Source organism: Thioalkalivibrio sp. ALE17, from assembly GCF_000425605.1.
Taxonomy (GTDB): Bacteria; Pseudomonadota; Gammaproteobacteria; order Ectothiorhodospirales; family Ectothiorhodospiraceae; genus Thioalkalivibrio.
In genome coordinates this window covers 57,672-112,616 of sequence record NZ_AUDT01000012.1, presented here as the reverse complement: position 1 = coordinate 112,616, position 54,945 = coordinate 57,672, and the positions used below count along the sequence as shown (strand labels likewise).

57 protein-coding genes, 1 other RNA gene and 2 pseudogenes (2 of these 60 running past the window's edge) are annotated in these 54,945 nt (G+C 68.4%); 24 read left to right on the top strand and 36 right to left on the bottom strand.

The features are described 5' to 3' along the window. The 8 genes from H609_RS0108995 to H609_RS0108960 all read right to left on the bottom strand — a co-directional run. Positions 1 to 1,319, bottom strand: partial view of a dynamin family protein gene (locus H609_RS0108995; RefSeq protein ID WP_028484787.1) — the 5' portion only. It extends 247 nt beyond the left edge of the window; the window shows 1,319 of its 1,566 coding nt (coding positions 1–1,319); its start codon is at positions 1,317 to 1,319; its stop codon lies beyond the left edge, outside the window. Positions 1,320 to 1,346: 27 nt separating this feature from the next. Continuing rightward, positions 1,347 to 1,868 (bottom strand): hypothetical protein, encoded by a 522-nt coding sequence (locus tag H609_RS0108990; RefSeq protein WP_028484786.1) that lies wholly within the window; start codon positions 1,866 to 1,868, stop codon positions 1,347 to 1,349. 42 nt (positions 1,869 to 1,910) lie between these two features. After that, the gene (locus H609_RS0108985) at positions 1,911 to 2,498 is read right to left on the bottom strand and encodes a DUF302 domain-containing protein (protein WP_018866464.1); all 588 of its coding nucleotides are present in this window, start codon (positions 2,496 to 2,498) and stop codon (positions 1,911 to 1,913) included. Positions 2,499 to 2,552: 54 nt separating this feature from the next. Further along, entirely contained in the window at positions 2,553 to 3,197 is a 645-nt protein-coding gene (locus H609_RS0108980) for an AAA family ATPase (RefSeq protein ID WP_028484785.1), read from the bottom strand. A 110-nt stretch (positions 3,198 to 3,307) separates the two neighbouring features. Continuing rightward, positions 3,308 to 3,739, bottom strand: coding sequence for a sulfur globule family protein (locus H609_RS0108975; protein WP_018866462.1), 432 nt, complete (start codon positions 3,737 to 3,739; stop codon positions 3,308 to 3,310). 596 nt (positions 3,740 to 4,335) lie between these two features. Further along, entirely contained in the window at positions 4,336 to 5,043 is a 708-nt protein-coding gene (locus H609_RS0108970) for a sulfur globule family protein (RefSeq protein ID WP_018877914.1), read from the bottom strand. A gap of 31 nt (positions 5,044 to 5,074) precedes the next feature. Next, positions 5,075 to 9,358, bottom strand: a complete 4,284-nt coding sequence (locus H609_RS0108965; RefSeq protein WP_028484784.1) for an efflux RND transporter permease subunit — start codon at positions 9,356 to 9,358, stop codon at positions 5,075 to 5,077. A gap of 128 nt (positions 9,359 to 9,486) precedes the next feature. After that, complete coding sequence (locus tag H609_RS0108960) at positions 9,487 to 10,695, bottom strand: efflux RND transporter periplasmic adaptor subunit (protein WP_028484783.1); 1,209 nt, start codon at positions 10,693 to 10,695, stop codon at positions 9,487 to 9,489. A gap of 430 nt (positions 10,696 to 11,125) precedes the next feature. Between H609_RS0108960 and H609_RS0108955 the strand changes: the two genes are divergently transcribed. Beyond that, complete coding sequence (locus tag H609_RS0108955) at positions 11,126 to 12,505, top strand: sigma-54-dependent Fis family transcriptional regulator (protein WP_028484782.1); 1,380 nt, start codon at positions 11,126 to 11,128, stop codon at positions 12,503 to 12,505. A 103-nt stretch (positions 12,506 to 12,608) separates the two neighbouring features. Here the strand turns inward: H609_RS0108955 and H609_RS0108950 are convergent, their stop codons facing one another. The 5 genes from H609_RS0108950 to H609_RS0108930 all read right to left on the bottom strand — a co-directional run bounded on the left by H609_RS0108950 (position 12,609) and on the right by H609_RS0108930 (position 16,965). Next, the gene (locus tag H609_RS0108950; RefSeq protein ID WP_018866457.1) at positions 12,609 to 13,277 is read right to left on the bottom strand and encodes a hypothetical protein; all 669 of its coding nucleotides are present in this window, start codon (positions 13,275 to 13,277) and stop codon (positions 12,609 to 12,611) included. Between the two features lie 96 nt (positions 13,278 to 13,373). Next, the gene (locus H609_RS0108945) at positions 13,374 to 14,195 is read right to left on the bottom strand and encodes a group 1 glycosyl transferase (protein WP_028484781.1); all 822 of its coding nucleotides are present in this window, start codon (positions 14,193 to 14,195) and stop codon (positions 13,374 to 13,376) included. Further along, positions 14,192 to 15,226: a glycosyltransferase gene (locus tag H609_RS0108940; protein WP_018876149.1), complete on the bottom strand. Its 1,035-nt coding sequence runs from the start codon at positions 15,224 to 15,226 to the stop codon at positions 14,192 to 14,194. The genes H609_RS0108945 and H609_RS0108940 overlap by 4 nt, the downstream gene beginning before the upstream one ends. Before the next feature lie 307 nt (positions 15,227 to 15,533). Then, entirely contained in the window at positions 15,534 to 15,932 is a 399-nt protein-coding gene (locus H609_RS0108935; protein ID WP_018876148.1) for a 6-carboxytetrahydropterin synthase, read from the bottom strand. Between the two features lie 31 nt (positions 15,933 to 15,963). Next, a complete protein-coding gene (locus H609_RS0108930) occupies positions 15,964 to 16,965 on the bottom strand; it encodes a zinc-binding alcohol dehydrogenase (RefSeq protein ID WP_028484780.1) in 1,002 nt (333 codons plus the stop codon). Between the two features lie 164 nt (positions 16,966 to 17,129). Here H609_RS0108930 and H609_RS0108925 point away from each other — a divergent pair, with 164 nt between their 5' ends. From H609_RS0108925 to H609_RS0108915, 3 genes are all read left to right on the top strand, one after another. After that, positions 17,130 to 17,906 carry a CDP-alcohol phosphatidyltransferase family protein gene (locus H609_RS0108925; RefSeq protein ID WP_026329800.1) on the top strand — a complete coding sequence of 259 codons (777 nt, stop codon included), beginning with the start codon at positions 17,130 to 17,132 and terminating at the stop codon, positions 17,904 to 17,906. Further along, complete coding sequence (locus H609_RS0108920) at positions 17,899 to 18,537, top strand: YceI family protein (RefSeq protein ID WP_028484779.1); 639 nt, start codon at positions 17,899 to 17,901, stop codon at positions 18,535 to 18,537. The genes H609_RS0108925 and H609_RS0108920 overlap by 8 nt, the downstream gene beginning before the upstream one ends. 558 nt (positions 18,538 to 19,095) lie before the next feature. After that, the gene (locus H609_RS0108915) at positions 19,096 to 19,308 is read left to right on the top strand and encodes a YjfB family protein (RefSeq protein WP_018866450.1); all 213 of its coding nucleotides are present in this window, start codon (positions 19,096 to 19,098) and stop codon (positions 19,306 to 19,308) included. A 192-nt stretch (positions 19,309 to 19,500) separates the two neighbouring features. Here H609_RS0108915 and H609_RS0108910 read toward each other — a convergent pair whose 3' ends face one another. The 3 genes from H609_RS0108910 to H609_RS0108900 all read right to left on the bottom strand — a co-directional run bounded on the left by H609_RS0108910 (position 19,501) and on the right by H609_RS0108900 (position 21,846). Further along, entirely contained in the window at positions 19,501 to 20,130 is a 630-nt protein-coding gene (locus H609_RS0108910) for a class I SAM-dependent methyltransferase (protein ID WP_018866449.1), read from the bottom strand. A 248-nt stretch (positions 20,131 to 20,378) separates the two neighbouring features. Beyond that, on the bottom strand, positions 20,379 to 21,032 hold the full coding sequence (folE, locus tag H609_RS0108905; RefSeq protein ID WP_019558276.1) for a GTP cyclohydrolase I FolE: 654 nt from the start codon (positions 21,030 to 21,032) through the stop codon (positions 20,379 to 20,381). Positions 21,033 to 21,060: 28 nt separating this feature from the next. After that, on the bottom strand, positions 21,061 to 21,846 hold the full coding sequence (locus tag H609_RS0108900; RefSeq protein ID WP_028484778.1) for a DUF3429 domain-containing protein: 786 nt from the start codon (positions 21,844 to 21,846) through the stop codon (positions 21,061 to 21,063). Between the two features lie 145 nt (positions 21,847 to 21,991). Between H609_RS0108900 and H609_RS0108895 the strand changes: the two genes are divergently transcribed. From H609_RS0108895 to H609_RS0108845, 10 genes are all read left to right on the top strand, one after another. Then, positions 21,992 to 23,365, top strand: coding sequence for an NAD(P)/FAD-dependent oxidoreductase (locus tag H609_RS0108895; RefSeq protein WP_028484777.1), 1,374 nt, complete (start codon positions 21,992 to 21,994; stop codon positions 23,363 to 23,365). After that, complete coding sequence (locus H609_RS0108890) at positions 23,366 to 24,136, top strand: DUF1365 domain-containing protein (RefSeq protein ID WP_018877903.1); 771 nt, start codon at positions 23,366 to 23,368, stop codon at positions 24,134 to 24,136. It abuts the gene before it with no gap. Then, positions 24,136 to 25,395, top strand: a complete 1,260-nt coding sequence (locus H609_RS0108885; protein WP_028484776.1) for a cyclopropane-fatty-acyl-phospholipid synthase family protein — start codon at positions 24,136 to 24,138, stop codon at positions 25,393 to 25,395. The genes H609_RS0108890 and H609_RS0108885 overlap by 1 nt, the downstream gene beginning before the upstream one ends. After that, a complete protein-coding gene (locus H609_RS0108880) occupies positions 25,376 to 26,740 on the top strand; it encodes an MFS transporter (RefSeq protein WP_018876140.1) in 1,365 nt (454 codons plus the stop codon). The genes H609_RS0108885 and H609_RS0108880 overlap by 20 nt, the downstream gene beginning before the upstream one ends. After that, positions 26,737 to 27,330, top strand: a complete 594-nt coding sequence (locus H609_RS0108875) for a chalcone isomerase family protein (RefSeq protein ID WP_028484775.1) — start codon at positions 26,737 to 26,739, stop codon at positions 27,328 to 27,330. The genes H609_RS0108880 and H609_RS0108875 overlap by 4 nt, the downstream gene beginning before the upstream one ends. Before the next feature lie 368 nt (positions 27,331 to 27,698). Further along, on the top strand, positions 27,699 to 28,196 hold the full coding sequence (locus H609_RS0108865) for a GNAT family N-acetyltransferase (RefSeq protein ID WP_028484774.1): 498 nt from the start codon (positions 27,699 to 27,701) through the stop codon (positions 28,194 to 28,196). A gap of 273 nt (positions 28,197 to 28,469) precedes the next feature. Beyond that, positions 28,470 to 28,952, top strand: coding sequence for a hypothetical protein (locus H609_RS0108860; RefSeq protein WP_028484773.1), 483 nt, complete (start codon positions 28,470 to 28,472; stop codon positions 28,950 to 28,952). Then, on the top strand, positions 28,918 to 29,769 hold the full coding sequence (locus H609_RS0108855) for a secretin N-terminal domain-containing protein (RefSeq protein WP_028484772.1): 852 nt from the start codon (positions 28,918 to 28,920) through the stop codon (positions 29,767 to 29,769). Before H609_RS0108860 ends, H609_RS0108855 begins: the two co-directional genes overlap by 35 nt. A 280-nt stretch (positions 29,770 to 30,049) precedes the next feature. After that, positions 30,050 to 30,301: an AbrB/MazE/SpoVT family DNA-binding domain-containing protein gene (locus H609_RS0108850; protein WP_018877875.1), complete on the top strand. Its 252-nt coding sequence runs from the start codon at positions 30,050 to 30,052 to the stop codon at positions 30,299 to 30,301. Continuing rightward, positions 30,295 to 30,681 carry a type II toxin-antitoxin system PemK/MazF family toxin gene (locus tag H609_RS0108845; RefSeq protein ID WP_255349385.1) on the top strand — a complete coding sequence of 129 codons (387 nt, stop codon included), beginning with the start codon at positions 30,295 to 30,297 and terminating at the stop codon, positions 30,679 to 30,681. The genes H609_RS0108850 and H609_RS0108845 overlap by 7 nt, the downstream gene beginning before the upstream one ends. Before the next feature lie 37 nt (positions 30,682 to 30,718). On the opposite strand, the gene H609_RS0108840 is transcribed toward H609_RS0108845, so the two are convergent. Beyond that, positions 30,719 to 31,564, bottom strand: coding sequence for a transposase (locus H609_RS0108840; protein ID WP_028484771.1), 846 nt, complete (start codon positions 31,562 to 31,564; stop codon positions 30,719 to 30,721). A gap of 249 nt (positions 31,565 to 31,813) precedes the next feature. Here H609_RS0108840 and H609_RS13390 point away from each other — a divergent pair. Further along, positions 31,814 to 31,954 (top strand): annotated as a pseudogene (locus H609_RS13390) (transposase); the annotation flags it as partial. Positions 31,955 to 32,070: 116 nt separating this feature from the next. Here H609_RS13390 and H609_RS0108830 read toward each other — a convergent pair. From H609_RS0108830 to H609_RS0108795, 8 genes are all read right to left on the bottom strand, one after another. Further along, positions 32,071 to 33,204, bottom strand: coding sequence for a porin (locus H609_RS0108830; protein WP_028484770.1), 1,134 nt, complete (start codon positions 33,202 to 33,204; stop codon positions 32,071 to 32,073). An 818-nt stretch (positions 33,205 to 34,022) separates the two neighbouring features. After that, a complete protein-coding gene (locus H609_RS0108825; RefSeq protein WP_028484769.1) occupies positions 34,023 to 34,457 on the bottom strand; it encodes a type II toxin-antitoxin system VapC family toxin in 435 nt (144 codons plus the stop codon). Beyond that, on the bottom strand, positions 34,457 to 34,708 hold the full coding sequence (locus H609_RS0108820) for a type II toxin-antitoxin system Phd/YefM family antitoxin (RefSeq protein WP_018866432.1): 252 nt from the start codon (positions 34,706 to 34,708) through the stop codon (positions 34,457 to 34,459). Before H609_RS0108820 ends, H609_RS0108825 begins: the two co-directional genes overlap by 1 nt. A gap of 494 nt (positions 34,709 to 35,202) precedes the next feature. Continuing rightward, positions 35,203 to 36,390, bottom strand: a complete 1,188-nt coding sequence (locus H609_RS0108815) for an FAD-dependent monooxygenase (RefSeq protein WP_028484768.1) — start codon at positions 36,388 to 36,390, stop codon at positions 35,203 to 35,205. After that, positions 36,387 to 37,649 (bottom strand): FAD-dependent monooxygenase, encoded by a 1,263-nt coding sequence (locus tag H609_RS0108810; RefSeq protein WP_028484767.1) that lies wholly within the window; start codon positions 37,647 to 37,649, stop codon positions 36,387 to 36,389. The genes H609_RS0108815 and H609_RS0108810 overlap by 4 nt, the downstream gene beginning before the upstream one ends. 157 nt (positions 37,650 to 37,806) lie before the next feature. Further along, the gene (pepP, locus tag H609_RS0108805) at positions 37,807 to 39,135 is read right to left on the bottom strand and encodes a Xaa-Pro aminopeptidase (protein ID WP_028484766.1); all 1,329 of its coding nucleotides are present in this window, start codon (positions 39,133 to 39,135) and stop codon (positions 37,807 to 37,809) included. A gap of 32 nt (positions 39,136 to 39,167) precedes the next feature. Further along, positions 39,168 to 39,773, bottom strand: coding sequence for a UPF0149 family protein (locus tag H609_RS0108800; RefSeq protein ID WP_018880412.1), 606 nt, complete (start codon positions 39,771 to 39,773; stop codon positions 39,168 to 39,170). Beyond that, positions 39,773 to 40,060: a hypothetical protein gene (locus tag H609_RS0108795; RefSeq protein WP_018877865.1), complete on the bottom strand. Its 288-nt coding sequence runs from the start codon at positions 40,058 to 40,060 to the stop codon at positions 39,773 to 39,775. Before H609_RS0108795 ends, H609_RS0108800 begins: the two co-directional genes overlap by 1 nt. A gap of 216 nt (positions 40,061 to 40,276) precedes the next feature. Between H609_RS0108795 and H609_RS0108790 the strand changes: the two genes are divergently transcribed. The 3 genes and pseudogenes from H609_RS0108790 (at position 40,277) to H609_RS14300 (ending at position 41,542) form a co-directional block, all read left to right on the top strand. Next, positions 40,277 to 40,504: a cell division protein ZapB gene (locus tag H609_RS0108790; RefSeq protein ID WP_024326430.1), complete on the top strand. Its 228-nt coding sequence runs from the start codon at positions 40,277 to 40,279 to the stop codon at positions 40,502 to 40,504. Next, positions 40,501 to 40,803 (top strand): cell division protein ZapA, encoded by a 303-nt coding sequence (locus H609_RS0108785; protein WP_018866426.1) that lies wholly within the window; start codon positions 40,501 to 40,503, stop codon positions 40,801 to 40,803. The genes H609_RS0108790 and H609_RS0108785 overlap by 4 nt, the downstream gene beginning before the upstream one ends. Positions 40,804 to 41,345: 542 nt before the next feature. Beyond that, positions 41,346 to 41,542, top strand: a pseudogene (locus H609_RS14300) (hypothetical protein). Positions 41,543 to 41,893: 351 nt separating this feature from the next. Here H609_RS14300 and dapB read toward each other — a convergent pair. From dapB to aroC, 3 genes are all read right to left on the bottom strand, one after another. After that, positions 41,894 to 42,688, bottom strand: coding sequence for a 4-hydroxy-tetrahydrodipicolinate reductase (gene dapB / locus H609_RS0108780; protein WP_018876947.1), 795 nt, complete (start codon positions 42,686 to 42,688; stop codon positions 41,894 to 41,896). 72 nt (positions 42,689 to 42,760) lie between these two features. After that, positions 42,761 to 43,924 carry an MFS transporter gene (locus tag H609_RS0108775; RefSeq protein ID WP_018879846.1) on the bottom strand — a complete coding sequence of 388 codons (1,164 nt, stop codon included), beginning with the start codon at positions 43,922 to 43,924 and terminating at the stop codon, positions 42,761 to 42,763. A 45-nt stretch (positions 43,925 to 43,969) separates the two neighbouring features. Further along, positions 43,970 to 45,073, bottom strand: a complete 1,104-nt coding sequence (gene aroC / locus H609_RS0108770) for a chorismate synthase (RefSeq protein ID WP_028484765.1) — start codon at positions 45,071 to 45,073, stop codon at positions 43,970 to 43,972. Between the two features lie 150 nt (positions 45,074 to 45,223). Here aroC and H609_RS0108765 point away from each other — a divergent pair, with 150 nt between their 5' ends. From H609_RS0108765 to H609_RS0108745, 6 genes are all read left to right on the top strand, one after another. Next, positions 45,224 to 45,733: a heme-binding protein gene (locus H609_RS0108765; RefSeq protein ID WP_018876950.1), complete on the top strand. Its 510-nt coding sequence runs from the start codon at positions 45,224 to 45,226 to the stop codon at positions 45,731 to 45,733. Positions 45,734 to 45,783: 50 nt separating this feature from the next. Continuing rightward, positions 45,784 to 46,221 (top strand): rhodanese-like domain-containing protein, encoded by a 438-nt coding sequence (locus tag H609_RS0108760; RefSeq protein ID WP_028484764.1) that lies wholly within the window; start codon positions 45,784 to 45,786, stop codon positions 46,219 to 46,221. 81 nt (positions 46,222 to 46,302) lie between these two features. Beyond that, positions 46,303 to 46,488: non-coding RNA, 6S RNA (gene ssrS / locus H609_RS13890), on the top strand. Positions 46,489 to 46,529: 41 nt separating this feature from the next. After that, entirely contained in the window at positions 46,530 to 47,177 is a 648-nt protein-coding gene (locus tag H609_RS0108755; RefSeq protein ID WP_018876952.1) for a 5-formyltetrahydrofolate cyclo-ligase, read from the top strand. 31 nt (positions 47,178 to 47,208) lie between these two features. After that, positions 47,209 to 47,673: an EVE domain-containing protein gene (locus tag H609_RS0108750; protein WP_018876953.1), complete on the top strand. Its 465-nt coding sequence runs from the start codon at positions 47,209 to 47,211 to the stop codon at positions 47,671 to 47,673. Between the two features lie 4 nt (positions 47,674 to 47,677). Continuing rightward, positions 47,678 to 48,355 carry a glutathione S-transferase family protein gene (locus tag H609_RS0108745; RefSeq protein WP_018876954.1) on the top strand — a complete coding sequence of 226 codons (678 nt, stop codon included), beginning with the start codon at positions 47,678 to 47,680 and terminating at the stop codon, positions 48,353 to 48,355. 121 nt (positions 48,356 to 48,476) lie between these two features. On the opposite strand, the gene H609_RS0108740 is transcribed toward H609_RS0108745, so the two are convergent. From H609_RS0108740 to H609_RS0108705, 8 genes are all read right to left on the bottom strand, one after another. Further along, complete coding sequence (locus H609_RS0108740) at positions 48,477 to 48,755, bottom strand: HigA family addiction module antitoxin (RefSeq protein WP_018866417.1); 279 nt, start codon at positions 48,753 to 48,755, stop codon at positions 48,477 to 48,479. Positions 48,756 to 48,774: 19 nt separating this feature from the next. Continuing rightward, a complete protein-coding gene (locus H609_RS0108735; protein ID WP_018876955.1) occupies positions 48,775 to 49,053 on the bottom strand; it encodes a type II toxin-antitoxin system RelE/ParE family toxin in 279 nt (92 codons plus the stop codon). Between the two features lie 74 nt (positions 49,054 to 49,127). Then, entirely contained in the window at positions 49,128 to 49,403 is a 276-nt protein-coding gene (locus H609_RS0108730; protein WP_012982192.1) for a cupin domain-containing protein, read from the bottom strand. Positions 49,404 to 49,434: 31 nt separating this feature from the next. Beyond that, complete coding sequence (locus H609_RS0108725) at positions 49,435 to 50,088, bottom strand: DUF6064 family protein (RefSeq protein ID WP_028484763.1); 654 nt, start codon at positions 50,086 to 50,088, stop codon at positions 49,435 to 49,437. Positions 50,089 to 50,190: 102 nt separating this feature from the next. Further along, positions 50,191 to 51,132 carry an aldo/keto reductase gene (locus tag H609_RS0108720; RefSeq protein WP_026280636.1) on the bottom strand — a complete coding sequence of 314 codons (942 nt, stop codon included), beginning with the start codon at positions 51,130 to 51,132 and terminating at the stop codon, positions 50,191 to 50,193. Between the two features lie 58 nt (positions 51,133 to 51,190). After that, entirely contained in the window at positions 51,191 to 52,042 is an 852-nt protein-coding gene (locus tag H609_RS0108715; RefSeq protein WP_018879839.1) for a uroporphyrinogen-III synthase, read from the bottom strand. After that, a complete protein-coding gene (gene cysG, locus H609_RS0108710; RefSeq protein WP_019558260.1) occupies positions 52,039 to 53,511 on the bottom strand; it encodes a siroheme synthase CysG in 1,473 nt (490 codons plus the stop codon). The genes H609_RS0108715 and cysG overlap by 4 nt, the downstream gene beginning before the upstream one ends. 2 nt (positions 53,512 to 53,513) lie before the next feature. Next, positions 53,514 to 54,945, bottom strand: the 3' portion of a protein-coding gene (locus H609_RS0108705) for a nitrate reductase (protein ID WP_028484762.1). 1,259 nt of this gene lie beyond the right edge of the window; the window shows 1,432 of its 2,691 coding nt (coding positions 1,260–2,691); its start codon lies off the right edge, out of view — the gene reads right to left on this strand; its stop codon occupies positions 53,514 to 53,516.

The following is a 54,945-nucleotide window of genomic DNA, read 5'->3' as shown; positions in this document are numbered from 1 at the left end:
CGTCCCATCATCGGCTGCCAGGGGCGCGTGTTCTTCTCGAACGCCGCGCGCCAGTTCCCGGCGGCGGTCTCGGTCGGCAGGGTCCGCGCGATGCGCCGTGCCAGCCAGCGGCGGTTGAAGAAGTGGATGCCGCCCAGCACGATCGCCAGCACGACGAGCCCGAAGCCCGTCATCATCGGACGCTCGCCCATGGCCTGCCAGACGCTCCCGTCGGTCCAGGGCGCGATGCCCCCTGCCGACTGGTACCCGATCAGGCCCAAAAGCACCGCGACCACGGCGAACATCCCGGCATCAAACTGCACCACCCGGCGGCGCCACTTCTCCAGCGCCTTCTTCAGGGCCGGCAGGGCGTCCATCTCGATGGATTCGGCGATGGCCTGCAGCGAGCCCAGGATGCGGTAGGAGCGCGAGGAGCTGATCTCCTGGATCTTGGCGTGGATCTCCTCGCGATCGCGGCGGGACTTCTCCTCGTAGCGCTCGCGCACCTGCGGGTCGCCGATCTCCACCGCCGCGCTCTCGTTGTACAGGCAGTAGAAGCGCCCGGTCGCGTTGCCTTGGCGTACCACGGCCCGCTGCCAGGCGGAGACGACCTCCTCCAGGTTGTCCTCGCGCCAGGTGGTGTCGATCTGGTTGAGGATGAACACCAGCTTGGTGAAGTCGTTGCGCTCGGCGACGCGGTTGACCAGGTGCTCCAGGGTGTCGCGCATCGCGCCCGGTTCCGGGTGGCGGGCGTCGAAGAACACCAGCACCAGATCGGACAGGTCGATGATGTGATCGGTCAGCTGCAGGACGGTCGCGCGCTGCTCGTCGGCATCGAAGCCGGGGGAATCGATGATGATGCGCCCGCGCAGACGCTCCGAGCGCGCGGTCTTCATCGCCAGGAAGTGGTCCACCGTGCGCCCGCCGCCGTCGGTAATCCGCTCGATCTCGTCAGACACCCGATAGAACGGGAAGCGCGGATCGCCGTCCAGAGCCAGCCCCGGGAGTTCCTGCACATGCTCGCTACCGCCGTAGCTGATCACGGTGAACTTGTCGTCCACCGCCTGCGAACCACTGCGCTGCACCGTCGTGCCCACGTACTCGTTGATGAACGTGGACTTGCCGGCGGAGAAGGTGCCCAGCGTGGCGATCATCGGCCACCAGGAGATGCCAAAGGCGTAGGAATCCTCCGCGGGATCCAGGAGGCCGGCCGCATAGCCGACCCGGTCCAGATCCCGGAACGGATCGACCACGCCTTTCAGGACCGGATTCTCTTCGGCAAGGCGGTCGCTCAGCAGCTTGAGCTGCTTGCGCACGCGAGGGCCAGGACGATTGAACATGCGGACTCCGTCAGTCAAAACGCGCGATCAGCGCGGGTAATACGGCCTTGGGGAACCCCGGACCGGACCGCCCTGATCGGTGAATGGGTTGAACATGTTCATCATACCCATGGGGCCGCCCACATTGCGATTCAGGCTCCACATATCCTGCTGCATGCCCGTGATCGAGCCCGCCATCACGCGGGTATCGCTTGTCATGGAGCCGATGTTGGCATCCATCGACTGCGTATTGCCGGCGATCACCGCGACCTCGTCGTTCATCACCCGCATGGTGTTGTTGATGTCGGTCATCTGCCGGTCCATCGACGCCATATGCCCCGCGATGGTGGACATGTCGCGGTCCATCACCTGAGTCATCTGGGTGATCTCCTGGGTAAGCTGGCCCACATCCCGGGTCAGGCTGGTGATCAGCCAGAAGCCGTAGATGGCCAGCACGATGAAGGCCACCAGTGCGGTATAGACGATCAGTTCCAGACGCCGGGAACGGGCATCCGCCTTGTCGGCCTCGTCACGGACCTCTGCAAACTCGCTGCTACTTTCTTCACTCATTGAACGCCCTTTGCTGTTTCATGGAAACGGGAGCCATCCCCGTCAGAAGGCGCCAACGGCAGCGCGATCGATAATTTCCTCCAGGGATTCCTTCACAAACACCGCCTGCTCGTGCAGATCTTCGGGCAACGGCCGCCCCCCGTGGATCATCGGGTTCAGGTCCAGGGTCATCAGCCACAGATTGCCCTCGGCATCCTCCTGCAGCACGATCCGGCAGGGCATATAGGCCGCCATCGCCGGGCTGTGTCGGACCATCTGCGCGGCGATGGCCACATCGCAGAACATGTAGATCTTCAGGAACGGGAAGTCCTCGCCGGTCACGCTGCGGACCTCCTCGCCCATCGGCAACTCGCCGACATTCCGAATATTCAGCTCGTTGGCCACCAGGCGCAGCACATCCTCCACGTCCTCGACTTCAAGCCCCTCGTCCACCTGGCGCTTGTAGACCATGGCCTCCGCGGCATCGCCCGTCTCCAGTACCGTCCGGGCCATCTGCGAATAGACCTTGGGCGCCTGGGCGTCCAGGGAGCGTGCCTGGCTCAGGTAGGGCTCGAAGGCGAAGATGGCATACCCCACGCCGATCAGCGCCAGGAGCCCGATCACGACCAGTGCATTGCGGATGAAACGCATGAAGCTCTCCTCCTTCCATCGCGTCCGCAGCCCGGCAGCCCCGGGCGCGAATCGTTATTGTTTTTTGCGGCGCCGCCGCCCGAACAGCGCCACCGCCAGGGCATCCAGCTCGGCGGCGGCCTTGCCGCGCGGCCCCAGTTCGCGCACCGACAGCCCCTCGCTGAACGAGCGCCGGAACGCCATGCGCTGTTTCAGTCGCGGCTTCAGCAGGCGCACGCCCTCGATCTGCTGCAGCGCCTCGAAGGTTTCGTCGGTCTCGCGCACGGCCTGGTGCGTGTCCGCGCGGTTGATGAACGCCAGGATCTCCGGGCGTTCGCCGGATCCACGCTGCTCCTGAATCCGCTGTACGAAACGATACGTCGACCAGACATCCGCCTGGCTGGGGGGCACCGGGATCAGCACGCGGTCCGCGCCTTGCACCGCCGCCATCAGCGAGGCCATGTCCGACGCGCCGACATCGATCAGCACCTCGTCGTACTCGCCGGCGCGGGCACGCGCCGCGTCGAGGCCCTCCACCGCGTCCAGCGCCGGTTCATAGCCCTCCTCCCGCCGCACCTCCAGCACGTCGCTGAGGGTGCGCTGGGGATCCAGGTCCACGGTCAGGGGCCGGCGGCGTCCTTCCAGCAGCCACAAGGCCAGATTGAAGGCCACGGTACTCTTGCCGGTACCGCCCTTGAGATTGGCGACGACGGTCTGCATGGCGTCTCCTTGGAACATTGCGGATTGACGGCTGCGTGCAGCCCGTCAATCCGCAACACTCCGGAAAAAGGGCCTGCCCGAAACGGGCAGGCCCGAACAGCGGGATGGACTTAGTTGCCCTGACCCTGCTGCTGTTGCTGGGGCATCTGACCCTGCGGACCCCAGCCCTGCGGACCGTAGCCCGGACCATAGCCATAGCCAGGACCGTAGCCGTAACCCGGATGGCCGTATCCATGGCCATAACCGCGGCCGTAGCCGTCGCCGTAACCGTGACCATACCCGTGGCCATGGCCGCGACCGCGAGCGGAGAAGTCGAAATCACCCCCGCCCATCATGTCGCTCATCATGTCGCCCATACCGTGGCCGCGGCCATAGCCCGGGCCACCGAAGAAGGGCATGCTGGGGCCATAGCCGTAGCCGGGGCCGTAATGGCCGGGACCGTACCCGTAACCCGGGCCGCCCCACTGGGCGGAGGCCATCATCGGGGCGGCCAGGCCACCCAGGGAAACGGCGAGAACTGCTGCCTTGACGAACTTGTTCATGGTGCTACCTCCTGAAGGAGTCATGCCCTCAATTTGAATGCGCGCACGCGGGGAGGGCTTCCCGAATACGCGCCTTACCGGTCAGGGGAACGGAAAACCGCCCATCCCCCAGGGGAAGGCCGAAAACGGCCCGCCCATTCCCGGATACCCGGGCGAACCCGGATATCCGTATGGATACCCTCCTGGCATCCCGCCAGGGGGGTGGAACGACGGAGAACCCGGCGCCCAGTAAGGACCTTGCGGCCCGTAGCCCCGGTACCCCGGAGCATGCGGCGGCGGGCCCGGCGCATCCCGCGATTCGGCCCGTCGGGACGGGTCGTAGTCGCGGTCCGGGAAGCGCCCGCGCGGGCGTTCCGGGGCCGAGCGCTGTACCTCCGGCGAACCGGAGGCCCAGGGGTTGTGGCGATCACTCGCCGCCAGGTCGGCGACCGGCAAAAGGAACCCCGCAGCCAGCACGACCCCGATCATCGGGATCGTGCTGACTCGCGTGCGTTTCGATTGACCGGACTGCCTGCCCTGCATGGCGAACCGCCTCCGTCTGGCTTCCACTACGACGGGCCTGCGTGCCCGTCGATCTGCGATGACTGATCCGCGGATCAGTAGCCGCCACCTTCTTCCATGGCTTCACGACGCTCGCGCATCATCTCCATGCGTTGCTCACGCTGGCGCTCCATCTCTTCTTCATACGCGGCACGGCCGGCCTCCATCGCCTTCTGGCGTGCCTCGCGCATGGCCTGCATCTCTTCCATGCGTTCCTGGCGCTCGGCATGCTGCGCCTGGATGCGCTCGCGCATCTCTTCCGGCATGTCTTCCGGCAGGTTGTCCGGATCGAATTCCGGCATCTGGCCGTAGCCCGGGCGCTGCTGCATGCCGTAGCCCGGCTGCATCATCCCGGGATGGCCGAAGCCGCCCTGCTGCGGGCCGGGACCGTAGCCCTGGCCGTACCCGGGGCCGTAGCCATACCCGGGGCCGTAACCCTGATGGCCACGACCATAACCCTGCCCGTACCCGTCGCCATGGCCACGGCCATAGCCCTGGCCATGGCCTCGCCCGGACATGCCGAAGCTGAAGTCACCGGAGCCTTCGCGTTGCTGCATCATCCCGCCGCCGGGATGCATGCCCATGCCATGGCCGTAGGGAGCGTGACCGTAGGGACCGGGCACCGGACCCTGCTGGCCCATCGCCGGACCCTGGCCGTAGCCCTGCTGCTCGTCGGCCTGGGCCACACCCAGGGCCAGCACGGATGCCACAGCGGCGCTGGCCAGCGTGGTACCGATCGTTCGGGTGTTGAATCGCTTCTTCATCGGGAACCTCCTTGAGGTCTTGCTTGCGTGATCATTTGAGTCGAATCCCGCGCCGGGCGCGGCCCTTGCCGGGCGTACCCGACTTGCCACCCCCCTTGGGAGTGGTGCCGCTCTCCTTGCGGCCGGTCTTGCTACTGGTCGAGGCGGATTTGGCGGTTCCGCCGGTCTTCTTGTTGGACGCCGGCGCCGTGCGCTTGTTCGCCGCGCCACCACTTGATTTGGGGCCGCTGGCGGCCTGGCCGGACGTGCTCGCACGCCCTTTGCTCTGGCTACCCGCGCCGCCGCTAGTCGTCCTGGCCTGGGTCTGCGTCTTGGCCTTCGTCTTTGTCTTCGTCGTGCCACTGGACGCCTTCTTCGCGGTCTTCGTACCCGCGGCACCGCTCCCGGCCGCGCCGGCCGCGCGGCTGGAGCCGCCCTTCGCAGACCGCGATTCCGTGGCGCCGGACGCGGACGTCGCCTTCGCCGACGCCGCGCGGGATGCCCCGCCGGCGCGGGACTTCGCTTTCTTTGGAGGCGCCGCGTCCTCGGCCTTCACATCCGCGTTGTCGGTGGCCGCCGGCGGGGTCGCCGTGCCCCGAGGCTCGGCGGCGGGCTCCGGCTCTTCCGGGCGACCCGCCGGTTGGGGTGCCTGCGCGACCGGCTCCGAATCCCCGGGACCGGCCGATTGGCGGTCCTGCGCCTTGCCCGCAGCCGGGCCGGAGCCCGTGTCCGACGGCCCGCCACTCGCCGGACCGCTACCGAAGCCCGGGGTGGAGCCGCCGCCCGACGGGCCGCCCGGCCCGCCGCCACCGTCGCGACGGCGCTCCAGCAAGGACCGGATCAGGCGCCACAGGGCGAACGCGAGATCGCGCAGGCCCTCGAGGAAGGCCAGGGCCAGGCACTTGAGGTACAGGCCGGCGTACTGCACCGCCTGGGTGACCGGCCCGCCCTCGCGCGGGCCGAAGAGGTCGTTGCCCGCGGCGGCGCCGGCGGTCGCGCCCGGAGCCGGGGTAGTCCCACCGCCATGGCCATTGCCGTTGCCGTTGCCATTACCGTTCGCGCACACCGCAGCCGCCTCGCCGTTTTCGTCCAGGCTGGTCGGACAGAAGGCACGCCGCCCGGAGATGCAGCCCAGCGGGATTACCAGCAGGGTCAGCAGGGTGGCCACCACGGTGCCGAACATCAGTGAGATCGCCATGCCCTGGAAGATCGGATCGAACAGGATCACGCTGGAACCGGCCAGCAGGGCCAGCGCGGTGATAATGATCGGGCGGGTACGCGCCTGACAGGCCAGGATCATCGCGTCGCGCACGTCATGGCCCTCGTCCACCGCCTGGCGGCCGAAGTCCACCAGCAGTATCGAGTTTCGGACGATGATGCCCGCGAGTGCGATGAAGCCGATCATCGAAGTGGCGGTGAACTCGGCGTTCATCAGCCAGTGGCCGGGGATGATCCCGATCAGGGTCAGCGGGATCGGGGCCATGATGATGCCCGGCAGCACGAAGTTGCCGAACTCCCAGACCACCAGCATGTAGATCAGGATCAGCGCGATGGCGAAGGCGATGCCCATGTCGCGGAAGGTCTCGTAGGTCACCGTCCACTCGCCGGCCCACTCGAACGCGGTGGAATCGTCATTCGGCGGCGGTCCCAGCCAGTGCGGCTGCACCTGGCTGCCATCCGGAAGCCGGTAGTCCTCCAGCTGCTCCTGGACCTCCAGCATCCCGTACACCGGCGCGGCCAGGCGGCCGACCACCTCGCCGGTCACGTACTCCACCGGACGCAGGTTCTTGTGGTAGATCGGCTCGTCCTGCGGGCGCTGGACAAACTCGCCGAGCTCGGCCAGCGGGATGGACCCGCCCTGCCGGGTAAACACGGGCAGCATTTCCAGCTGCCGGATGTCGTTGCGCGTGGCCATCGGCAGGCGCATCTCGATCAGGTGCGGCTCAACCAGCGACTGCGCCTTCACGTCGCCCAGGATCTGTCCGCCGATCGCGGTCTCCAGGGTGCGGTTGATGGTCTCGACGGTCACGCCGCGGCGCAGGGCCTTGTCACGATCCACATCAAAGTGCCAGACGTCGTGCGGCGCCTGCAGGAAGCTGTCCACGTCCGCTACGTGCTCGGCATTGGCGAACATGCCTTCCAGATCACGGGCGACCGCACGGCGGGTTGCCGCGTCGGGGCCGTAGACCTCGGCCACCACCGACTGCAGCACCGGCGGGCCCGGCGGCATCTCGACCACCTGGATACGCGCACCGGCGGCGCGAGCCAGCGGGGTCAGGCGTTCGCGGGCCTCGGTGGCGATCTCGTGCGAGGTGCGGCCGCGGTCGCCCTTGTCCACCAGCTGCACCTGGATATCCCCCTGCCAGGGTTCGTCGCGCAGGTAGTAGTGGCGCACCAGGCCGTTGAAATTGAACGGCGACGCGGTGCCAACATACGACTGCAGGCCCACCACCTCGTCCATCTCGCGCAGCACCTGTGCCATGTCGTGGCTCAGGGTGGCGGTCTCGGTCAGGGCGGTGCCCTCGGGGAAGTTCACCACCACCTGGAACTCGGGCTTGTTGTCCAGCGGCAGCATCTTCACGCGCACATCGGTGGTCATGAACAGGCTGACCATCAGGAAGAAGATCACGATCACGCCGATCAGGAAGGCATAGCCGCGCACGGGGTTGTCGGCCAGTCCCGGGATCGCCATGCGATAGAACCGACCCAGCTTCTCGGCCTGGCGGTGTTCCTTGTCGGTGGCCTTTTCGAGGTAGGCCATGCTGGGGCGCAGGCGCTGGGTCAGCCACGGGGTAAAGACAAAGGCCGCGACCAGCGAGAACAGCATGGCGACCGAACCCAGCACCGGGATCGGCTGCATGTACGGGCCCATCATCCCGGAGACGAAGCCCATCGGCAGCAGCGCCGCGATCACGGTGAAGGTCGCGAGGATGGTCGGATTGCCGACCTCGCGCACCGCATCTACCGAGGTCTCGGTATCGATGCCGCGCTTCATCAGCCAGCGCCGGTAGATGTTCTCCACCACCACAATGGCGTCGTCCACCAGGATGCCGATGGAGAAGATCAGGGCGAACAGACTGACGCGATCGATGGTATAGCCCAGGACCCAGGCGCTGAACACGGTGAACAGGATCACCACCGGAATCACGATCAGCACCACCAGCGCGGCGCGGATCCCGAGGAACAGCCCGACCAGGATGGTCACCGCGAAGGTCGCGATGAACAGCTTGAAGATCAGTTCGTTGACCTTCTCGTTGGCGGTCTTGCCGTAGTCGCGCGAGACCGCGACCTCGACGTTGTCCGGGATCACACTGCCCTTCAGGCGTTCGAGACGTTCGAGGACATTGTTGGCCACGGTCACGCCGTTGCTGCCGGGCTTCTTGGCGATCGCCAGGGTCACCGCCGCCGCGCCCTCCGGCGCCGCGTCCGGATCCACGGCGGCCGGCCCGGAGTAGTGCCGCACGAAGCGGTCCACCTCGCCCGGTCCGTAGGTCACCTCCGCCACGTCACGCAGGTACACCGGCTGACCGTCACTGACCGCCACCAGCAGCTGCTCCAGATCCGCCGCCCCGGTAAAGAACCGCCCGGTGTACACCGCGGTGCTCAGGCCATCGCTCTCGATGCGTCCGGCAGCGCCCTCGACGTTCGCCGACTGCACGGCCTGTGCGATCTGGTCCAGACTGACATCGAACCCGGCCAGGCGCTCCGGCTGCACCTCGATGCGCAGGCGCTCCTCGCGCCCGCTGACCACGAAGCTCTGACTGGTATCGGGGACCTCGTTCAGCTGCTGCTGCGCATCCAGCGCGATCTGGCGCAGCAGGGCATCATCCACCTCGTGCGACCAGAAAGTCAGGTTCACCACCGGCACATCATCCGCGCCCTTGGCCTTGACCATCGGCTCGCTCACACCCGGCGGCATCAGGTCACGATTGGCAAACAGCTTGTCGTGCACCTTGACGATCGAGGACTCCATGTCCTCGCCTACATCGAACTGCACGGTCACCATCGCCTCGCCGCGATGCGATACGGAGTAGACGTTGTCGACACCGGAGAGCTCGCTCATCAGCCGCTCCAGCGGCCTTGCCGCCAGGCTCGCCACCTGCTCCGACGGCACGCCCGGGTAGGACACCATGATGTCCACCATCGGCACGGAGATCTGCGGATCCTCCTGGCGCGGCGTCACCATCAAGCCGAGGATGCCGATCGCGATACTGGCCAGCAGCAGCAGCGGCGACAGCGGCGAATGGATAAACGCCGCCGCCATGCGCCCGGCAATGCCGGGGTCGCCGTGCTTCTGCCGGAAACCGGTCTCGGATTGTCTGTCGTCTTCGGCCATCGAGCTTGAACGGTCCTGTTGTCGGTCTGGCGTCCCGGGCACCGCCAGGGGCGGCGCCTTGCCACCGGTGCGCCTGCCAGGGGCGCCTGCCGGTGCTGTGAATCCGGTTTTGGGCCGGAGAGGCGTCCCTACATGCGGCTCCAGGGATCGGCGTCACCCCCGCGGCGCCCGGCGCCCGCATCCGGAGAGCGTCCACCGACCGGCTGGCCGGAGCGCACGCCAGCATCCGGCCGCGCGAGGATCTGCATGCCCGGCTCCAGCCCGGAGGTCACCACCACCTGGTCCCCGCGCGAACCCCCAAGACGCACCATGCGCACCCGCACATGGCCCTCGCCGTCCAGCACGGCCACCCGCGGCAAGGCGCCCCCCGGGATCAGGGCGGAACGCGGGATCACCACGCGGTTGCCCGGCGTACCGGCCTGCGGCAGATGCACCGCCGCATGCATGCCCGGCCCGCCACGCACGCCCTGGGGCAGATCGAACTTGACGGTCACGGTATGGCGCTCGGGATCGGCCAGGGGGAAGATCCGGGCGACCCGGGCCTCCACCTCGTCGCCGGTATCCAACCGCACCTGCACGTAGTCGTCTTCCTGCAGGCTGCTCACCAGCCGCACCGGCACCTGGGCCTCGATGCGCAGGAACTCGACGTGGCCAAAGCTGACCAGCGGCTGCCCGGGCTGCACGGTGTCGCCTTCTTCGACGTGCTTGTGCATCACCAGGCCGTCAAAGGGGGCCTCGGAGCGGGTGTCGCGAATGGCGGCGTCCAGCTCGGCCACGCGGGCACGGGCCTGTTCCCAGCGCGCCTGGGCCTGGTCCACGCCGATGTAGCGGGAATAGAGATCCGTGCGCCGGTCCAGCGCGGGGTCGCCCATGCCCATGAACTGGCCCATCGGCTGGGTAAACATCTGGTCGAACATCGATGGCACGCCCATGCCGGGCATCTGCCCGATGTTGCGCGACTGCGGCGAGATCATCTCGCGGCCGTACTGCATCTGGGCCTCGCGGATCGCAGCCTCGGCGGTACGCATCTCGGCCTCGGCCGCCTGGCGCTGGGCGCGCAGCCGGTCATCGCTGATCGCCACCAGCACGGCTCCCTGTTCGAAACGGTCGCCCTCGGCACCGGCTACGTCGACCACGCGCCCGGAGGATTGCGCCGTCAGCGTGACCTCGCGGAAGGGAATCACCGTGCCACTGACCGACTGGGTGGCCGCCTGATCCGGCTCCACCGTGAGGACGGGGCCGGAGGCATGCACCACCGACAGGCCCCACAGAGGCAGTGCCAGTGCCGCACCCAGCAGGGTCCGAGCCAGAAGGCGTCGGGAGACTCGAGCAATCATGATCGTCCTACCTCGCGCCGAATGCCGCGATGAGAGAGGGGGTGCCGGGCCTGCGCGCCTGCACGCGCCGGGGCCTGGGCAAACGATGGGCCGCAGCCGACCGACTGCCGGGGGAAACGGCAACGAGCCTGGTCCGGCGACCGGTGTCAGCCGGATGACCACCGAAGCGGGTATCCATATCCCAGTATGTAGAAGAACTCATGCCGAACTACAAGCAACGTATATGCCAGTATTGTGACATTCTTATAAATCAATCACTTGATTCTGATTTGCTGATATTCAGGGCACACCTGTTGCAACACCCCCGTTTCGCGCTATAACCGAGACAGGGATTGGCGAAACGGGGGATTCCCGGGTGTTGCAGGAGGCCCCGGGTGTTGCAACACCGTCCCGCTGCCGCCGGCCCCTCCAACAAGAAAAAGGAGGCGGGATGACCACAACCGAACTGGCCGAGATCTGCATCCGACACAGTCGGGATCCACACCTCATCAGCGATACCCGGGGCCGGGTCCTGTTCGCCAACCCGGCCTTTCACCAGACCCTGCAAATCCCCCCGGATACCCCCCTGACCCTGGACCAGCTCGGGTCGCTGAATCTCGAGGCACATCTGAAAGAGGCCGCCGTCGCCGCCGGCGACGACGACGCCGACGCCAACCGCACCCCGCACGCCCTGCACTTCTCGCTGATGGCCGAACTGGAGGACGAGACCCTGCCACTGGAGGTCATCAGCCAGCCCCTGCGCCTGAACGACGACGCCCGCGCGCTGCGCCTGATCACCCTGCAGCCGCAGCGCCGGCGCACCACCTCGGTGGAGACCGTTAGCGAGGATGGTCGGGACGGACTCGATGACAGCCACTTCCATTCCCATGACGCCCATTGCCGCCCCACCCTCCAGTTCGCGCGGCGCGTCGCCGCCAGCGATGTGCGCGTGATGCTGCTGGGCGAATCCGGCACCGGCAAGACCCGCCTGGCGCGTGCGATCCACCAGGCCAGCCGCCGCGCCGAGGCGCCGTTTGTCGAGATCAACTGCGCGGCGATCCCCGAGGAACTGCTCGAATCCGAGCTCTTCGGTCATACCCGGGGTGCCTTCTCCGGGGCGGTCAGTGACCGCATCGGGCGCTTCGAGTCCGCCGATGGCGGCACGCTGTTTCTCGACGAGATCGGGGAGATGAGTCAGCGGCTGCAGGCCAAGCTGCTGCGCGCCGTGCAGGACGGCGCCTTCGAACGCGTGGGGGAGAACACCACCCGGCAGGTGGACGTGCGCATTCTCGCCGCGTCGAACCAGGATCTGCGCAGCCAGGTGGAGGCCGGCGAATTCCGCACCGACCTCTTCTACCGACTGGCCGTCGCAACAGTGGACATCCCGCCGCTACGCGATCGTCCCCGCGATCTCGCGGCCACGCTGCAGGCCTACGAGGTGCATCACGGCATCCGCATCGCGCCCCATCTGAAGGAAAAGCTGCAGGACCACCCCTGGCCGGGCAACTTCCGCGAGCTGGAGAACGTCTTCGAATGCCTGACCTTGCACGCCCGCGATGGCCAGGTGGATGACTTCCCGCTCCCCGAGCCGGTGCGGGTGGAGGCAGACACGAGCGACACGATCCATGCACCGCGTACCAATGGGTATGCCGAGCCGAATGGTTTTGGCTCCAATGGGGCCCACGACACCCAGGCCAGCGAACATCCTGAGGCGCGGCGCCTGCGCGAGGCGCTGGTGGCCCATGCCGGCAACCGCTCGCAGACCGCACGCGCCCTCGGCATGGATCGCAGTACCCTGTGGCGCAAGCTGCACCGCTACCAGTTGGTTTGAGGAGCACTAGCCGGACGCGGCGCCTCCACACGACAAAAGGCCCCGGAGATGTGCATCTCCGGGGCCTTTCTGATCGCCCGGGCACGGCGGCCCGGGATCGCTACTACCGGAACTGGCGCAGGTGACGCGCCCCGTCCCGGTGGTGACGGTCATACACCGGCGCCAGGCGCTCGACCATCACGCGTCGCTCGCCGGCGGGCAGCAGGTCCAGGGCGCTGTCCCATGCCCGCATGGCCCCGCGGGCATCCCCCGCAGCATAGAGGGCGTTGCCCAGCTCGCCGTAGAGGTCGGCACGCTGAGCGGCCGTCGCCGGAATGTCCGCCAGCGCGGTCCGCAGGACAGCAGCCGCAGCCTCCGGCCCGTCACTCCAGTACGCGGCGCGACCGTTCTCCAGCGCCTCCTGCACCTGGCGCGCGACCTGCTCCTCGCTCACCGGCTCGCCGTCGGCCGTGGTGCGCGGCTGCTCCCGCGGGTCCGGAATCGGCCGATGCATGCCGGTGTCGTCGTCGCGCTCGTAGGCCTCGCCGGTCATCGGGTCCATATCGCCCTCCGACAGGCGGCCCTCGCGCGGCGGGCTCGCGGGCGTGCGCGACTCGGCCGCCGGATCATCCTCCGCCACGGCCACGGCCTCGACGTCTTCGTCCTCCGGCACCGCCTCCACGCTGGGCGCCAGCACGTCCCGCGCCGACCAGGCGATCAGCCACAGCACGATCACGATCAGGATCCACCAGCGACTCAGGAAACTTCTCTGCTTGTTATCTGCCTGTTCCATGCCTCACCTTTTCCGGTTATCCCCGTCCGATTCTATCCTGCACGGGTTCAACGTCCAGCGAAACGGGTACCGGGATTTCCTGCCGAACCCCGCGATTCACCCGCGCGCCCAAGCCGGCGGCAATCCCAGCACGTCCTGGTGACCGACCACCAGCTCGACCTCGCCCCGGGCAAGGGCGCGTGCCCGCGACTCGCCCCAGGCCTGCAACGCGGCCGCGCGATCTGGCACGACCTCGCAGGCCGCATCCACCCAACCGTCGATCAGGGCCGCCCCCAGCTTCGCCTGCCCGGCATCCAGGCGCCAGTCGCTCGCGCGCGTTTCCACGCGATGCCCGTGCGCCTCGAGCCGGGCCGCGCAGACCGACGCGGCGGTCGGGCCCAGCGCCGGCCCCAGGCCCTTGTCCGAACGCTGATGCCGATTCACCGCATCCTCCAGCTCGGCATCCAGGGGCTGCGGATCCGACCAGCGGATCCGCCCGTCATAGCTCAGCGCGAACAGGACCGCCGTCCCCTGGCGGGCACAGCCCTCCAGCAGCCGGGCAAGCCAGGCTTCGGACACCAGATCCAGCAACGCCGCCGCCGTCACCAGCGGCTCGTCCCCCGCGAGCGCCGCCGCCGGGTCTGCCGCCAGGTCGGTCACCCGCCGCTCGAGCGCGACCCCGGGGCCCGGGGCCGCCGCGCGCTGCAGCAACCCCTCATCGTGATCCACCAGCCGCCAGTGTTGCGGGGTCGGCAGCCGGGGCGCGAGATAGCGCAGGTTGGAGCCGGTCCCGCTGCCAAGATCGGTGACCCTCAGGGCATCCCCCGTCACCCGGCCGGCCAGCGCCGCGCCCAGCATCGCAACCAGCGCGTCCGAGCGCGCCGCGTGATCCGCGGGTTCGCGCAGGGCGAGCCAGTCGGCGTCGAAGGTCTCGGTCATCGCAGCCAGTCCTCCAGCGTTCGCTCCAGCGCGGCCACCGCACCGTCCCAGTCCGGTCGTTCCGTCATGGCCGCGCGGGCCGCCCGGCCCATCCGTTCGCGCCCCCGCGGGTCGCGCAACAATCCCTCGATGGCCCCAGCCAGCGCCCCGATATCACCCGGCGGCACCAGACGCCCGGCGGCCTCGGGGACGGTCCCCGGGATCGCACCACCAGTGGTCCCGATCACCGGAAGCCCTCGGGCCATGGCCTCGGTGTAGGCCATGCCAAAACCCTCGTAGACACTGGGCAGGACGAACACCGACGCCTGCGCGTACCAGCCCTCCAGCATCGCATCGTCGCACTCGCCGGCCCATTCGATGCGACCCTCCAGCCCGGCCGCCGCGATCGCCGTCTCCACCCGCCGGGCATACGCCGCATCCCGATCGCGCGCGCCCACCAGCACCGCCCGCCAGTTCTCGGCCTCAAGCCGGGCCAGGGCCTGCACCAGTTCCAGCTGCCCCTTGCGCGGGACCACCGTCCCCACGCAGAGCAACAGCCGCGGCGCGCCGGGCGCCGGACCGGTCGCAGGCGGGCGCGCCTCGACGCCGGGCGGGATCGCCTGCAGTCGCTCCGGGGGCATGCCCCAGGCGGCCACCTGCCCCGCCGTAAAGGCACTGGTCGCGACCACACCCCGCACGTGCCCGAGGGCAGCGCGCTCCCGCGCGAGCAGGTCCTCCGACCGCGCCGGCGCCAGGCCGGTCTCCAGCCCCAGCGGATGATGCAACAGGTAGATCAGGCGCAAGCGCACAGCATGTCGGGCCAGCACCTCGGGGAAGGCCCCCGCCGCCAGTCCGTCCAGCAGCACACCCCCGGCATCGGGAATGCCCGCAAGCGCGGTATCCAGCGCCGCCGCGGCCTCGGGATCAGGCCCCGGGAAGCAACCGTCCAGTTCATGGACCGCCACCCGCCAGCCGCGCGCCCGCAGACCCGCGACCATGCGCGCGTCGTAGCGATAGCCCCCTGTGCGCTGATTCAGCGCCCCCGGGACCACGAACGCTAGGGAAACACTGATCAATGTGCCCGCTCGCGCTCGAGTCGCTTTTGCGTGCGTTTAATGCGCGGTGACCGCCGTGCAGTCATTCTGCACAAGGGAACCGCAACGCTGTGCGCACGCCCGTTTTTGATAGCAACGGGCGGCCGAGCCCCTTGGGGTTGGTACCCCAGATTCCCCGATCCTGCGTTGCGACGCTTGCCGGTAGAACCACTACCGGCTGCGCACCGCGCCTTGTCTCGGAAAACCTGGGGTACCAACGCGAGCGTGCACATTAATCAGTGTTTCCCTTGTTCGCGCATTCCGCTCAGGGCGCGGCCTCGTAGCTGGCCCAGGCAATATGCGACTCGTTCAGCGTTACGCACACCGCATCCAGCTCGCGCGCGGACTCGCCCAGCTCGCCGGCATGGATGGCGCTTGCCACGCGCTGGTGCAGCGCGTGGGCCAGAAACTCGGTGGTCGTGTTCTGGCCGCGAAACTCCTCGCGCTCGTCCAGGTTCTGGTAATTGAGATCCGCCAGGAGGGCCTTTACGACCTCGCTGGCGCGGCCGATATCGACCACCAGTCCGTCCGCGTCCAGCGCCCGGCGGCGGAAGGTGACATCGACCACGTAGGTCGCGCCGTGCAGCTTCTGCGCCGGACCAAAGGTCTCGCCGGCGAAGCTGTGGGCAATCATGAAGTGGTCACGCACGTTCAGGCTGTACATCGGGTGGTTCCCCGTCTTGAGAAATAAAAGATCAGTAGCGGACGCGGTGGCAAAGGGTGCGGGCGGCCTCGGGCCCCGTGACGCGGGCCATCGCCGCGGGCAGGTTGGCGAAGGCATCCTCGCCAGTGATCAGCGCGTCGAGTGCGGGATCGGCCAGCAGGGACAATGCAAGCGCCAGGCGGCGACGGTAATCCCAGCGCGCCGCGCGCTCCGGCGGGATGCGGCCCACCTGTGAACTGCGCAGCGTAAGCCGCCGCGAATGGAACGCCTCGCCCAGCGGTGCCGGCACCGGCTGGTCGCCGTACCAGCTCATCTCCACCACCCGCGCCTCGACCCCGGCCAGGTCCAGGGCCTGCGCCAGCCCGGCCGGGTTGCCGCTGGCATGCACCACCCCGTCCAGCCCCTGCAGCTCCGGGTTCCCCCGCGCCGCCTCCGGCGTACAGAGCGACAATCCCAGCGCCGCCGCCACGGGTTCGCGGGCGGAATTGGGGTCGATCAGCGTGACCTCGGCGCCCGGCATCGCCCGCAGCAACCCGGCCACCAGCAGGCCCACCACGCCGGCGCCGATCACCGCGAGGCGATCCCCCGGACCGGGCTGCAAGTCCCAGACCGCGTTGATGGCCGTCTCCATGTTGGCCGCCAGCACCGCGCGCCCCGAAGGCACGGCATCCGGTATCGGCACCACCGCGGCGGCCGGCACCGTGTAGGCGCTTTGATGCGGATACAGGCAGAACACTCGCTGCCCGTCCAGCCCGTGCGCCGCGCCACCCGCCTCAACGGTGCCGACGCTGATGTAGCCGTACTTCACAGGCCACGGGAATTCGCCGGCCTGGAACGGCGCGCGCATCGCCTGATACTGACTCTCCGGCACCCGACCGTGGAACACCAGCGACTCGGTCCCGCGGCTGATCGCCGAGAACTGCGTGCGCACCCGCACCACGTCCGGGCCTGGCTCCGCCAGCGCCTCCGGGCGCAACGCGCCCGTGCCCGGACCGGTGACCCAGAACGCCTGTTCGGAGTCGGCCGTGCTCACCGGGAGGGGCCCGGAAACGGGGTGCGCTGCCACGTGATCATCCGTGCAGTTTGGGCGAAGGGCGCAGCGACCGGCAACTCCCGGTGCCCCGCATGGTCGCAAGACCAGGGCGTGCCACCCGCGCGCCCCCAGGACGATCGCCAACGGAGCGCTACAATCCCCGCATGGAGTCTTCCCCCGCCAAGCCTTTCCCGTTGCGCCTGCAGGCCGGCCTGCGGGTCTGGGCGACCGACTGGCTGCTCGCGGGCCTGGCCGGCCTCGCCGTAACCGGTGCACTGGTTTGGCACGCGCCCACGGGCCTGCCAACCGTCGCCGGTTTCGTCACGCTCTGGCTGGTGCTGGGTGCCATCCTCGCCAGCCGCACCCCGGCGACCGGAGTGGCGCCCGCCGGGCGCGGCCCTGGCCCGGCCAACCGGGTCACGCTCCTGCGCGCCGCCCTGACCGCCCCGCTCGGCGGCCTGGTCCTGGCCGCCCCTACCCCGGACGAGCCGGTGCTGGCGCTGTGGGTGATCGCCCTCGCGGGCCTGGCACTGGTGCTGGACGGGGTGGACGGGGCCGTCGCGCGCCGCACGGACAGCGCCACCGCGTTCGGCGCCCGCTTCGACATGGAGCTGGACGCCGCCATGATCCTCGCCCTGTCGGTCCTCGTCTGGCAGATGACGGCAGTGGGGCCCTGGGTGATCCTGATCGGCCTGATGCGCTACGCCTTCGTGCTGGCCGCCCGCCCCCTGCCCTGGCTGGCCGCGCCACTGCCGCCCAGCCGGCGCCGCCAGGCCCTCTGCGTGTTGCAGACCGTGGTCCTGCTCCTGGTCCTGATCCCCGGCCTGCCCGCACCCGCCGCCATCACCATCGCCCTGGCCGGCCTGCTGGCCCTGGGCCTGTCCTTTGCCGTGGATATCCACTGGCTGTACCGCCACCGACCGGAGGTGTGTCATGACTGACGCCCGCAACAACCGCCACCCCGCCCGCCTGCGCCGCCTGCTGCTGGGTGGCCTGCTGGCCACGGCCCTCGCGCTGCCCGCACAGGCCCTGGCCGATGCCGACCGCTGGGTCATCGACCCCGACCACTTCGCGGTCGGCTTCCTGGTCGATCATGCCGGCTATGCCAAGGTCCTGGGCATGTTCCTGGAAGCCGAGGGCGAGTTCGTCTTCGACCCCGACACGGGCGAGCTGGGCGACGGCCATTTCGTCATCCAGACCGACAGCGTCTTCACCAACCACCAGGAACGCGACGACCACCTGCGCAACGAGGACTTCCTGAACGTCGAGGAATACCCGGAGATGCGCTTCACCGCCACGCGCTACGAGCCGACCGGGGAGAACACAGGGCGCCTGAGCGGCGGGCTCGAGCTGCTGGGCGAGACCCGGACCATCCACCTCGACGTGACCATCAACAAGGTCGGGCGCTACCCGTTCCCGCTCGGCGGCCTGTTCGGGCGGCCGTACGTGCTCGGTGCGTCCATGCGCGGCAGCTTCGACCGCTCCGACTTCGGCATGACCTACGGCCTGACCCGCGACATCGTCGGCGACGAGATCGAGCTGATCATCGAGTTCGAGGCCCAGCGCCAGTAAAGGCCGGCGGACTGAATGTATTCACCACGAAGCACACGAAGGCACGAAGAAGGGCCAGGGCGGATTGCACCACAGAGGGCACAGAGGACACGGAGAAGGACTGACTACAGGGCGACGCGCTGGAGCCGACGTTGCTGACGGGTGATCGCGGGGCACGGGGCAACACTCCCCCGTCACCCCGGCCGCAGCGAAGCGAAGAGCCGGGATCTCCGGACCCTGGCACCCATGTCACGGCGCACCCCGAAGGCGCGGGTCGCGATCGCCCCCAAATAGGCAGGATGCGGACGAGGCGAGCGAAACGCCCATTGAAGGTCAAGGGCGCTGTTCACCACGAAGGGCACGAAGATACGAAGGAAGGGGCAGGGCGGATCGAACCAGCCAGGGTATGGAGAAGGGCGGGGAGCCCGGTCGCACGGCGGTGGTGCCGTAGAACAGGAACCTTCTGAAAAAAATCGGGTTCGGGGGCTCAAGTCTGCGGGGATGCAGCCGTCACCGGGGGCAGGCCCGTTCCCCCTATCGAGTGCAACGGGCCTGCACATTCAGAACCGGGAGTACGAGATGGACGCAAGCGCGATTGCCGCGATGGCCACGCAGAACAGCCAGCAGCAGGTGGCCATGCAGAAAGACGTGGCCGTGCAGAAGAAGGCGATGGAGTCGCAGGAGATGGCGGCTCAGTCGATGCTGCAGGCCATGCCCGACATCGGCGAGATGCAGGCCGCCACTCAGGGTCTGCCGGACAACGTCGGCACCAACATCAACACGACCGCCTGAGACGTTACCAACTGTCCGTCCAGAAAGGCCCCGGCGCACTTTTGCCCGGGGCCTTCTCTTTACTGGGCCATCACCCGGCCCGTTCCGGCAACGTTCAAACTTCTCCGTGTCCTCCGTGACCTCTGTGGTTACACGCCCTTGCCCTTCCTTCGTATCTTCGTGCCCTTCGTGGTGAACAAAGGCCCTTGCCCTTCAGCCCCCATCCCCGGCATTACGCCCGGACGCATCCGCGGGCGCACGACAGACCCGCGCGGCGAAGCGCCGCATCACGCCCCGCGCCAGACGGTCTTCCGGATCGATGCAAAAGCCGGCCTGTTCCACCGCGGCCTCGGTATCGCGGTTCGGGTGACAGCCGCCGGTGATACAGGTCCAGGCCGGCTGCACCCGGTCCTGGGCGCGGGCCAGCAGCGGCCGCGTGTGGCGTACATGCTCAAGCATGCGTAGCTCGCCCGCCTCCGCCAGCACCCGGCGCACCTCGCCGAGGGCCCGTGGCGGATCCTGCACGCTGCAGAACACCAGGCCGGAGACCACGGTATCGAAGGCGCCGTCGGCAAATGGCAGGGCCTCGGCCCGCGCCACCACCAGCGGCACGGAAGGCGCCCGCCGCCGGGCCCGGCGCAGGGCCGCCAGGTCCGGGTCGATGCCGATGACCCGTTCCGGATCGGCGTACAGCGGCAGGTCGCGCCCGGTCCCGCAGCCGATCTCCAGTACGCGGCCGTGCGCACCGGCCACCAGACGCCGGCGCCAGCGCCGCAGGCCCAGCAACTCGGCACCGGCCATCAGGCCGTCGTACAACCAGGGGATCTGTTCCAGACCGCGCATCGAGACTCCCGGGGACAGGAAAATGTGATGCCCAGCACATTCTTTCGGCGACTGTCAGGAACCTGTTTCCACAGTCCCTGTCCACTTATACAAGTTGCGGAAATCATCGGCTCGTGGCAACGGCAGCCGGTTTTCCGCCGTTCGGACCAGAACCCTCCATCACACGGGTGTCCGGACGATCTTTGGCCCGGCCTTCGCGCCGGGCCATTTTTTTGTGTAGTGACACCGCCCGGCGGCCCCGGGAACGGTCAGTTGCCCGTGCGACCGATCAGATTGAGGAACTCGCGCCGGGTGCGGCCGTCCTCGCGGAAGGCGCCCAGCATCACCGAGGTCGCCATCGACGAATGCTGCTTCTCCACCCCGCGCATGGTCATGCACATGTGCTTGGCGTCCACCACCACGCCGACTCCCTTGGCGTTCGTCACCTGCATCAGGGCCTCGGCGATCTGGCGCGTCAGGCTCTCCTGGATCTGCAGGCGCGCCGCGAACATGTCGACAATCCGGGCGATCTTGGACAAACCGATCACCTTGCCATTGGGCAGGTAGGCCACATGCACCTTGCCGATGATCGGCAGCAGGTGATGCTCGCACAGGGAGTACAGTTCGATATCGCGCAGCAGCACCATCTCGTCGTTGTCCGACGAGAACAGGGCCCCGTTGACGATACTGTCCAGGTCCTGGTGATAGCCACGGGTGAGATACTGCATCGCCTTCGCGGCGCGCATCGGGGTATCCAGCAGGCCCTCGCGCTGCGGGTTCTCGCCCAGACCGGCGAGGATGTCGCGGTAGCGCTCGGCGAGCTGTTCCGGAGCCGCCAGTGGCTGGCCCGAGGCATTGGTGGCCGTCGGCTCGTCGGCCGTCCGGGCGTCTGCATCCATCATCGAGTCCTTGTGTTCGCTCATTCTTGCGTTTTCCTCTTTCCGGGCCCGGTCAGGCGACCAGGGTGACCGCGAAGCCCGAAGCCAGCGCCAGCATCGCCCCGGCGGTCAGCACCAGGCGCAGGCCCAGGTAGCCCCGCGGCAATGCGCGGCGATACAGGCTCAGCCGATCCACCCACAGCACCCCGAGAAACAGCACCGTCAGGGTCATCAGTGCCTCCGGCAGCGGCTGCAGGACCGCCAGCCAGGCCAGGATGGACGGCACCACCGCCCACACCGGGGCCGCGATCGGGCCCACCCGGTGCTGCCGATCCACCAGGAAGATCCCCCAGTGGATCGCCCCCAGGAACGACAGGATCACCGCACCATAGAGCGCCAGGGCCTCCAGCGCGAAAGCCTGCCATTCGGGCTGGGCCATCCACGCGCCCAGCCCGAAGAATGCGAAGGGTAGCAGGCCGCCGAACCCCAGGACGTGCAGGGCGGGCGCGGCTGCGTCCGGGCGCGGCCCGTCGCCGCGCGCCTGCAACGCCCGCTGCCCCAGATACTCGCGCAACTCGGGCAGCCCGCCGATCACGCCCTCGCGCGCGATGAACAGCGGCAGCACGGCCGCGCCGGTGGCCTGCTGCAGCGCGTGGAACTGCTCGCGGTTGTGCGCCGACCCCATGCCCCACTCCAGCCGCTGCCAGCGGCCCGGAGCCGTTGCTTCCAGCAGCGCCTCGGCATCGCGAAAGTCCGACAGGCCGGACGTAATGCCCACAATCTCGTGCGTGGCCAGGGCCTCGCGCACCTCCGGCGGCCATTCGGGGGCGCCGGCCTGCGTTTGCTCGTCTGTCTTCACGGTCCATGTCTCCGTTGGTACGCGGGGTCTCGCGAAGCGCCCCCGGCACAGGAAACCCGGGAACTTTCGTCGGCGACCATTTACAAAGATTGTACAGCTATTGTATAAGTTGTCCATCACCTTTCGGGTCCGGAGAACCACCACCATGCAACGCTCGCGCATCGCCGTCATCGGTGGAGGCATCGCCGGCCTGTCCGCCGCCTGGATCCTGCAGACCCGCCACCACGTGCAACTGTTCGAGTCGGAACCGGAACTCGGTGGTCACGCCCACACCGTGGACGTGCCCGACCCGCAGGGGCCCACACCCATCGACACCGGGTTCGTCGTCTACAACGAGCGCAACTACCCGCTGCTGACCCGGCTGTTTACGCATCTGGGCGTCGCCACGCAGGACACCGACATGTCCTTCGGCTACTCGCGCCAGCCCGCCGGGGTCGAATATGCCGGCTCCGATCTGAACACCCTGTTCGCCCAGCGCCGCAATCTGGTGCGCCCGCGTTTTCTGCGCATGGCGGGCGACATCCTGCGGTTCAACCGCCTGGGCAAGGGGCTGTTCGAACGTCACGAGAGCCCGGAAGGCACACTGGGGGCCTTCCTCGACCGGCACCGCCTGGGCCGCGGTTTCACCGAGGACTACCTGCTGCCGATGGCCGCCGCGATCTGGTCCTGCCCGCCGGAGGCGATCCGCGAATTCCCGGCCGCCAGCTTCCTCCAGTTCTTCCACAATCATGGCCTGCTGGACCTGCGCGACCGCCCGCAGTGGCGCACCGTGGTCGGCGGCAGCCGCGAATACGTACAGCGCCTGGCGCAACGCCTGGAACCCGGTTGCATCGTCCACCAGCCGGTGCGCGCGGTGATGCCGGAGTCCGGTCAGTGGCGCGTCCTGACCGATGCCCAGGGCATCGGGTTCGACGCGGTGGTGTTCGCCTGCCACGCCGACACCGCGCGCTGGCTGCTGAATGGCGCTGTCCCCGCGCGCGACCGGCTCCTTTCCGCCTGCCGCTTCCAGGCCAATCACGCCATCCTGCATACGGACCCAGCCCTGATGCCCCGCTCGCGCCGGGTCTGGTCCTCCTGGAACTACCTGTCCGGGCGGACTACACAGGCCCGCGACCGCGTCTCGGTGTCGTACTGGATGAACCGTCTGCATCGCCTGGAACGCCGTCAGGACTACATCATCAGCCTGAACCCCTGGCGAGACCCGCACCCCAGCCTGGTCCTCGGCGAGCAGCACTGGGAACACCCGGTCATGGATACCGCGGCGGAGGCGGCCCGCCAGCGTCTGGCGGCGACCCAGGGCGAGGATGGCCTGTATTTCGCCGGGGCCTGGATGGGCTACGGCTTCCACGAAGACGGCCTGCGCTCGGCCGTCCGTGTCGGTCAGACCATGGGCATCGAACCGCCCTGGTCGCACGCGCCGGATGCCCCCGCCCGTCCCGGTCACACGCCGGTGGCCACCGCACACGGCGGCGGGCCGGCCCCGCTCGGCGCGCCGGCGGCGCAATCGCGGAACACCTGAATGGACGCCGCCCTCGTACACGGCACGGTGCTGCATCAGCGGTTCTTCCCGCAGCAGTACCGCTTTCGCTACCCGGTCATCAGCGCGCTGTTCGATATCGACCGCCTCGCCGAGACCACCCGGCGCTGCCGCTTGTTCTCGCGGGACGGCTTCAACCTGTTCAGCCTGCGCACCCGGGACCACGGGCCGCGCGACGGCCGCCCCTGGCGGCCCTGGATCGAGGCGCATCTGGCCGATTACGGCATCGACCTGGCCGGCGGTCCGATCTATCTGCTGGCCATGCCGCGCGTCCTCGGGCATGCCTTCAACCCGCTGAGCGTCTGGTATGCCTGGCACGCCGACGGTGACCTGCGCGCGATCCTGCTGGAGGTGCGCAACACCTTTGGCGAGCACCACCACTACCTGCTGCACGAGCACGGCGCGCCCATGGCCGGTCCCGTGCGCCAGGAGAAGCAGAAGGCCTTTCACGTATCGCCCTTCATCGACATGCACGCGCGCTACGCCTTCAGCCTGACGCCGCCGCGTGCGCAGGTCGGGGCATCCCTGCGGATCGCGATCAACGAATACCAGGATCAGGACCTGATGCTGACGGCCACACAGCATGGCCGCCTGCGCCCGTTCAGCGACCGCACCCTGCTGGGCGCCTTCCTGAAACAACCCTGGATGACCCTCAAGGTCCTGCCGCTGATTCACTGGCAGGCGCTGAAGATCTGGTGGCGTGGCGGGCGCTACCACCCGCGGCCCGCACCCCCCGCACAGGAGATCGACTAATGGCCCTCAACCACCTCGACACCCCGCAGGACGAAACCACCCGGCCGGACTGGGCCCTGCGCCTGATCGCGCGCGCACTGAAGGACATCGACACCGGGCAGATCACCCTGATCGGCCCGTCGGGCGACCGCATCACCCTGCGCGGGCGCAAGGCCGGAGCCGAAGCCGTCTGGCACTTCCGCCGACCGTGGCGCGCGATCCTGCGCCTGCTGCGCCACGGCGACATCGGCTTTGCCGAGGGCTTCATCAGCGGCGACTGGATCACCCCGGACCTGCCAAGCCTGCTGCGCTTCGCCACCGACAACGAGCCCGCCCTCGCGGCCCTGGCGGATCGTCCGGCCTGGCAGCGCGGCCTCGACCGCCTGCGTCACTGGCGGCACCGCAACAGCCGGCGCGGCAGCCGCGCCAACATCCGCTTCCATTACGATCTCGGCAACGACTTCTACGACCTGTGGCTGGACCGCACGATGAGCTATTCGTCGGCCCTGTTCACCCGCGGCGACGAGGCCCTGGAACAGGCCCAGACGCAGAAGTATGCCCGCCTGCTGGATCAACTGGACGCCGAACCGGGCGCGCATATCCTGGAGATCGGCTGCGGCTGGGGTGGCTTCGCCGAGATGGCGGCCCGGCGCGGTTATCGCGTGACCGGCGTCACCCTGTCGCAGGAGCAGCTCGACTACGCCCGCGAGCGGATCGAACGCGCCGGCCTGAGCGATCGCGTGGAACTGCGCCTGCAGGACTACCGCGACCTCGACGGGACCTTCGACCACGTGGTCTCCATCGAGATGTTCGAGGCGGTGGGCGAGCAGTGGTGGGCGACCTACTTCGACAAAGTGCGCGCCTGCCTGCGCCCCGGCGGCCGCGCGGCGCTGCAGGTGATCACCATTGCCGAGCACGCCTTCGAGCACTACCGCCGCAATGCCGACTTCATCCAGCTCTACATCTTCCCCGGCGGGATGCTGCCCTCGGTCCCGCGCTTCAACGCGGAGGCCGAACGGGCCGGGCTCGCCGTGACGGACCAGGCCTTCTTTGGCGCGGACTACGCGCGCACCCTGCGCCACTGGCACCAGGAGGTGCGCCAGGCGGAGCCGGTGATCGAGGCGCTCGGCTATTCACAATCCTTCCTGCGCATGTGGCGCTACTACCTGGCGTACTGCGAAGTCGGCTTCGACACCGCCCGCGTGAACCTGATGCAGGCCGTCCTGCAAAACCCCGCCGATGCCACCGCCTCGGGCAGCAATGCCCCCGCGACTCGATGAAGTGAACACCCTGCGCTGGCCGCGGCTGTTCGCCTACGGCGGTCTGGGCATGCCCCTGGCCGTCCTCGGCCTGCCGCTGTACGTCTTCCTGCCCGCGCATTACGCCGAGCACACCGGCCTGGGCGTCACCCTGGTCGGTCTGCTCCTTCTTGCGGCGCGGCTGCTGGATGTCGTGACCGACCCGCTGGTCGGCCACCTGTCCGATCGCATCCCCGGGGCCTGGCGCCGGCGCGCGGTGATGCTGGCCGGCGTGCCGCTGCTGTTGCTCGCCGCGCCGTTCCTTTTCCGCCCGCCGGCCGAGGCCGGCGCGGGATACCTGCTGCTGTTCAGCACCCTGGTCTATCTGGGCTGGACGCTGGTCGCCCTGCCCTATGCGGCCTGGGGCGCGGAGCTCTCCGGCGACTACCACGAACGCTCGCGCATCACCGCCGCGCGCGAGGGCTTCGTCGTACTGGGTACGGTCACGGCCGCCGCACTGCCGGCGGTCCTCGGCCTGCAGGACGATGCCGGGGCAGCGCTCGCAGCCCTCGCGGTGCTGCTGTGGGTACTGCTGCCGGTCGCCTTCCTGATCCTGCTGTGGCGCGTGCCGGAACGCCCCGGAAGGCTCGCGCCCGTGCCGTGGCGCGCTGGCTGGGGCCTGCTGCTGGGCAACCGCCCCTTCCGCCGACTGATCCTGGCGTGGATCCTGAACGGCACCGCCAACGCGATCCCCGCCACGCTCTTCCTGCTGTTCATCACCCACGTGCTGGAGGCGCCAGGCCATGCCGGGCCGCTGCTGCTGGTTTACTTCGCCACCGGCATCCTCGCCCTGCCGCTGTGGCTGCGCCTGGCGCGGCGCCTGCCCAAACATCGGGTCTGGACACTCTCGATGCTGCTGGCCTCCAGCTTCTTCATCTGGGTGCCGTTCCTCAGCGCCGGTGACGTGCTGGCGTTCTACGCCATCACCGTACTGACCGGGCTCAGCCTCGGGGTCGATCTCGCCCTGCCGGCCGCGATGCAGGCCGATGTGATCGACCAGGACACCGCCGACGGCGGCGGCGAGCGCGCCGGGCTGTTCTTCGGCCTGTGGGGCATGGCGACCAAGCTGGCCCTCGCGCTGGCCGTCGGCCTCAGCTTCCCGCTACTGGGTGCGGCCGGATTCTCGGCCGATGGCGACAACAGCCCCACCGCCCTGCTCGTCCTGGCCCTGGCCTACGCCGGCCTGCCGGTCCTGTTCAAGCTCGCGGCAATGGCCCTGATCTGGCGCTTCCCCATCGACGCCGACGCCCAGCACACCCTGCGCGAACGCATCCACGCGCGCGAACAAGCCACCATCCCCGCCCAGCCCGGAGGCACCCACCCATGATCCACCGTAACCGACCCGCCCGTTTCGTGGCCTCGCTTCTGGCCACCCTGTTGCTGACCCTGTCGCTCGCCGCCCCGGCCGCGGCCGCCACCGAGATCGACGGCGTGCGCTTCGCCGAATCGGTCACCATCGACAACACCACAGTGCCCCTGCGTGCGGGCCGGCTCTATCGCTACACGGTGTTCCGCGTCTACGTCGGGGCGCTCTACGTACCCGAAGAAGTCGCTCCGGAGGATGTCCTGACCGCCGACGTGCCCAAGCGCCTCGAGCTGGAATACCTGCGCGCGATCAGCGCCGACGACTTCCGCCGCAGTGGCAACCGCCTGCTCGAAGACCAGCAGGACTCGGAAACACTAGCGGCGCTGGCCGACCGGCTCGACACCTTCAACGCCGCCTACCGCGACATGGAGGCCGGCGACCGCTACGCACTGGAATACCGCCCGGGCCACGGCACCCGCCTGCTGCAAAACGGTACCCCGCTGGTCGAGGTCCCCGGCCACGACTTCGCCGAGGCCTATTTCGGCATCTGGCTGCACCCGGAAGAACCCCTGTCGCGCCGCTTCCGCGACACCCTGATCGGCGCACGCTGATCGCCGAACAGCAACGACCAGTCATTGCGAGGCGCGAAGCGCCGCGGCAATCGCCCAGCCTCTGGCACCGCGCCCATGCCGTGCCCGTCAACGCGAGGCACCATGCGCCGTGGCGATCGCCTCGCGGTGCCTCACGACAAAATACCGGTCACCACGCAGGGCCCGCAGTACCCCGCCCTCCTGCCGGCCAAGCCCGGCATCGAACACCCACCGTTCCGAGAAACCCTTCACAGGAAGATTCCCCCAACCTGAACTAGACTCTTCCGTCCGGGGCCAGGGTCAGGACGGCCGGGGAGCCAGCCACGCAATCGGATTGCTGGCACACGCGGGCGCGGCTCTCCTTTACGGCATGCCGGAGGAGGATACCCATGCAACATCGCATCACCTTGCGGGAGGCCACCTGGCCTGCCGACGCCGACGCACTGTCCCTGATCCGCCGCGAGGTCTTCGTCGAGGAGCAGGGCGTACCCGAGGCCCTGGAATTCGATGGCCTGGACGCCGCCACCCTGCACTGGCTGGCGACCGGGCCGGAGGGTGAACCGGTCGGCACCCTGCGCCTGTTGCCCTCCGGCCAGATCGGCCGCATGGCCGTGCGCAAACCCTGGCGCGGGCACGGCATCGGCTCGCGCCTGCTGGACTGCGCCATCCAGGCCGCCGCCCGCCACGGCTGGCGCGAGGTCTGGCTGAACGCCCAGAACAGCCGCATCGGCTTCTACGCCCGCCACGACTTCTTCGTCATCAGCGACACCTTCGAGGACGCCGGCATCCCCCACCGCCGCATGCTCCACCGCATCCACACCCCAATCCCGCGCCCGGCGGCACCCTATTCCCATGCCACCCTCCCCCACGCGGCCCAGTCACTGTAGCCCCGCTCGCGCCCAGTAGGAGCCGGCTTGCCGGCGAAGCCCCTGCCAAAGTCAGACGCGGGCAGGGGCTTCGCCGGCAAGCCGGCTCCCACAGGGGATATGCACGGATCTCACAGATCTTGCCTATCCGCTTCTGCCACCGTACTCATATCTCTGATTCGCGCCCGAAACGCTCCCCTAACCCCCCCGGGGAACACGACCCGGAGCAATGATGCGAACCCACCCCCACTCCCCTATGCTGAGGGAAGGACCCTCAACCCGAGCGAGACACCGATGACCGCCCCCGAACGCGACCCGACCCTGATCGACGCCGAGGCCCTGCTGGCCGAGCTCCTGGCCGCTACGCGCCGACGCCTCTGGCTGCATGCCCGCGTCGCCCTGCTGGCCGAGATCGCCGGGCCCGACCTGGGCGCGGAACTGGCCGGGATCGCACGCCGCCACCGGCATACCGACATCCGCCTGCTGGTCGACGACGACCTGGCGCTCAAGGAACAGCTTCCGAGCCTGGTGGAAAGCATCAAACGCCTGCTCAGCGCAGTCTCGGTGCGCCGCCTGGAGGCCGCCGAGGAAAGCCCGCTGACCGTCACCGCGATTGCCGACCACAGCGGCTGGATGCAGCTCACCCAGGCCGGCGGGCGCCGCATACTGCGCGGCGACGTCGACGATCGGCCGGGCACCCAGCGCGCCGTCCAGGACTTCGAGGCCAACTGGAGTCTCAGCGATGAAGCCGTCGAACTCCGCCGCCTCCTCGTCTGAGCCGCCCGACATGACCGAGCGGCGTTACCTCCTGCGAGCCGCCCTCGCGCTGGCGGCTGGCACCCTGCTCCCCGGCCTCGCCGGTGCACGCGACACCCACGCCGAGGTCGCCGTGCTGCCGCTGCAACACCGACCGGCGAACAGCCTGCTACCCGAGCTGCAGGCCCTGTTCGGCGACACCGCCACCCTGCGCGGCGACGGCTTCCGGCTGCTGGTACGCGCCGACGCCCGCACCCTGCAACAGATCCGCGAAGTCGTCGCCGAACTCGACACGCCGGCCCAGGACCTCGTCCTCTCCGTACGCCGCCACCGCGACGCCCCGCGCACCGAACGCGGCACCGGCCTCGAGTTCGAGAGCGGCCCGGAGGGCACCGAGGGCCGCATCTCCAGCCAGCGGCTGCGCACCACCCGCCGCGACGACCAGACCCAGCACCTGCGCCTGCGGGAAGGCACCGAGGCCATCATCCTGGTCGGCGAGACCCGCGCCGCCGGCTTCCGCATCCTCCACGGCCGCGCCGGCGTCGGCATCGAACCCCTGCTGCAGGAGACCGCCCGTGGCTTCCGCGTCCGCCCCCAGGTCCAGCCCGACGGCCGCATCCGCATCGCCATCTCCCAGCTCCACGAAGGCCCCCTCCCCCGCGGCGCCGTGGACCGCGACGCCATCGACACGCAACTCACGCTGGAGCCGGGCACCTGGCACACCCTCGGCGGCGTCCACACCGAAACCGACGTCACGGAACGCGGCCTCGCCTCCCGCCGCACCACCCGCGACCGCGACACCCTCACCCTCGAAATTCGCGTCGATCCCGCCCGCTAGCCCGCTCCCATGATGCGATTCGCTTCGCTCATCGGCATCCTACGGAATAGAACTGCCCGTAGGGTGCGTTGACCCCGCGAAACGCACCCACAACGGCGGGAGTCACCCCTTCGACCAAACCCGCCAGATGGCACGCCGACACACCCGATCAGCGTCCCGGAAACCGCAACGCGGTTATCCGGGATGTCCCCCGCCCGCCCGAACATACCCCTCTGGCACGCCCCCACACCGTGGTGATACAGTCGTTTAAACAATGTCTATACATCTTGCGGGTGGAGCAATGGCCGAGACACGACTGAACATCAAGCGCTGGGGCAACAATCTGGGCGTCCGGCTTCCTGCGGCCATCGCGCGCGCAGCGCAACTGGAGGCGGACCAATCTGTGATCGTCTCCGTCGAAGGCAACCAGATCGTAATCCGTCCGGAAACCACTCCATCCATGAGCCTGGAGGAACGCCTGAAAGGATTCGACCCGGACAAGCATGGCGGCGAGGCCATGTGCACGGACGTGATTGGAAATGAACGATGGTAAAGCGTGCAGTACCCAAGGACTGGGTACCCCGGCGCCGTGACGTCATCTGGATAGACTGCAACTCTCAGGCCGGGCGGGAAATGCGAGATATTCACTCCTTCCTCGTCCTGTCGCCGACCCAATTCAACGCCCGAACCTCGCTGGTTCTGGGGCTCCCCATGACCACTGCCGATTACAATGCGACCAACCCCTTCGCCGTGGTGGCGGGCACGACGCCGGATGCAAGAACCAGCTACATCCTCTGCCACCAGGTAAAGTCCTTCGACTGGCGCCAACGCAACGCGACACCCCATCCAGCCGGACAAGTGCCACAGGGGACCTACCGGGAAGCCTGCGCGGTCCTCAACCAGATCCTCGAACTCTGCCCCGATCCCGCCTAGCGGGGAACCGACGGGGTCAAACCTGGAACCGACGGGGTCAAACCTTGCCTTTTGCCCCCGCGGACACGATTCGACTCACTCGCGAAAAATGCAGACCGAAATAGTCACCGATAGCTTTCAGCGTGTAGCCACCGGACGCATACGCGCGCCGAATGGCTTCATTCCTCGGGAAGCTTGCCTCCAGGAATTCGAGCGTCGGCGGCACAGGCCGCTGCTGGGCCTTGGGGTATTCCGGATCCAAGTCCAGCCTGCCGGACTGACCTGCCAGCCGCGCCTCGACAAAGGCCTCGGAGCCAAGAAATAGCTGCGCATACAGATCATTCCAGGGGGAGGTGCGTCCGATTCCCTCATGGACAAACCGCCGATAGGCCTGCTGTCGGGAGGCGGCCGGCCCGAATTCGTCCAGCACGCGATCCGTCGATAGCCACGAGACGGCGTCCGAAAGGCCCGCGGTGGGCCGGTAGCTGCTCCACTCCCAGTCCGCAGGATCGGCGATCAGATGCGCACGCACCGGATTGAGGACGATGTAGCGCGCCAATTCCAGAAGATACGACTCGCGCTCGACCAGGATCGCCTTGTACCGGCCTTGAAGCACATGACCCACACGCCGGTGACGGCGGTTGAACCGCTGCGTGTAAACGCCATTCAGCCACTGCATCCCCCGGCCCAGGTTCGCATCCGGCGTCTCTACCAGAAGGTGATAGTGGTTGCCCATCAGGCAGTACGCAAAGACCACCCAGTTGAAGCGCTCGACCGCCTGCGCCAGCGTTTCTTCGAAGCGCCGATGGTCAACGTCATCCAGATAGATCCAGTCCCGCCGATTGCCGCGCGCCGTCACGTGATACAACGCCCACGGATACTCCAATCGCACCGATCGAGCCATCCCTGCTCTCTCCAGCTTGTCCCTGACAATCGCTAGTACAACCTAAATCAGACCGTACCAACAACCCGCTTCCGACCGGCCTACCGCCCGTCCAGACGTCGAATCGGGCGCGCGGAAACCCCGAGGGGCAAAAGGCAAGGTTTGACCCCGTGGGTTCCACGGAAAAGTCGGTACGGTTCATGGGTTCCAGGGGCAAAAGGCAAGGTTTGACCCCGTGGGTTCTGTACTGTGACCCCGTGGGTTCTGTACTGTCGCCATCGGCTGAACACCAGCGTCGTCGAAGGCATCAACAACACCATCAAGGTGATCAAACGCCGCGCCTACGGCTACCGCGACCAGGAATACTTCTTCCTCAAAATCCGCGCTGCGTTCCCCGGTAATGCTCGATGAACCCAAAAAAGGCCCCGAACGGGGCCGAAAGATACGCACAAAAAACGGGGCCCCTGGGGGCCCCGCAAAACAAGCTACAAACTTGTTGTTATACCGCTTGGTAGCAGTGGCTGCCCTTAGAAGGACACCCGCATGCCGGCACCGACGCCGGTGAAGGAATCACCGCCAGCGCTGATGTTGCCGGTACCCGGACGGGCAAACGGAACATTGCCGTCGTAGTCAGCATAATTCACGCCGGCGAAGGCCATCACACGGTTGCTGAAGTTGTGCTTCACAGCCAGCGCAACGTAGTCGACGTTGCCGTTGTCTTGGCGACCGGGCATGGTTTCGGAGTTGCGGGTGTGGCCCAAGGTCAGCACGAAGTCGTTGCGGCCCATGGTGTAGACACCGGAGACGAAGCCACCGATGGCATCGCGTTCGGTGTTACCGGCGGCGTCGTCGAACTTGTAGTCTTCGATCTCGCCGACCACACGGAACGCACCGGACTTCCAGTCGGCGCCGACCTTGCTGGCACGGAAATCAGCGCCGTCATAGCGATAGTCATCGGCATTGGTGTGGGCCACGTACAGATCCACGGCACCGAGGTCGAAGTTCAGACGGCCGGAGATGGCCTGCTCGCCACTGCCGTTGCCGTTGTTCTGGGCAATCGCAACCTGCAGACCGACCATGCCGAAGCTGTTGCCGTACTTGATCACGCGATCTTCGTACGAGCCGTTACCCAGCCCACCGATGCCGGCGGAGCTTTCGGTCGGATCAACGAGCCCATCATCATCAAGGCCAACGCCAAAGAAGCCCGCATCGGCGGTACCCAGACGAACGCCATTACCACGGCCCTGCAAGAACGTACCGTTCAGCGGATCCTTGCCAGCGGTGGCGTACGGCAGGTTCTGGCGACCGATGGTCACGCGACCGAAGTTGCCGTCGAGGCCGACGTACTGGTCACGCGCACCGGAATTCAGACCGCTGGTGGTCTGGGCGTCCTGCTCGATCTTCATCAGGGCGGTCAGGCCGTTGCCCAGATCGTGGTTGACCATCACGCCCAGACGGTTCGGGCCGTTGCCATCGGCAACCCAGCCAGCGCCACCAGCGTCCTGCATGCGGAAGCCGTTATCGAAGTTGTTGTTGCCACCGGAGTGGTGGACGACCTGCGTCTGCAGCTGGCCGAACAGGGTGACGTTGGAGTCAGCGGCGGCGAAGGCCGGGACTGCGAAGGCGCCGGCAACGGCGACTGCGAGAATCTGTTTTTTCATGTTGCGTATCTCCCAGGAGAGGTATGTGTTCGTTTCTACGCCTGCATCCACGGTCGATGCCGCGAATGACAGGTGTTTTATATACACCACGGTGTCTCGTTTCAACCCCTAGGCGGGAAAAAATTGCCACAGTAAGGGGGTATCCGTGACGGGGAGCGCTTTTCGGTAGATCAACGACTTGCGTGCGGAGGCTTCGAGGGTGCTTGAATTGGTTTGCAACATGCTGAATTACTGGGTTAATGAGCTACAGCTTATGGTTGCCCCGCGGGACGTGGCGAGAATTCGATCAGGTTTTGCTTATTTTTCTCGGGTTTGCGGGCGGCGCGGCATTTCTCGGATCTGAAGGGGCCGGATCGTCGGATCGGATGCGTTGGGTTTTTGCAACAAGCGATGGTTTGGGCCGGGTCATGGACGGGGTGTTGCGGAAAGCAGACAGCGGTGCGGCGGTATGAGCGTGGGTCGTGACGACTCGATGGCTTTCGGGCTTTGGCGGGGGCTTCGCGGGCGAGCCCGCTCCCACAGGGTGGAAGGAAAGAAAGGGAGAGGCTGGTAGCCAGGCGCAGGCCGGAGGTTCGAGGGGAGGGCTTCTCGTTCGGTCGTGCCGGAAACCACGCTGGGGTTATCCGGAACCTCGTGCCTGGGTGGTAGTAGGTACGCGGGGTATCGCTCCAAGGCTGGTGATCCCGGCTCTTCGCTTCGCTGCGGCCGGGATGCCGACGGGGGCGGATACGGGCGGCGCATGCTGCTGGGGCGGGTCGAGGGTGACACCGCTGGCTACGGCGATCCGATTGAAACTCGACTCGGGAGGGCCTGAACCGTCAGGCGCTGCTCGCGAACACAGCGACCCCGGCTCGGCGAGCCGCAGTGATCAGGGCCTGGTCCAGCGTGGCAAGGGTGGCGCCGTACTGAAGCGCGAGTGCGAGATAGGAAGCATCGTACGCGGAAAGGCCATAACGCCTGGCCAGTTGAAGCGTCAGGCCGAAGACCGGATCGATGCCGCCGGGGTCAACGGCCACCATGAGATCCTGCAGTAGCGCGAGGAAGCGCGTGGTTTCAGCTTCGGTCACCAGGCCCTGGCTTTCCGCACGGGCGACTACGTTGGCGACCTCCAACGGCCAGACGGATGGCGCGATCAGACGGATATCGCCCGACTCGATGGAACGCAGGACCGTAGCCGCGACTTCCTGGTCGGCGGTACTACCATCGGACAGCAACCAGCGCATCACGATCGAATTGTCGAGCACTAGATCCATCAGTCACGCCCCGACTCGACGAGGGCCTTGATATCCACTGCCCCGCGCGCTGGAGCCTCGGCCATCAGCTGCCGGAGGTTCCGCGCGGCCTGCACACGCCTGGGCGCATCGTCCTCCTCCAGTGGCACAAGCGCAGCCACGGGCCGTCCGCGCTGCGTGATGGTAAAACGTCCGCCCGCCTGCACCTTTCTAAGGAAACCGGAAAGGTGTGTCTTGGCATCGTGAGCCCCGATGATTTCGTGGTGAGACATGTTTGTACCTTAATGGACCGGTAGGTGGACTGGTTGAAGTCAATATAGCACCTGATGATACGGGGAGCGGAGGAAACCTTGGCAGGGGCCGCGCCGCCAGGTCCGGCCCCCATTCAGCATGGTGCCCAGTTGAACCGCGAGGGAGCATCCGGAGATCCCGGCTCTTCGCTTCGCTGCGGCCGGGATGACGGTGCGGGTTCGGGTACGGCGGTTGAGCGTGCGGTTGGGACGGAGCGATACGGGCACGATGCGGTTTGTGGCGCGCGGCGTATCCGGCGTGCGGGTGATGCCGTAGGGGCTTCCGGGCTTTGGCGGGTGCTTCGCCGCCGAGGCGGCTCCTACGCGGCCATGGCCGGCGGCACCAGTGGGAGCCGCCTTGGCGGCGAAGCTCCTGCCAAAGGTCGGCGCGGGCAGGAGCTTCGCCTGCAAGCAGGCTCCCACTGGGCGAAAACGGACGGAGGAGATACGGCGGTTGAATAGCTGCGTGCTTGCAGCTAATCGAGGCCAAAGGCGCGCAGGGCAAGGCGACGTTTGAGGGGGGTGGCCTGGTCGACCAGGCGGATGCCGAGGCCGCGCAGTTCGGGGAGGCCGGCGGCGTGGGTGGCGAAGATCAGGCGGAAGCCGTCCATGGCACGTTGCATGAAGGCGTTCTCGGCGCGACGGTCGCGGGTGTAGGCGCGCAGCACGGTCTCGGCGCCCGGGTCGCGGCGGGCGGGGCCGTGCAGGCGTTCGACCAGGGCGCGGGCGTCGGCCAGCCCGAGGTTCAGGCCCTGCCCGGCCAGCGGGTGGATGGTGTGGGCGGCATCCCCGGCCAGGGCCACACGGCCGGCGTGGTAGTCCCGGGCATGGCGGGCCACCAGCGGGAAGCTGGCGCGCTTCGATGTGGCGGTGATCGTCCCCAGGCGGTGGTCGATCACCGCCTCCAGCGCCCGGCAAAAACCGGCGTCGTCCAGCGCCAGCGTGTCGTCGGCCTGGTGTTCGGGCTGGGACCAGACGATGGAGCTGCGTCCGTCCGCCAGCGGCAGGAAGGCGATGATCTGGTCGTCGACGAAGCGCTGCCAGGCGGTGTCCTCGTGCGGGCGCTCGGTGGTCACGGTCGCGACCACACCGCGGGCGTGATAATCCTGCTCGCGCACCGGGATGCCCATGCGGGTGCGCAGCGGCGAGTGCGCGCCATCGGCCGCCACCACCAGCCGTGCGGAGGCCAGTAGCGCGTGCTCCGGGCCGTAGACATCCACCCGGTCCGGGCGGGCATCCACGCTCCTCCACTCGGTCTCGGGCCACAAGGCCACGCCGGCGGCCTCCAGCTCGGTCCACAGCACGGCCTCGAGCGCGGCGTGTTCGACGGTCCAGCCAAGTGCCGGTACGCCCAGCTCGTCGGCGTCGAAGCGGATATGGCCGGGACCGTGGGCGTCCCACACGGCCATGCCGGAGAAGGCATGGGCACGGCGCGCCTCGAGGGCGTCTTGCACCCCCAGGCGGGCCAGGAACTCCATGGAGGCGATGTTGAGCGTGGCGACGCGCGTCACCGGGGTCGCGTCGCTGAAGGTGGGCGCGGCAGCGCGCTCCAGCAGCCCGACGCGCAGGCCCTGGCGCGCGGCGCCCAGGGCAATGGCGCCACCAACCGCGCCGGCGCCCACCACCAGCAGGTCCAGCACGTCGCGGGAACCGGACGCGCTCATGCCCCGCCCCCTGCGTCCGGCCGCGCGAGATGGCGCGCGGTATGGCGCGGCAACGGGCCAAGGCCCATCGCCGCCTGTGCGAGGCGATCGCGCGCCGGACGCAGTCGGTCCACGGCCATCATCCCACTGCCCAGCGAATGCCCGCGCAGGCCGGCCGTTTGCAGCATGCCGCGGGCAAGAAAGTCGGTGGTGGCGACCACGCCGCTCACGTCACGACGGCGGGTCCGCGCATACGCCTCCAGCGTGGCCGACGCGCCGGGATCGGCCACGAAACGCGGGGTGCCATCCGGTTCGCACCCGTCGCGCAGTGTGCCCAGCAGCGTGGCGACATCGCGCAGGGACAGGTTCAGCCCCTGCCCCGCCACGGGATGCACCGCGTGCGCGGCATTGCCCAGCAACAGCGCGCGTTCCGCGACCGGTTCCGGGGCATGCACCCGTTCCAGCGGAAAACGCACCACGCGGCCGGCCGGGCGCAGGCGGCCCAGCGTCCAGCCGAAGCGGCCTTGCAGCTCGCGCAGGCGCTCGGCCTCGTCCAGCTCCAGCCGCCGCTCGCAGGCCTCCGGCGGGGCCACCCAGACGACGTTCATGCGCCCGTCCGCCTGCGGCAGCAAGGCCAGCGGCCCCTCGTCGGTAAAGCGCTCGAAGGCCTGGCCGTTGTGCGGCCGCGCCGGCTGCACGTCAAAGACCAGGGCATCCGCCGCGTAACGCAGGCGGTTCACCGGCAGACCCAGGGCCTTGCGCGTGGGGGACTGGATGCCGTCGGCGGCCAGGATCAGGCGGGCGGCCCAGGTGTCCTCGCCTTCGACGCCGTCGATGCGCAGCACGCGGCGCCCATCCGTCACGTCCCCCACGCCCGCCAGCGTGGACTGGTAGCGCACATCCACACCGGCGTCGCGGCAGGCCGCGTCCAGCATCGGCTCCAGCGCGACGGCCGGCACCACCTGCCCGAGGGCCTGGCGGCCATGGTCGGCGGCATTCAGATGCACCCGCCCCAGCCCGCCGCGACGGCTGACGACGATGGAGCGGATCGCGGTGGCCCGCTGCGCCAGTGGCGCCCAGTACCCGAGATCGTCGAGGAACTGCACGGAGCCGGCCGCCAGGGCATAGCCACGGGTGTCGTTGGCGTGTGCATCCGGCGCGGGTGGTGCCCCGCGCTCGAACAGCGTGACCGCATAGCCCGCGCGCGCCAGGGTACAGGCGGCGAGGCCGCCGACCGGCCCGCCGCCGACGATGGCGATGTCGCAGGTGTTTGTTGTCAAGACTCACCCCGCAAGGGTGGGTCCGACGCTCCATTCGCCTGCAAGCAGGCTCCTACGAGGGGGTGGGTATCTCTGGAGGAGCCTGCTTGCAGGCGAATCGCACCGGCCCGGACTCCCGGTCGTTCACTGAAACGGAACAGATGATGGGCGGGCATGGTCAGTCCCAGCCCGGGAGGTCGCCGGCCATGCAGGCCTCGATGTCGGCGACGGTCTTGGGGCAGTCGGCGGTGAGGACCTCGCAGCCGTCGCGGGTGACGGCGACGTCGTCCTCGATGCGCACGCCGATGCCGCGCAGTTCCTTCGGCGCATCACTGTAGGGCCCGAAATAAAGCCCGGGTTCCACGGTCATCACCATGCCGGGTTCCAGCTGACGCCAGGCGTCGCCGACGCGGTAGTCGCCGACATCGTGCACGTCCAGCCCCAGCCAGTGGCCGGTGCGGTGCATGTAGAACGGGCGGTAGGCCTGGTCGCGGATCAGCTTGTCCAGGCGACCCTTGAGTACCCCCAGTTCCTTGAGCCCGCGGGTCAGTTCGCGCACGGCGGTGGCGTGCGGGGTGTCCCAGTCATTGCCCGGGCGTACCTGTTCGATCGCGGCGAGCTGGGCGGCCAGCACGCACTCGTAGACCTCGCGCTGGCGTTCGTCGAAGCGACCGGAGACCGGAAAGGTGCGGGTGATGTCGGACGCATAGCCCTGCACCTCGCAGCCGGCGTCGATCAGCAGCAGGTCGCCGGCGTTCAGCTCGGCGCGGTTCTCGATGTAGTGCAGGATACAGCCGTTCTCGCCGCCACCGACGATGGAGGGATACGCGGTCTCGGTTCCGTAGCGGTGGAACTCGTGCAGCAGCTCGGCCTCCACCGCGAACTCGGTCAGGCCCGGCCGGCAGGCCTGCATCGCGCGCACATGCGCTTGAGACGAGATGGCGGCCGCGTGGCGCATCAATTTGAGCTCGGGGGCCTTCTTGAACAGCCGCTGCTCGTGCAGGTGGTGCTCCACCGCGACGAACTCGTGCGGTGCGCGCACGCCGTTGCGGGCCTTGGCCCGCACCCGGTTCACCCAACCGAACAGGCGCTGGTCCAGCGGCTCGTCGCGCCCGAACGGGGCGGCCAGCACGGCGCGGTTCTCCATCAGCCCCGGCAGGATCTCGTCGATGTCCTCGATCGGGAAGGCGCACTCGGCCCCATGGGTCTCCATCGCACCGTCCGGCCCGGCGCGGCGGCCCTGCCAGGTCTCCTGGGTCGGGTCGCGGTCGCGGCAGAACAGGATGTACTCGCCGGCCGGCCGCCCCGGCACCAGCACCGCCACCGCATCCGGCTCCGGGAAGCCGGTCAGGTAGAGGAAGTCGCTGTCCTGACGGAAGGGATACTCGACATCCCGGTTGCGGGTGCGCTCGTGAGCGGCAGGAACGACGATGATCGCCTCGGGTCCGAGCGCCCGCATCAGACGCTGGCGGCGCCGGGCGAACTCGCCCTGGGGGATCTCCGGCATCCGGCCCGGCCGGGGGGCTTGTCGCGTTCGCGTCATTGCATCGGGATCCGTTTCGGGTCGTCCGGGGCCAGCTCGTCGGCGATCAGCAAAACGCCCACGCGCACATATTCATTGAGCTCCTCGAAGGCGGCGGCGTTTTCCTCGTCGTCGTCCGGCTCCAGTTCGATGCGCGCGATCTCCGCGAAATCACGCAGGATCTCGCTGGCCTCGGCCGAGGGCTTCAGCTTACCCAAACGCGGCGTCTGCCCCAGCCCGGCGATGAAGCCGTCCACCCATTCCGACAGGGCCTGCGCCTGCGCCTCGATGGCTTCGTCCTCCGGCAGCAGTGGGCCGAAGCCCAGTTCTACGTCATACAGCTGGGCCAGCAGCGCGCGCCGGATCGCTTCCACGGTCTTGCCGAAGCGGTCCCCCGCGCCTTCGGTCAGCGGCAGGGCCTCGCCCAGGCTGCGCACCAGGGCGTCGACGTCGGCGCCCGGGTCCGCCACCAGGCAGCCGGTGAACAGCCCGTGGGCGGAGGCCGGCGTCTGCGCGAAACCCATGCTGCGCAGTCCGTGCTCCAGCTGTTCGCGCAGGGCGACGGGATCGCGCTCCAGTCCGTCCTGCGCCTTTGCGTTGCCGGTGCCTGGGTCGCCGACCATCAGAAGCTCTCCAGCCGCGCTTCGTAGGGGAAGAGCAGAAAGCGATAGAGATCGTCACCCACCTGCAGGTGCGTAAACTGCGGCTCGCCCAGCTTGATCGCGCTGGAACCGGTGGAAGACAGCATATTGAGACCGAAGCGTTTCTCTTCGATCAAGGCGTTCAACAGCTGTTCCAGCTCCGCGTGCGGCACGCTCCCCGTGTTGTCGACGATCCGGCACGGCTTTCCGTTATGGGCCGTGCCCTCGATCACGGTGGCCTCGGGTCCGGGTTCGGGGGGCTGGGTCATGGGCAGCAACACTTTCTTGAAACGGGATTCGCCGTATTGTGGCCAGCGCGGGCACCAGGCCGCAACAAACCCCGGAACGGCAAGTATGCGACCCGCAAAAAGTGAAGGTGTTCCAGCAAGAAGATGACCCAAGTTGACGCTTCGCGCGAAGCCCTCCTAGACTCCATGGATCACACGCCCTGCGGCGAAGGCCGCCTGCCAACCGGGACCGAGGCCATGCAGCCGAACGACGATTCCGCGATCGACCCGACCGAACGCCTGGAGGCCGCAATCACGCGCCTGCTGGAGGAGCACGCGGCCCTGCGCGAGGAAAACCACCTCCTGCAGGAGCAGGTCCGCCAGCTCAAGGGCGAGCGCGCGGCCTTCAAGGAGCGCAATGAGCAGGCGCGCCACCGGGTCGAGAACATGATCGCGCGCCTGCGCTCGATGGAGCACAGCGAATGAGCCAGTCCGAACCCGTCCGCGTCTCCATCATGGGCAAGGAGTACCAGATCGCCTGCCCGCCGGACGAGCGCGCCGATCTGTTTGCCTCCGCGTCGCTGATTGACGAGCGCATGCGGGAACTGCGTGATGGCGGGCGCGTGGTCGGCGCCGAGCGGATCGCGGTGATGGTGGCGCTGAATCTGGCGCACGAGCTGCTGGAATGCCAGCAGCAGAAGGCCGGTGGCGACTCCGCCGGCAGTTCGGCGCGGCTGGTCGCCCTCGCCGACCGCATCGAACAAACCCTGGGCTCGTCGCGCTAGCGCCATGGGCGGCGCCCCGCCGCCCTCCCCTTCTCCCGGCCATGCCCGGCCCGGGGACGGCCCGCCACCCGCTAACCCATATTCATCATCCGGTGTTTACGGAGGCTTCGGTCGGCCGCCTGCCTCGTGGTGGCTGGTCCTGGTTCGTCCTCCGGTGTTTATGGTGCCTTCGGTCCGCAACCTGCCGATTTTTGGCTAGGCCTGGTTCGTCCTCTGGTGTTTACGTGCCTTCGGTCCACGTACTGCCGTGCGCTGACTCGCCAGCGCGCCCCGAGTGACTTCTTTGCTCGTGCAAAGAAGTCACCAAGAAACACGCCCGACTGCCGCGACCCCGGCCCGCTGTGCGGGCCGGGGTTTCCCTCGCTCCGAGGGTTTTCGCGGGCGGCGCTGAACTCGCTGCGCCTGCGGCTCCGCTCAGACATCCAGCGCCTCTGATCCCGCGAAAACCCTCTCCGCTCGGCGCGACGACAACGGGGAGGCAGGTCAAAACAACGGCCGTCCCGACGATATTGCGAGTGGACGAAGGCTAGGTCTTCGGACATCTGGGCACGCTCGGCCTGCGGCCGTTGCGTGCCGCGCCCGCGTAGCGGGCGCCGGGGCTTTCGGGGGGCGCTGCCTATGGTTAGGAGTAAGCGTAGGGATACGGTCGGTTTTGACCTTCGCCTCCCGTATGGAGCCCCTTGCGGAAGGGTTCTCGGGCCGGCCCGTTTTCTATAAATTCGGGGCGCTGGATGTCTGAGCGGAGCCGAAGGCGCAGCGAGTTCAGCGCCGCCGGCCCAGCACGTCCGGAGCAAGGTTCCCGGGCGAAATCCGGGTGCCCTTCTTTGGGCACTTTCTTGGGCAAGCAAGAAAGTGCCTCGGGGCGCGCTGGCGAGTCAGCGCACGGCAGTATGCAGACCGAAGGCAGCGTAAACACCGAAGGATGAACCGGGACCAGCCACCAATACAGCGCAAGCGGCGGACCGAAGGCACCGGAAACACCCGATGCCGAACCAGGGCCAGCCACAACAAGGCAGGCGTCAGGCGAAGCCCCCCGAAACTCGGACGACGGAAAATACGGCACCCGTAAAACGCCTGTCGGCGCCGCCGGTTAGAGGTCCCGCAACCCCAGCACATCCTGCATATCGAACAGCCCATTGCCGGCACCAGCCAGCCAGACGGCGGCCCGCACCGCACCGGAAGCAAACACGGTCCGGCTGGAGGCCTTGTGGGTGATCTCCACGCGTTCGCCATCGCCCGCGAACAGCGTGGTGTGCTCGCCCACGATGTCGCCGCCACGTACCGTGGCGAAGCCAATGGTACGACGGTCACGCGCCCCGGTCTGGCCCTCGCGGCCGTACACGGCATCGCGCTCCAGGTCCCGTCCCAGGGTCTCCGCGACCACACGCCCCAGCTTCAGCGCGGTACCGGAGGGGGCATCGACCTTGTGGCGGTGATGCGCCTCCAGAATCTCGACGTCCACGCTGTCGCCCAGCGCCCGCGCCGCGAGCTCCACCAGCTTGAAGGTCAGGTTCACCCCGACACTCATGTTCGGCGCGTACACGATCGGCATCGTGGCCGCCGCATCGCGCAGACGCTGCTCCTGATCCGCGTCGAGACCGGTGGTCCCGATCACCAGGGCCTTGCCGGCGCGCGCGCACAGATCCAGGTGCTGCATGGTGGCCTGCGGCGCGGTGAAGTCGATCAGCACGTCGAAGTCGTCGGTCACGGTTGCCAAGTCCTCGACCAGGCGTACCTGGCCCTCCTGACCGACGACCTCTCCAATCGCCTCGCTACCCGGCCGCTCGCTGGCCGCGCCCAGCTGCGCCTCGGGGTGCTCGTCCACCGCCTGCACCAGGTTCTGGCCCATGCGCCCGCCGGCGCCCGCAATCGCAATTCGAATCATCGTTTGTTCCATCCGGTTCTGTCGTTCCATCGGGGTATGCGCACCCTACGAAGCTTTGCCGCAACGTGCCAGTTACAGGGTTCGCACCGGGGTGCGGAAACGCCATTCGCCGTACACCGAGGCGATCACCCCGGCCGCCGCCAGGAACGCCGCGAACACGTACACCGAGGCGGGGCTGATGCCGTCCCACAGATAGCCGGCCACCAGCGAGCCCATCGCCCCGCCCAGCCCGAAGGCCAGCGAGGAGTACAGCGCCTGCCCGCGCCCCTGCAGCCGGCCCGGGAAGAAATAGTGGATCAGCGAGATCGCCGCCGCGTGGTACACCCCGTAGCTGGCCGCATGCAGCACCTGAATGAACAGCAACATCGGCAGCGAATCCGGCACCGCCGCCAGCAGCCCCCAGCGCAGCGTGGTCAGAATAAGGGCCGCCGACACCAGCAGCCAGGCCCCGAAGCGCAGGATCAGCCGCGGCATCAGCAGGAACAGCACCACCTCGGCCGCGACCCCCAGCGCCCACAGCTGCCCGGCCACCGCGCGCGAGAACCCGGCCTGTTCCAGGTACAGGGTGAAGAAGGCGTAGTACGGCCCATGGCTCGCCTGCATGAAAAAGCAGGCCACGAACAGCGCGATCACCTCCGGCCGGCGCAGCACGGTCAGTAGCGGTGGGGCGTTGTTGTCTTCCTCGTGGTTGCGCGCCGGTTCGCGCACGAACTGCGCGGCCGCCACCACCGCGATCAGGATCGCCAGCACGATCCACGGCAGCCAGGCCACGTCGATGTGATCGAAGGCCCAGCCCAGCAGCGCCACCGCGACGATAAAGCCCACCGAGCCCCATAGCCGCACCAGGGCATAGCGGTGCGCATCCTGCCCCAGCGAGCGCATGGTGGTCGCCTCGAATTGCGGCAGGATCGCATTCCAGAAGAAGCTGTAGGCGGCCATCACCACCGCCAGCCACCAGTAGCCGGTGTACAGCAGCACGCCGGTGAAGGCGACCGCCCCGCCCAGCGCGCCCCAGCGCGCGATGGGCATGTGCGCGCCGGCGCGATCGGCCAGCCAGCCCCAGACGTTCGGGGCGATGATCTTGGTCGCCAGCACGATCGCCATCAGCTCGCCGATCTGGGCGCCGCTGAACCCCTCCTCGGAGAGATACGGCCCCCAGAACGGCATGAACGCACCGAGGCTGGCGAAGTAGAAGAAATAGACCCCGGACAGGCGCGCGTTCTGCGTCACGGCCATTGCAGGGGCCCTAGCGGTTCAGGAGACTACGGCCGGACGGCCGCGTCATTCGCCGGAATGATCGCGCAGTGCGAGGCCCGTATCCGCCACGTCGGCGTTCTGCCCGCGATGGCGCAGCGCATGATCCATCAGCACCAGGGCCATCATCGCCTCGGCGATCGGGGTTGCGCGGATGCCCACGCAGGGGTCGTGCCGCCCCTTGGTCACCACCTCGACCGGCTCGCCCGCGGTGTTGATGCTGCGCCCGGGCAGGCGGATGCTGGAGGTCGGCTTCAGCGCGATGCTGGCCCGCACCGCCTGCCCCGTGCTGATGCCGCCCAGCACGCCACCGGCGTGGTTGGACAGGAAGCCCTCGGGGGTGATCTCGTCGCGATGCTCGGTGCCGCGCTGGGTCACGGATTCGAAGCCCGCGCCGATCTCCACGCCCTTCACCGCGTTGATGCTCATCAGCGCGTGCGCCAGCTCGGCATCCAGGCGGTCGAATACCGGCTCGCCCCAGCCGGCCGGCACGCCGGTAGCCTCGACGGTGACCCGGGCGCCGATGGAGTCGCCCGACTTGCGCAGGGCGTCCATGTACTCCTCCAGCTCCGGCACCTTGTCCGGGTCCGGGGAGAAGAACGGGTTGTCGTTGGCGATCTCCGGCTGCTTCGCCTCCAGCGCGATCGGGCCCAGCTGGGACAGCCAGCCGCGGATGGTGATGCCGTAGCGCTGTTCAAGGTAGCGCCGGGCGATGCCGCCGGCCGCAACCCGCAACGCCGTCTCGCGCGCGGAGCTGCGCCCGCCGCCGCGATAGTCGCGCACGCCGTATTTCTGATGGTAGGTGTAGTCCGCATGCCCGGGACGGAAGCGATCCATGATCTCGCTGTAGTCCTTGGAACGCTGATCCACGTTCTCGATCAGCAGCCCGATCGGCGTGCCGGTGGTGCGACCCTCGAACACGCCCGAGAGGATTCGCACCTGGTCCGGCTCGCGCCGCTGGGTAGTGTGGCGCGACTGCCCCGGCCGGCGGCGGTCGAGATCGAACTGCAGATCCGCCTCGCACAGCTCCAGACCGGGCGGACAACCGTCCACCACCGCGCCCAGGGCCGGCCCGTGACTCTCACCAAAGGTACTGACGACGAACAGTCGTCCAAAGCTGTTTCCCGACATGCGCGTAGTGTAGCCGCGGGCGGCGCGGCTGTCGCCTGTTCCCCTACCCGGCGGCCGGTCGGCAGCCTGTGGAATGCAGCCCTCGGCAACCCCGTCCCCTATCTGCCATGATCGGTGTGCAGCATCCGAAACCATAATAAGGAGGACACCATGCCGAAATCCCTGACCCGACTCGCCACCGGCGCCGTTGCCGCCCTCTGCCTGGGCCTGGCCAGCAGCGCCCAGGCCGATGACGTCTACACCCAGCGCTTCATGACCCTGGAGCTGGCCAATGACATCGCCATGGGCGCCGTCGAGGCCTGCCGCGACATGGGGTACCAGACCTCGGTCGTGGTGGTCGACCGGGCCGGCAACGACCAGGTGGTCCTGCGCGATCGCATGGCGGGCGTGCAGACCATCCAGATCGCCGGCGACAAGGCCCGCGCCGTCACCATGTCCGGCACTACCTCCGCCAACTTCCGCGACAACCGCGAAGACATCCGCATGGAGATGAACCATGTGGACGGCATCATCATGCTGGCCGGTGGCTTACCCGTCGAAGCGGCCGGCAGCATGCTGGGTGCGGTGGGCGTCTCCGGGGCGCCGGGCGGCGACCTCGACGAGGAATGCGCGCAAGCCGGGATCGACCGGGTCCAGGAACGTCTCGACTTCGTGATGTAGTCCACTCGGGCGCCAGGGACGGCGCCCACCCCGATAGCCGGATCGAGACCATGCCCCCAGACAACCCTTCCAGAACCCCCATTCGCATCTCGCCGGTGGAGACCTACGAGCGGCTGCAGGCACGCCCACGGGACCTGCTGATCGACATCCGCTCGACCATGGAATACCTGTTTGTCGGCCATCCGACCGGTTCGGTCCACATCCCCTGGATCGACGAACCGGACTGGACGGTGAACCCGCAGTTCGTGCCCCAGATCCGCAAGCTGCTGCTGGGCGGCGTCAGCGACCACAGCGACGAAGCCCCGGCCCTATACCTGATCTGCCGCAGCGGCAAGCGCACGCTGGATGCCGGCCAGGCCCTGGTGGATGCCGGCATCGAACATGTCTTTTCGGTAGAGGAAGGCTTCGAGGGCCCGCTGGACGAACATCACCAGCGCTCCACCCGCGGCGGCTGGCGCTACCACGGCCTGCCCTGGGAGCAGTGCTGAAGCACTCATATCCCCGTGGATCCCCCACTGTCACGGGGGTTGCGCGCACCCCGGGGCGATTGGTCCATAATGGAGCCGGACGCGTCGCTGCGGCGTTCGATTGTGGCCCGGTGGTACCCTTGAGCCTTAATTCTTCACCACGGGACCGAGTACTTCCGTTTCGCTGTGCAGGTCCGTCTTCGAGCGGAAAGCCTAAAGATTCGGAGACTTCTCCCACCTGAACCTCAGGTTCAAGGTCAAAGGTCACGCCGGCGCCCGCGGGGCGCGTCCACTTCCTTTTGATCCCGTCTCTCCATACCGATCCCTCTATGCCAGCGGAAACCGACTCCGTTCACGATTCGCTATCGCCCGACGATCTGCGCGCCTTGCGGCTGCGTCTGCGCCGCGCGCGGGCCGCATTGTCGGACGCCCAGCTCGACCAGCACTCCGCCGCCATCTGCGAACACCTGCTGCGCTGGTTCGAGCGCTGGCAGCCCCGCTGCGTCGGCGCCTACCGGGGCCTGCGCGGCGAGGTGGACCTGACCCCGCTGACCGTCGCCCTGGCCGGACGCGGCACCCGCGTTGCCCTGCCGGTGATGGACGACAAACGCCCCGGCCGCATGCATTTCCATGCCTGGGGGCCCGGGGATGCGCTGTGTCATAACGGCTTCGGCATTGCCGAGCCCTGCCCGGAGGCCCCGCGCATCTGGCGCCGCGAGATGCAGGTGGTACTGATGCCGCTGGTGGCCTTCGACACGGCCGGCAACCGCATGGGCATGGGCGCCGGCTACTACGACCGCTATTTCGCCCGGCGGCGCTTCGGCATCCGCCGGCCGAAGCTGATCGGCGTAGCCCACTCGCTGCAGGGCGTGCCGGCGCTGCCCACCCAGCCCTGGGACGTCCCGCTGGACGCCGTCGTGACCGAACAGGGCTGGCATGCGCTGCCGGACCGCGCGCGGCACAATACGCACACCTGACCCCACCCCTGATTTGGCACGAGGAGCCCGCATGGCCTACTGGCTGATGAAGTCCGAGCCCGACGAGTTCAGCATCGACGACCTGGAGCGCGTCGGCGTGGAGCCCTGGGACGGCATCCGCAACTACCAGGTGCGCAACATGATGCGCGACGAGATGAAGAAGGGGGATCTCGCCTTCTTCTACCACTCCAACGCCAAGCCACCGGGCATCGTCGGTATCCTGCGCATCGAGAAAGAGGCCTACCCGGACTCCTGCGCCTTCGACCCCGAAGACCCGCACTACGACCCGAAAAGCGACCCGGACAACCCGCGCTGGCTGCGCGTCGACGTCGCCTTCGAGGAAAAATTCGGCGATATCATCACCCTCGACTGGCTGAAGCAGCAGCCGCAGCTCGAGGACTGCCCGCTGGTACGCCGCGGCAACCGCCTGTCGGTCATGCCGATCACCCAGGAGCAGTGGGACTTCATCCTGAGCCATGCCCAGCGCGGGAAATAGCCCCGTGGCCACGCTCTACCACTTCCCGCACGACGCCAAGGCCGACCGCCTTCGCCTGGCCTGTGGCTACAAGGGTGTGGAGCTCGAAACCCGCGCGCTGGACTGGTTCGACGACGAAACCTTCTTCGAACTGGGCGTGGCGCGCCAGTCGCCGATCCTGCAGATGGATGACGGCTCCCTGGCCACCGACACGCTCGCCGCGTTGCGCGACATCGACCGCCTGTTCCCGACCGGCGAGCCGCTGTCCGACGGCGTGATCGCCGAAGACGCCTGGCAGGCCCTGGTGGACTGGCGCGCCAAGGTGGAGATCGTACTGGACCGCCTCTACGCCCCGCTGGCACCGGGCTTTCACGGCATCGGCGAAAGCGCCGATGCCCTGGCCGACTTCAAGGCCCAGGTGCAGCACCGCTTCGGCATGTCGCTGGAGGAACTGGCCAACGACCGCTACGACGGCTACAACCAGCTCGCAAAACTAAGCCACCTGCCAGAGCTGGCCAAGCACCTGGCCGCCAGTCGCTTCTACCTGGGCCACCCGTCCATCGCCGACTGCGTGATCGCCGCCGACCTCTACCCCCTGCAGATGCACGACGGCATCAACCTGCCCGTCGACATGCTCTACTACCTGCGCCGCGTCGAGGAGACCTTCAACACCCCCCTCGACACCCAGTGGCTCGCCCGCTAAAGGCCGTGTGGGAGCGGCCCTGGCCGCGAACCGGCGGTAGGCGCAGGCACCGGCACCGCATTCGCGTGCAGGCACGCTCCCACTGGGCTACTTGCCACAGCGACGAAAGGAGCAGCAACGATCAGGCGGCCGCAAAGCGCCGGATGTGGTTCTCGTCGCGGGATTCGGCCCGGGCCAGATCGAAGTTCGTCTGCATGGTGAGCCAGTGGCGCGCCTCGCCGATGCCGCCGCTCTCGAGGCGCACGGCAAAGTCCGGCGAGATCGCGGCATGTTCGTTCAGGACGCGCGAGACCGCGTTGCGGGACATCCCCAGATGCTGTGCAAACTCCGTCACCGAAAGGCCCAGCCCGGGCAGCACACGGCGGCGCAGGATCCGCCCTGGGTGGGGCGGGTTCCGCATCGCCGCGTGTTCCTGAGGGTCAATGGTAGTCTTCATAATCCACCTGGTCCGCATCGTCGCCACTGAACGTGAAGGTGACAACCCAGTTGCCATTCACATGCACCGAGAAAAAGCCCGCGCGATCCCCACGTAGCGGATGAAAATCCAATCCCGGCAGATCCAGCTGTCCGGGATGGGTCGCCGCATCCAGCAGCGCGAGAATATCTTCCAGGTCTTCCACATGGTCCGCCGGCAACCCACGGCGGTCGCCCTTCACGTAAAGCCGTTTGAGCCCCTTGTGACGAATCTTCCTGATCATCGGCCTTCCTTGGCACACGACTAAAATGTAATCTGTAACGTTACAGTGGTCAACTCAATCCACTGACACGAGCCTCAGCCGAAGCGGTAGTGCTTGCGGATGTCGCGGTGTATCTCCCAGGTGCAGCCCATACCCTCGGGGAAGGTCACCAGATCGCCCTCGCCCACGGTGACGGGCTCGCCACCGTCGTCCGGGGTCACCGTCACCTGACCCTCCAGGATGTAGCAGACCTCGCGCTCGTCGTAGTGCCAGGGGAAGGTCGAAACCTCCTTCTCCCACACCGGCCAGTCGAACACCCCCAGACGCTCCAGATGGTCCTGCTCCGGCCGATGGATCACTTCGATGGACATGGCGGTCTCCTTGTCGGAATCAGCCGTCATCTTAACGAGCCCGATCACCCGAACGCAGCCAGCGCACCAGCAGCAACCCGAAGGTGAGCACACCCAGCGCGGCCGGCAGGTATTCCAGCCAGAGGCCCAGCTCCCAGGCGATGTATCCGGTGACCAACGCCCACAGGAGCGGGATGATGGCCAGCACCAGCGGGGGCCGCGGGCGGGCGAGTAGCAGGAGCCCGAGCGTCAGCAGCATGGTCGGTCCGGGCGCGACGCCGACGTACTGCAACTGGGCCCAGGGTGTGCCGGTCAGTGCGAGCTCGAGCAATGGATAGCCGGCCAGCGCGTAGACGGTCATCAAGACCGCGCCGCTGCCCGCCAGCCCGCCGGGCCAGCCGAAGCGGTTCTGCCCCATCAGGGTCAGCGCGAACAGCAGCATCAGGCCCTGGGCGACGAAGACCCCGGCCAGCCATTCGGAGGCGAAGTGGAAGGGTGCCAGCGAGCCGCCGAAGAAGACCACTCCGGTCCAGATCCACAGCACGCCCAGCATCAGGCCCGTGACGCGGGCTGCCCCGCGCCAGCCCGTGAACGCGAGCGCGACGGCCACCAGCGCAAGGAGGGCGCCGACCGCGTGCAGTGGCCAGATGGCGGCGTTGTACTGGCCCAGGATGGCCAGCCAGGTGGCGCTATCGAACGGCAGCATCTATCTACCCCGTATCCATGGGTTGAAAATCATTACTGTAGGAGGCCAGCCCTCTGGCCGATTCGGCGTGCGACTAGACTCGTCGGCCAGAGGGCTGGCCTCCTACAGGTCGCCGACGTAGGCGACCATGCGGCTGCGCATGTCGGCATCCGGAAGCGGGCCGTACAGCGCGCCCATGTTCTCCTCCATGTGCGCCACGACCGAGGTCGCCGGGATCGCACAGGTCACGTCCGGATGCGAGACGATGAACTTGAGCAGGAACTGCGGCCAGTTCGCGCATTCGATCTCCGCCGCCCAGTCCGGCAGAGGATGACCCTCGAACTGATTGATCAGCGCCTTGCGCCGAAACGGCCGGTTGGCGATCACCGCGACCCCGCGCTCCCGTGCCATGGGCAACAGGCGCTGTTCCGCCTCGCGGTCGAGGATGTTGTAGGTCAGCTGCACGAAGTCCAGATCCTCGCGCCGCAGGATACGCTCCAGCTCGTCGTGGCGGCGTCCGTGCGAGGTGGTCACGCCGATATAGCGCAGCTCCCCCGCCGTGCGACGCTCGCGCAGCGTCTCCAGGTGGGCCTCCCAGTTCTGCAGGTTGTGCACCTGCTGCAGGTCGAGCGTATCGACGCCCCACAGTTCCCGGGATTTCGCGTGCTGCTCGCGCCCGGTAGCGGTGCTGCGCGTCCAGACCTTGGTGGCCGCGAAGGCACCTTCCGGATGCCCCAGCTCGCGCAGCCCGTGGCCCACCACCGCCTCGGCGCGGCCGTACATCGGGGAGGAGTCGATCATTCCGCCGCCGCGACGGATGAAGGTGTCGAGGATGCGCGTGCGCACCGCCAGCGCCTCCGGGTCCTCCGGCACGTTGAAGGTAATCCAGGTCCCCATGCCGATCACCGGGATGCGTTCCCCGGACGACGGGATCGGCTTGCGCTGCGGTTCACGGCCTTCGGAGGCGCCCGCGACGACCGGCCAGCCCGCCCCGGCCGCAAGGGCGGAGCCGGCCATCCAGCGCAGGAAGGATCGGCGCGAACGCCGTGTGGACGTTGGTTTCATGGCCCGGATCACCGCAGGGGATTCAATCCGTGGGCCATCCGCCCAGGCCACAAGTTCCCTACGCAGCCGCCCGCAGATGTCGGGTGAGCGCCGAGACCAGGGGCTTCATGAAGTAGCGGCTCTCGGGGACCACCGTCGGGTGCACCCCGTGGGCGCGCAGCTCGTCGGCCACCACCGGGCCGATCGCGGCGACGACGGTGCGGCCGAGCGCTGCCAGCAGCGCGTCCTCGCGCCCCGCGTCGCGGGCGACGTGCAGCAGGCGCCGGACCTGGGCCTGGCTGGTGAAGGCGATCGCATCCACCTCCCCCGCGATCAGGGCCTCGATCAGCCCGCTCACGCGCCCGGTCTCGGCGGCGTCCGCATAGCGATAGGGCCAGACGGGAAAGACTTCGGCGCCCGCCTGCTCCAGGAACCCGAGCAGGCGGCGGTTGGGTTCCGCGCCGTAGAGCTGCACCCCGATGCGCTGCCCGGCCAGAGGCTGCCCGGAAAGGGTTTCGATGATGCCCTCGGTCGTCGGTGCGGCCGCGATCGCATCCGGCCGCACGCCGAAAGGCTTCATCGCCCGGCCGGGCTTGGGGCCGCGCACCAGGGTGGGCGTCCGCGCCACGGCCGCCAGCCAGGCGTCCTCTCCTCCGGCACGCCGGGCAAAGCCGGTCAGGCGGGTAAAGCCCTCGCCGGTCAGGAAGATCAGGCGATCGAACGGGGCCTCGATCGCCCTGTGCAACCAGGCCTCGATCGCCGTGCGGTCGGGGCTGTCGTGGATCGCGATCAGCGGGCAGCGCCAGACCTCGGCCCCGCGCCGCTCCAGCAGGCTGGCGAAGACCTCCAGCGCCCGGCTCTCCGGCAGGGCCACCCGGCGACCCGCGAGGCCACTGGCCGCCGCCTCCGGCAGGACGGATGCGGCCGTCACGCCGCGCTCGCCGCCGCGGCCCGCGGCCCCGGCCCCGACATCGGCATCGGCATCGGCTGCGGGAACACCGTGGAGGCCCCGGCATCCGGCTGGAACCAGGCCAGACGCGCGTGGCAGGCCGCCACCTCGCCGATCACGATCAGGCTGGGCGAACCCACCTGCTCGCGCTCGGCACGCGCGGCCAGGGTATCCAGCGTGCCGCTGACCACGCGCTGGCGGGCGGTGGTGCCGTTCTCGATGATCGCCGCCGGGGTCTGTCCGGCGCGGCCGGCACCCTTCAGCCCCCGGCAGATCTCGCCCACCCCCTTGCGGCCCATATAAAACACCAGGGTCTCGCGGGTACTGGTCAACTGCGACCAGTCCACATCCAGCCGCCCTTCGCGGGTATGGCCGGTGATGAACCGCACCGACTGGGCATGGTCGCGGTGGGTCAGCGGTATGCCCGCATAGGCGGCGCAGCCGCTGGCCGCGGTAATGCCGGGGACGACCTGGTAGGCCACGCCGTCGCGCGCCAGCACGTCCAGCTCCTCGCCGCCACGGCCGAACACGAACGGGTCGCCGCCCTTCAGCCGCGCCACGCGCTTGCCCTCGCGCGCCAGCCGGGAGAGCAGCGCGCTGATCTCCTCCTGCGGCACGCAGTGGTGGTCGCGCTCCTTGCCGACATAGAAGCGCTCGGCCTCGCGCCGCGCCAGGTTCACCACCTCGGAGGACACCAGGCGGTCGTAGACGACCACATCCGCCTGCTGCAGCAGGCGCAGCGCGCGAAAGGTCAGCAGGTCGGGATCGCCCGGCCCGGCGCCGATCAGGTAGACCTCGCCCGGCGTACTAGCCGCGGCGTCCGCCAGTTCCTGTTCCAGGCGCGCCTCGGCCGCGTCCATGCGCCCGGCCAGGGCCAGCTCGGTGGCCGGCCCGGCAAAGGCCCGCTCCCAGAAGGCGCGGCGGGCGTTCACATGGTCGAAACGGGCGCGCACCCGGTCGCGTAGCCGCCCGGCGAGATCGGCCAGCCGGCCATAGCCGGCCGGGATCAGGCTCTCGATCTTCGCGCGCAGCAGGCGCACCAGCACCGGGGCGCGGCCACCCGAGCCGATCGCGATGGTCAGCGGCCCGCGCTCCACAATCGCCGGCAGGATGAAGCTGCAAAGCTCGGGCTGGTCGGCCACGTTCACCGGGATCGAGCGCGCGACGCAGTCCTCCGAGACCTGGCGGTTGACCGCCGCATCGTCGGTGGCAGCAATCACGATCGCCACACGATCCAGGCATTCGGTGTCATAGACCCCCGGATCGCGTCTGATCGACCCCGTTTTCTCGCGCAGCAGGCGCTCGGCGGCCTCGCTGTACTCGGGGGAGCGCAGGCGCACTCGCGCCCCGGCCTCCAGCAGCAACGCGGCCTTGCGCGTGGCCACCGGCCCGGCCCCGACCACCAGGGCCTCGCGGCCGTGCAACTGCATATAAATCGGCAGGTGTTCCATGCTTATCCCTCCCGCGCCACGGGGTTCGTGGGCACCTCGGCTTCTTCATTCAACAGGGTCTGGATCTCGGGTCGGCAGGAGCCACAGTTGGTCCCCGCCTCGAGGGACGCACCCACGGCCTCGCAGGTGGCCAGCCCCTGCTCGCGGATCGCGGCTCGGATTCGCGTCTCGTCCACGCCGAAGCAGGCACACACCATGCGCCCGCGCGCGACCTGCCCGTTCGGCGGTCGCCCGGTCAGGAGCGCCATGCGCTCGGTATCGCTGATGGTCTCGGCCGCGAACAGGCCCGCCAGCCACTCGCGCTCGGGCAGGCCCCGGTCGGGACCCGCGAACAGCACGCAGGCGAGCCGGCCCTCGTGGATCCGCGCGGCGCGGTAGCGGCCCCCGGCGGGATCGGCGAACTCCAGCCATTCCCCCGGCCCGTCCAGGCGTTCGCGCCACGCATCCATCGTGGGCGGTGCGCCCCGCCCGGCCAGTTCGATGCGCAGGTGCCGGGGACCACGGGCGGTGACCGCATAGTCGGCTGCGGGCGCAGCGACCGGCTCGCGGCTCAGCACGAAGCCGTGCCAGTCCAGCGCCGCCGGGCACACGGCCACAGCCGTGTGCTTGAACGCCGGCTGACCGGAGACCGGGTCGACATGCGCGGGCACCAGCGCATCGACCCGGGCGAGCCGCGCGATCGGCCGGCTCCAGTGCATGGGCACGAACACGCTGCCCGGGCGCTGCTCGCGGCTCACCTGTACCCGCGCCAGCAGGCGTCCGTGGCGACTGGTCACCTCGGCGAGATCGCCGGCCTGGACCCGGAACAGCCCGGCATCCACCGGATGGATCTCGACGAACGGCTCCGGCTGATGCGCACTCAAGCGCGGGGTGCATCCCGTACGGGTCATGCTGTGCCACTGGTCGCGGATGCGGCCGGTGTTCAGGCGCAGCGGATAGTCGGCAGCGACGGGGTCGGTCGGGGCCTGCGGAGTCACGGCCGCGAGCCGCGCCCGGCCATTGGCGGTGAAGAAACGGCCATCGGCATAGAGGTGTTCGGCGCCCGTCCGACTCCCCGCCGGCAGCGGCCACTGCACCGGCTCCAGGGCCTCGTACTCGGCGTCGGACAGCCTGGCCAGTGCGCCGATGTCGAAGTCGCGCGTGCCGTGGTTCTCGAAGGCGGACAGCGCCGCATGCTCGCGGAAGATCTCGCCCGGATGGGTATAGGGAAAGGCGTCGGCGAAACCCAGCCGCTGCGCGACTCGGGCCAGCGCCCACCAGTCGTGGCGGGCCTCGCCCGGGGGCGCCCGGAACGGGCGCTGGCGCGAGATGCGGCGCTCGGAGTTGGTTACCGTGCCGTCCTTCTCGCCCCAGGTGGTCGCCGGCAGCAGGACGTCGGCCACCCGCGTGGTCTCGGTCTCGCGCACGCAGTCGGAGACCACGACCAGCGGGCAT

Bases quoted from the DNA above. Each gene is read 5' to 3' on its own strand.
- H609_RS0108990 (WP_028484786.1), bottom strand. From the start codon at position 1,868: ATGAGTGAAGAAAGTAGCAGCGAGTTTGCAGAGGTCCGTGACGAGGCC.
- H609_RS0108985 (WP_018866464.1), bottom strand. From the start codon at position 2,498: ATGCGTTTCATCCGCAATGCACTGGTCGTGATCGGGCTCCTGGCGCTG.
- H609_RS0108980 (WP_028484785.1), bottom strand. From the start codon at position 3,197: ATGCAGACCGTCGTCGCCAATCTCAAGGGCGGTACCGGCAAGAGTACC.
- H609_RS0108975 (WP_018866462.1), bottom strand. From the start codon at position 3,739: ATGAACAAGTTCGTCAAGGCAGCAGTTCTCGCCGTTTCCCTGGGTGGC.
- H609_RS0108970 (WP_018877914.1), bottom strand. From the start codon at position 5,043: ATGAAGAAGCGATTCAACACCCGAACGATCGGTACCACGCTGGCCAGC.
- H609_RS0108965 (WP_028484784.1), bottom strand. From the start codon at position 9,358: ATGGCCGAAGACGACAGACAATCCGAGACCGGTTTCCGGCAGAAGCAC.
- H609_RS0108960 (WP_028484783.1), bottom strand. From the start codon at position 10,695: ATGATTGCTCGAGTCTCCCGACGCCTTCTGGCTCGGACCCTGCTGGGT.
- H609_RS0108955 (WP_028484782.1), top strand. From the start codon at position 11,126: ATGACCACAACCGAACTGGCCGAGATCTGCATCCGACACAGTCGGGAT.
- H609_RS0108950 (WP_018866457.1), bottom strand. From the start codon at position 13,277: ATGGAACAGGCAGATAACAAGCAGAGAAGTTTCCTGAGTCGCTGGTGG.
- H609_RS0108945 (WP_028484781.1), bottom strand. From the start codon at position 14,195: ATGACCGAGACCTTCGACGCCGACTGGCTCGCCCTGCGCGAACCCGCG.
- H609_RS0108935 (WP_018876148.1), bottom strand. From the start codon at position 15,932: ATGTACAGCCTGAACGTGCGTGACCACTTCATGATTGCCCACAGCTTC.
- H609_RS0108925 (WP_026329800.1), top strand. From the start codon at position 17,130: ATGGAGTCTTCCCCCGCCAAGCCTTTCCCGTTGCGCCTGCAGGCCGGC.
- H609_RS0108920 (WP_028484779.1), top strand. From the start codon at position 17,899: ATGACTGACGCCCGCAACAACCGCCACCCCGCCCGCCTGCGCCGCCTG.
- H609_RS0108915 (WP_018866450.1), top strand. From the start codon at position 19,096: ATGGACGCAAGCGCGATTGCCGCGATGGCCACGCAGAACAGCCAGCAG.
- H609_RS0108910 (WP_018866449.1), bottom strand. From the start codon at position 20,130: ATGCGCGGTCTGGAACAGATCCCCTGGTTGTACGACGGCCTGATGGCC.
- folE (WP_019558276.1), bottom strand. From the start codon at position 21,032: ATGAGCGAACACAAGGACTCGATGATGGATGCAGACGCCCGGACGGCC.
- H609_RS0108895 (WP_028484777.1), top strand. From the start codon at position 21,992: ATGCAACGCTCGCGCATCGCCGTCATCGGTGGAGGCATCGCCGGCCTG.
- H609_RS0108890 (WP_018877903.1), top strand. From the start codon at position 23,366: ATGGACGCCGCCCTCGTACACGGCACGGTGCTGCATCAGCGGTTCTTC.
- H609_RS0108885 (WP_028484776.1), top strand. From the start codon at position 24,136: ATGGCCCTCAACCACCTCGACACCCCGCAGGACGAAACCACCCGGCCG.
- H609_RS0108880 (WP_018876140.1), top strand. From the start codon at position 25,376: ATGCCCCCGCGACTCGATGAAGTGAACACCCTGCGCTGGCCGCGGCTG.
- H609_RS0108875 (WP_028484775.1), top strand. From the start codon at position 26,737: ATGATCCACCGTAACCGACCCGCCCGTTTCGTGGCCTCGCTTCTGGCC.
- H609_RS0108865 (WP_028484774.1), top strand. From the start codon at position 27,699: ATGCAACATCGCATCACCTTGCGGGAGGCCACCTGGCCTGCCGACGCC.
- H609_RS0108860 (WP_028484773.1), top strand. From the start codon at position 28,470: ATGACCGCCCCCGAACGCGACCCGACCCTGATCGACGCCGAGGCCCTG.
- H609_RS0108855 (WP_028484772.1), top strand. From the start codon at position 28,918: ATGAAGCCGTCGAACTCCGCCGCCTCCTCGTCTGAGCCGCCCGACATG.
- H609_RS0108850 (WP_018877875.1), top strand. From the start codon at position 30,050: ATGGCCGAGACACGACTGAACATCAAGCGCTGGGGCAACAATCTGGGC.
- H609_RS0108845 (WP_255349385.1), top strand. From the start codon at position 30,295: ATGGTAAAGCGTGCAGTACCCAAGGACTGGGTACCCCGGCGCCGTGAC.
- H609_RS0108840 (WP_028484771.1), bottom strand. From the start codon at position 31,564: ATGGCTCGATCGGTGCGATTGGAGTATCCGTGGGCGTTGTATCACGTG.
- H609_RS0108830 (WP_028484770.1), bottom strand. From the start codon at position 33,204: ATGAAAAAACAGATTCTCGCAGTCGCCGTTGCCGGCGCCTTCGCAGTC.
- H609_RS0108825 (WP_028484769.1), bottom strand. From the start codon at position 34,457: ATGGATCTAGTGCTCGACAATTCGATCGTGATGCGCTGGTTGCTGTCC.
- H609_RS0108820 (WP_018866432.1), bottom strand. From the start codon at position 34,708: ATGTCTCACCACGAAATCATCGGGGCTCACGATGCCAAGACACACCTT.
- H609_RS0108815 (WP_028484768.1), bottom strand. From the start codon at position 36,390: ATGAGCGCGTCCGGTTCCCGCGACGTGCTGGACCTGCTGGTGGTGGGC.
- pepP (WP_028484766.1), bottom strand. From the start codon at position 39,135: ATGCCGGAGATCCCCCAGGGCGAGTTCGCCCGGCGCCGCCAGCGTCTG.
- H609_RS0108800 (WP_018880412.1), bottom strand. From the start codon at position 39,773: ATGGTCGGCGACCCAGGCACCGGCAACGCAAAGGCGCAGGACGGACTG.
- H609_RS0108795 (WP_018877865.1), bottom strand. From the start codon at position 40,060: ATGACCCAGCCCCCCGAACCCGGACCCGAGGCCACCGTGATCGAGGGC.
- H609_RS0108790 (WP_024326430.1), top strand. From the start codon at position 40,277: ATGCAGCCGAACGACGATTCCGCGATCGACCCGACCGAACGCCTGGAG.
- H609_RS0108785 (WP_018866426.1), top strand. From the start codon at position 40,501: ATGAGCCAGTCCGAACCCGTCCGCGTCTCCATCATGGGCAAGGAGTAC.
- dapB (WP_018876947.1), bottom strand. From the start codon at position 42,688: ATGATTCGAATTGCGATTGCGGGCGCCGGCGGGCGCATGGGCCAGAAC.
- H609_RS0108775 (WP_018879846.1), bottom strand. From the start codon at position 43,924: ATGGCCGTGACGCAGAACGCGCGCCTGTCCGGGGTCTATTTCTTCTAC.
- aroC (WP_028484765.1), bottom strand. From the start codon at position 45,073: ATGTCGGGAAACAGCTTTGGACGACTGTTCGTCGTCAGTACCTTTGGT.
- H609_RS0108765 (WP_018876950.1), top strand. From the start codon at position 45,224: ATGCCGAAATCCCTGACCCGACTCGCCACCGGCGCCGTTGCCGCCCTC.
- H609_RS0108760 (WP_028484764.1), top strand. From the start codon at position 45,784: ATGCCCCCAGACAACCCTTCCAGAACCCCCATTCGCATCTCGCCGGTG.
- H609_RS0108755 (WP_018876952.1), top strand. From the start codon at position 46,530: ATGCCAGCGGAAACCGACTCCGTTCACGATTCGCTATCGCCCGACGAT.
- H609_RS0108750 (WP_018876953.1), top strand. From the start codon at position 47,209: ATGGCCTACTGGCTGATGAAGTCCGAGCCCGACGAGTTCAGCATCGAC.
- H609_RS0108740 (WP_018866417.1), bottom strand. From the start codon at position 48,755: ATGCGGAACCCGCCCCACCCAGGGCGGATCCTGCGCCGCCGTGTGCTG.
- H609_RS0108735 (WP_018876955.1), bottom strand. From the start codon at position 49,053: ATGATCAGGAAGATTCGTCACAAGGGGCTCAAACGGCTTTACGTGAAG.
- H609_RS0108730 (WP_012982192.1), bottom strand. From the start codon at position 49,403: ATGTCCATCGAAGTGATCCATCGGCCGGAGCAGGACCATCTGGAGCGT.
- H609_RS0108725 (WP_028484763.1), bottom strand. From the start codon at position 50,088: ATGCTGCCGTTCGATAGCGCCACCTGGCTGGCCATCCTGGGCCAGTAC.
- H609_RS0108720 (WP_026280636.1), bottom strand. From the start codon at position 51,132: ATGAAACCAACGTCCACACGGCGTTCGCGCCGATCCTTCCTGCGCTGG.
- cysG (WP_019558260.1), bottom strand. From the start codon at position 53,511: ATGGAACACCTGCCGATTTATATGCAGTTGCACGGCCGCGAGGCCCTG.